Source organism: Rhodococcus sp. G-MC3, assembly GCF_030063335.1.
Taxonomy (GTDB): Bacteria; Actinomycetota; Actinomycetes; order Mycobacteriales; family Mycobacteriaceae; genus Rhodococcoides.
The window spans coordinates 1-56,730 of record NZ_JASISW010000003.1; the positions used below are offsets into that span (position 1 = coordinate 1).

Genomic DNA, 56,730 nt, shown 5'->3' on the forward strand with positions numbered 1-56,730 from the left:
CGGAAAGACCCTGGTCAACAACCCCACCGACACCACATCCGACAGCCGACGATCCGAGACCGGTTTCACCCATCCGCTACGAGGCACAACTCATCATACCTCGAAGGTCCTTAACTGAACGGTATTGAGGTTAAACCGATCAAGACAGCGAGCTACCGTCGGTTCGACGATGCGTCGGAGAAGATCGCCTCAGAGTTGGCCAGGCTGATCGGGCTGCCTGCTGCGCGGGTCGAACTTGCCGCACGGGGTAACGAGGTCGGGATTATCTCTCGCAACGTCACACCAGACGGCTGCTCGCTCGAATCCGGAGACACACTCCTCTCGGAATTCGACGGTTACCTCTCATGTGCCGCCGACGATCGCCCGAAGAATCGGGTCGGCCACAACCTGGACAACATTCAGTGTCTTCTCGACGATGTCAGCGCTCAAGGCGACCTGGGAACGGATACCCGTGGCTTCGACCTCTTCGCCGGCTACCTCGTGTTCGACGCCTGGATCGCCAACACCGACCGCCACGCGATCAACTGGGGTGTCCTCACACAATATGTCGACGGCAGCCGCTTCCTCGCGCCGTCGTTCGACCATGGAAGTGCGCTGGCTTCTGGGGTGCAGGACGAATCCATGGCGACGAGGGACGCCTCCACGTATGCCGAACGAGGTATGGCGCACCGCTTCGAGAACGGCAAGCACCTCCCGTTGGTGGAGTTGGCGTTGCAAGCGGTCGCTCGTGCTGGCACGGACGCCCACCGGTGGATCGAGCGAATTGGCGAACTCGACGCTGACGTTGTCGAGTCCGTGGTGCACGCTGTTCCCGGAATGTCAGAGCTTCGGCGTAGCTTTGTACGTACGCTGTTGGACACGAACCGGAGGAGGTTGACAGCATGACCACCACTGCGGTCGACCACGTTCCTGCGAGCGCTCCCGAGACATTGAGCCGGCTTCTCGTTACCGTCCGCGATCCCGACACGCGCCAGTACGTACCGATCGGGTTTCTGCACCGCACGCTGGATTGCTACGAATTTTCCTACCTGGAGTCGGCCCTTGCACGTGACGACTTCCGTCCGCTACCCGGGCTGACGCACGCCACCCATGTTCCGATGTGCGCTGCGAACCTCTTTCCAGTGTTCGCCGAACGGGTCGTGTCCTCGCGTCGGCCGGACCGGTACGCGTCCATGGACGCGCTCGGTCTGCCGATGTCGGCCGCGCCGTTCGAGGTGCTTGCTCGCTCGCATGGGCAGCGGGTCGGTGACACGATCGAGTTGCTTCCCGCCCCGATTGCGGGCCCCGATGAGTTGGTGTCCTTTCCTTTCTTGACGCACGGGGTTCGCCATCTGACGCCGGAGGAGCAGCAGCGGATCGCGTCGCTGTCACCCGGCGACAACCTCCGACTGGTCCGAGACAGCGACAACCCCGTCAATCCGCACGCGTTCCTCGTCACCGACGACGGAGAAATCCGTTTGGGATGGGTGCCCGATCCGTTGATCGCCGTACTTGAGTCGTTGACCGATCGGCTTCTGACGGTGGAGCGTGCGAACGGTCCCGAGATTGGGTTCCACTTTCGGCTGCTGGTCAATATTTCTGGGCGCACTCGTGCGGATCGACGTCTCTTCGACGGTGCTGAGTGGGACACCCGTCGGGGCTGAGAGCCGCTTGTCGTGCCGGCTGCGCGAGTTGTGATTCCACACTTCCTTTGCGAATTTTTCGCGCCGGACGCGAGTGAGTTCACATGAACGCGCGTGTAGATGTAAAGCCACCGAACAGCTGAAATGGGGCCTTCGTTTAGGGTCCAGACGGTGGATCTCGGTGTCACGAGCGTGTCACATGTCAGTACGAACTGACGTGGATTCGGGTGGCACCGCCTGGACTAATAATGCTGGTCAGGGCCTCTGCGGTGGGTCCACCCGGACGTATCTGGTTGTCTCGCAACATACTTGTAAGCGAGCGGTCAACGGTTCAATCCCGTTAGGAGGCTCCATAGGACAGCTCTGACCAGTGAAAATGGTTGGGGCCGTTTCTTTTTGGCCGCTTTCGTCGCTCGTTTGCAGAATGAGCCTGGTCGGTCCACCTGGGTTTATGGGGTTTCTGCGACCTGGGGATTTGCCAGCCGATCGGCAGGATCGGGCGCTCGGTGTCACAGAATGTCACAACTCGTTGCTAATTCACTGGTGAGCGTCCGTGTGGATGCGGCCGGGCACGAGTGGTTTCGACGGCCGTGTCCGTGTGCTCTTGGGACGTTCTAAATAGTGTCGGTTGAGTAGGCTTGAAGCCTACTTATTCGACACTTATCGGAGGTGACCGTGACTACGAGCAATGTCCGACGCCGTCAGACCGGGTTACCTCCCGAGTTCGCTCGACTTCCGATGCGGATGGTGCGAGCCGCTACGGCCGCCGATGTGTACGCGCACCCGCGGGCCGAGCTCTCGCGGCTGACGGACTTGGGTCTGCTGCATCGAGTGGCCACGGGCTTCTATGTGGCTGTGCCCGACGATCAGGTCGGGACGAAGTGGATTCCGGGCTTGGAGGCTGCAGCGGCTGGTATCGCGGTTGCTGCCTACAGCACCGGTGATGCTGTCGTGATGGGTATCAGTGCGGCCCGGATGCACGTGCAATTCCGCGGGCGTTGGCGACGGCGGTGGTTGCGGTCCCGACGCGGCATGATCCGATTCGGTTGGCAGATAGGCCAGCGGTGGTCCGGTTCGTCGTCCGCGATACCGCACGTCTGAATGCGGAGCGAATGGACACCGAGCTAGGTCCGGTGTTGGTGACAACGGTCGAGCAGACGGTCTTGGATCTGGTGAAGCGTCCAGGGCTCGGTGACGCCGAGGGTGAGGTGTGGCCGGCGGTGGAGCAGTTGTATCGACGGTGCGACCCGGTTGTGGTGGCCGAGATCGCCGATGCTCAGAAAATGCGAACGACGTTGACGCGGCTGCAGGATCGGTTGGGGGAGCGGTCGTGATTCCCGATGACTTGGCTTCGGTAGCCGCGCGGTTCCACGGCGCACGCATTCAGGTCGAGAGGGATCATCTGATTTCACACCTGCTCGGCTACTGAGTGTGCAGTTCTCGGATCGCATCGTGTTCATCGGCGGAACGGCATTGGCACGAACGCATTTGGTAGACGGGCGTCTCAGTGAGGACATCGACTTGATCGCTGTTGGTTCGAGGTCCGAGGTCGCTCGTGATCTCGATCGGGCTTTGCCGCGTGCGGTGATGCGGTCACATGGACGGTTGGTGTGGGATCCTGCGATCAGCGATGTACCCGAGCATCTCGGTGCCGTGCCAACGAGTCCCTGGGATTGGTCGGGCATCATTGGGCGCCGATTTCCTGGTTCCGATTCGTTTGCTGAGTGTTCTGCCCGACAGAGCAATGACATGGGGGTTGGGCCGTCGGGTGCCGGTTCAGGAGTGTTCTGTTGTAGGGCATCATCAGTTGATGAGCGATCTCGAATACCTCGCCACTTTGCTTGCTGGATTGGATGCGGAGATTGCGCGAGTCTCTGCTGCCGAATAGGGTTCCGACGAGCAGTCATCTGCCGTCGATGACGCGGCCGATGCCGTCTTGCGGTTGCAAGCGAAGGTCAAGGCCGGGTACCCCGGCATGAAGGCCTACTACATCGCAACGTCGACCGATCCGAATGGAATCAGGCTCGAGGGAATTTCTGCCCTGCAGGGCAAACGTGCCCACGAACTGGTACGAGACGGCGGGTGGATGCACGTGGATTCCAGCACGGTGCTCGATCTTCTCGATGACGATCAGATCAGTCGGTACCGAGCCGTCGCGGGACGCGGTGTGGCGCAGACGTTTCAAGACTCACGTGACTATCTTGCAGCGGCAACAGGTCTCGCCGAAAAGTAGACCACAGCAGCAGCGCGGAAATCCGAGCTATCGGACGCGATTTACAGGGCCACGACCTGGCGCCTGCGTAGAACGGGATGGTCAGCGGGAAAGCTACCTCCGCGGGGAACTTGCGTGTAGAACGGGGCGCTGTATCGAAGGGCCCACGCTGCCGAGAGGGTGAGGTCGGCCATAGACCGAGCAGGGCGATCCGTCGGCTCGAGCGGAAGGCGAAGCGGCCGTCCGGGCTTTTCGGCAGGTGTCGGACCTGCGCCGTATGTTGACCGCAGCGTTCCAGCCGCCGTCCGCTCGCCCCGCAACTCGGCTTCGACTACAGCGACCGCGGCCACACAGTCGTAGCCCGACCCTAGCGATACCGGAAGGAACGTCAGAGTCATGGCAGCCCAAGCGTGGGTGACTCTGATCGTCGGCGTATCAGCCGTCGTCGGAGTCGCGTTGACCATCCGACAGCGCACCGTTGCCGACAAACGCTGCCAAGCGTGGCAACGCATCACCTGGTGCCTCGACCACACTGTGAGCGACGAAGCCGGACTCGGCTGAGACATCTACGCAGCGGCACCCGATTCGCCACTCATGACCACCACGGAGAAAGCCGTTCTTAAAGTGGTTGCTGATCGCACCGCCCTGGCGCTGGCGCGTTCGACCGATGACGAGGACACTGATAGCCGGGATGAGCAGGAGGGCCCGCGATGACTACCACCGAAGAACACAAGAGCGGCAAGTCTCCGCGCCCGCGGGTCGCCGCCGCTGCAGCTCGCGCCTCGATAGTCATGAGCGAGCGCGACGGGGATGACGTGCCTCAGTGGCTGCGTGACGTAGCTGCGGGCAAAGCAATTTCCAAGGCAGCAGTTAAGATCTGACCTGCCACCCAAGAGCACATCGATGGCACGCACCCCCGCCCGGGCTCATTGGTACGAGTGTCTCGGCTTGGACTGATGTCTCGCCGTCGATCGGCCGTTCGAGGCCGGGCCGGAGGCGTCGGTCAAGCTGGTGCGTTTCCCGCAGCGGCAGGCGCGGACGGTGGTCTATGGCGAGCAAGGCGTTGGCGCGCAAAACGATCCGGGTGTGCTGACGCTGCTGCTGTCGGAGACAGGTGGCCGTCCGTCGACGAGTTCCGAGAAGTGTCTCGAATCCAGCTGCGCAGCCGCACAGCCGGGCGCACAGCCATCGCTCGACGCTCGGGCCGCCGGCGCTGAGAGACGGCCGGGAAGATTTCAGCGGGGTGAGTGGATCGAGTCGATGATTCCGACGATCGCGGACGAGATGGCGTCGAGCTCGGGTGCGCTGACGCCGGTCGCGCCGGTCGCGAGGTTTTGCATGTAGATGCCGTCGATTGCGCCGACCGTGTAGCGGGCGAGGAGTGTTATGTCGCTGCCGTCGATGTCGGTTGCGTGCCGAAGCTCCTCGGCGAATGTCGAGATGTATGTGCTGTAGCTGGCTGCGGCGAGTTCGGCCTTGTCAGGATTGCGCAGCGTCCACAGCAGCAGCTCGTATTGGGCGATCGGGACGCCTCGGTCGGTTCGGAGGAGATCCTGGAAGCGCTGGAGCAGGGAGCGGATGATCTCCTCTCGGGTGCCCCCGGTCGTTGACTCCAGGCTTGATCCCACCGCGGTGGCGCGAAACATGTCGTCCACGGCGGTGTAGATCTCTACCTTGCCGTCGAAGCTGTAGTGCAACGCAGCGAGGTTGACGCCGGCCTCGTCTGCGATTCGACGGGTGGTCGCCGCGGCCAGCCCGTCGCGAATAATGACTCGGGCAGCGGCCTGGACGATCGCGGTCCGCCGCTCGGATGCCGTCAGGTACGCCATTCGCTCCACCGTTCGCCTTCTCGTTGTCGTGCCTCGCTGGGTTCGAGCGTATCGACGTTGCTCTGCGTGCATAACACCCCGGTAGACCCTCGATGAGCTAGCGGATTCGGTGTGCCGCGACGCGGTACCTCGAGGCCTTCTGCCGGTTTGCCTATTGACGTTAGCTGAGATCCGCCATAATCTCAGTCACATGATTCAGTCATGTGACTGACTTCATTGCTCGACCGTATCGTCCGTCAGATCACACTCGGCGATATCCGCTGTGACGTCGCACGAATTGCACGTCGTGACCGCGGGAGCGAGTCGGTCGCCCACGCCCATTACTGGAGGGAACACCCCCATGACTGACATCCGAGAGCGGGTGGATGTACATCCGCCACGACTCGATGAATCCCATATCCGGCATGATCCCGACGCCGCCGTCACAACGGAATTCGACCCAACTCCGCTGGTTCGAGCTGTTGCGACCCGCCTGCGTGTTGCGCTTCGTTCCGGCTCGGGCTGGAAGGCCCTCGAGGCGATGTCCGTCGAGGTTGACCTCCACTCGACCAGTGACCCGCAACGCGCACGGTTGACTCGAACAGCAACCGGCATGCACGTCAGCAGTCCTGACGGTCCGGCAGTTCCTGTTGTCGGCATCGATGTCGACGAACTGCGTGTTTCCGGGGATGAACCACTGGCCGGCGCAGTGGATGTAGCCGCGTTGTCGACTCTTATCGAACCGGAGCCACCGACACTGGACATCGCCGGTCGTGAATTCTGGGAGAAAGTATCCGGTCTGCCGGGTATGCCCGGATTGTCATTGAATGCTCTCGACACGGGCGCGGCCGTCCACTTGGGCCCCGCAACGGATGCGTATGAAATTCACGGCCTCGAGATGGACCTACGGCGACTACTCGCGGGTTTCGAGTTGTTCGTCTACTCCTTGCGCGCAGGAAAGTTTTACATCAAGGGCACGCACCGGCAGTTGTCGGTCGTCGCCGGAGCATCGATGAAAGCGGTTCTCAATGTCTGACGCCACGGACCTCCCCAGCTGGATCGACCGCAATAGCGTTCGCACGGTTCGCGTCCAAACGGTGACGTTGGACGGGGCATTGGTGGGAAAACATCTGTCACCCAGAAAGTTTGAGTCCGGTACCCAATCGGGCTGGGGATTTGCCGATATCGCCCTCGCGGTCGATCTTGGAAACACTGCTCAGCTGGGGTTCGACTTCGGTGATTGGCGCGGCGAGATGCACGACGTCTTCCTCCGCCCCGACCTTGCGACCCTCTCCGAGGACGCCTCACTGCCTGGTCTCGCCACGGTGATGTGTGATCTGGTCGACCAGCAGGGCGCACCTCTTCCGGTGTGTTCGCGGTCGACGCTTGCGCGTATGGTCGGCGAGCTCGGCCAGATGGGATACACGGGCAAGGCTGCCGTGGAGATCGAGGCCACGGTGTTCGAGGAGTCCATCGAGCAGGCCCGGGAACAGCGTTTCAAGAACCTGCATCCCCTTGGTGGCACCCAGGGTGCGATCTACCTGCTGAGCAGGTCACGGGACTACACGATACTGATGGACGCCATGGCTGACCGAATCGAGCGGGCCGGAATCCCCTGGGAGGGTTGGGCGGACGAGTCGGCGCACGGCCAGATCGAGATCAACCTCCCACCGACCGACATTCTCACCGCAGCAGACTGGTACGTCCGAACGAAGCAGATCATGCGGGAAGTCGCCTACGAACACGGCCGCACCATCACCTTCATGGCGCGGTGGTCGCCGGACCAATTCGGGCAGGGCGCCCACATCAACCTTTCGCTTCAGCAGGAGGGGCGGAATGCCTTCTTCGATCCCGTCGAGCCACAACGTCCGTCGGAGACGATGCGGCACTTCATCGGTGGTGTCCTCAACAATCTAGCGGCAGCCAGCTCATTCCAGTACCCCACCGTAAATTCATACCGGAGAATCGCAGAGTTCGACGGACCGCCCACCACCGTGACGTGGGGGGTGGACAACAAGAGCGCCGCTGTCCGGGCCGTGTGCACCACCGAGAAGCTCTCTCGCGTCGAGTATCGCGTTCCGTCAGCGGACGTGAACATCTATCTGTCGATAGCCTCGTTCCTCGCCGGCGGACTGATCGGACTCCGGGACCGTAGCGATCCTGGCCCCGAATGCACCGTCATGGCCTGGGGATTGCCGCCGGGAACTCCGAAGCTGCCCGCCACCCTTTCCCAGGCGATCGCGGAGCTGAGCGCTGATCGAGAACTGACAGAGGTTCTGGGGCGAGAGATGGTCGAGTACTGGATCGGCACACGACGGTGGGAGTGGTTGCAGTTCTTCACCACCGGGGGTGACCCGGCAGCAGGAGTTTCCGACTGGGAGCTCGAACGCTACTTCGAGCACGTCTGACACCGAGGGCAGGAACAACTATGAAAGCCGCAGTACTGAACGCTGCCCCGGGGCGGCTCGAGTTCGAGGAACTCGAGATCGATACTCCCGGCCCCCGGGACGTTCATATCCGCACGGCAGCCGTCGGGCTTTGCCACACCGACCTGCACTACATCGACGCGCTCTGGCGAACCGAACTTCCCGAGGTCCTCGGGCATGAGGCATCCGGCGTCGTCGAATCAGTGGGCGCAGAAGTCATGGCAGTAGCACCGGGCGACCACGTCGTGACGTGCATGACCGCGTTCTGCGGTCGCTGTCGTTACTGCATTTCCGGTCGACTGACCCTGTGCTCCAATCACTCCCGTATCCGCTCCAGGCCTCAACCGGCACTGACGAACAAAGCCGGCCGACCCGTCGGTCGAATGGGTGGTGTCGGCGGGTTCGCCGAGCAGATGCTCGTCCACGAGAACAGCGTGGTCCGCGTCGACGATGCGCTACCTCTCGACTGTGCGAGTCTGCTCGGGTGTGCAACCATCACCGGCGTCGGGGCAGTTTGGCATAGCGCCCGCGTTGAACCCGGGTCGTCCGTTGCCGTCATCGGTTGTGGGGGAGTCGGGCTCTCGGCTATACAGGGCGCACGGCTTGCCGGCGCGGCGCGGATCATCGCGATCGATGTGGATCAACGGAGTCTCGATCAGGCCCTTCGGGTCGGAGCTACCGCGTCAGTGAATGCGGCCGAGTCCGAACCCGTCGACGCTGTGCGCACGCTGTGTCCGGGGGGAGTGGACTATTCGTTCGAGGCGATCGGCCGCAGAGTCACAGTCGAACAGGCTTTCTCGATGCTCGCTCCAGGAGGTGTTGCCACCGTCCTGGGCATGGTGCCTGACAGCGAACCCTTGCACATCACCGCTTCGGAGTTGTTTTTCCAGGAGAAACGATTGCAAGGCTCTCTACTCGGATCGAACCATTTTCCGACTGATATTCCCCGATTAGCCGAGTTGTACGGCCAGGGCCGACTCGAACTCGACGAGATGATCTCGCTGCGATTTCCCTTCGGCGAAATCAACTCGGGAATCACGGCGCTTCGCGGAGGAGGTGTGAATCGTGTCGTCGTCGAATTCAGCTGACCGTGTGCGCCGCCCACTGATCGGAGTGACCGGTCGTCGCTCGAGCGCAGGACGTCAAGATGTCGAACCCCGATATCGCCACCTCGAGTTCGACATGCACTACTCCGATTTTCCGGCTCGACTGTCTATGGAGGGCGCTCTTGTCGTCCAAATACCCTATGAAGCAGGCGGAATCGAGTTACTCGGACAGCTCGACGGGATAGTCATTTCGGGCGGGCAGGACGTTCACCCCGAAACGCTGGGCATCGACGCCGTGCCCACCGACCCGGACAGCGACCCGCGTCGAGATGCGTATGAAATCGAATTGATATCGGGTGCCATCGATCTAAATATTCCGCTACTCGGAGTCTGTCGAGGTATGCAGATGCTGAATGTGGCATTGGGAGGCACGCTCGTGCCTGATCTCCCGACCACTGACATCGACCACCGGTCATCAGGACACGGGATAGCAGACGAGACCCACCGCGTACGGCTCGTCACCGGTTCGACATTGTTCGAAATATACGGCGCACACATAGAGGTCAACTCCCTGCACCACCAAGCGGTGGACCGGCTCGGTCCGGGCCTCGCTGCGACCGGGTGGGCTCCGGACGGCGTAGTCGAAGCCGTGGAGATGAGCGAGAGACCGGTCGTCGGCGTCCAATGGCATCCGGAATGGCGCCGGAAGGACCCGGTCTTTGCATGGTTGGTTCAGGCCGCGCTCGCACGGAAGGAGACATTCGATGGAGCTGCATGACTACTCACGCATGGATGCCACGGACCTCAAGGCTCGGCTCGACCAGAACGAGATCAACCCCGCTGAAGTGCGCGATGCCGCACTAGCTGCGATATCCCAAGTCGACCCGCACCTCGGCGCCACTGTCGGCCCCGCGCTCGATCCGCCGCCGACGTACTCCACATCCGGCACGTTCGCAGGGGTTCCGTTCGCACTCAAGGATCTACTCTGCACGGCGGCCGGGATACCGAACGAGAACGGCAGCGCAGCAACCGCGGGTTATGTCGCCACGCGCGACTCCGATTTGATGGGACGGTGGCGCGCTGCCGGACTGGCGGTGACCTGTCGCACCGCCACACCGGAATTCGGATTCAACGCAACCACCGAACCAGCGGTGAACGGTCCTACTCGCAACCCCTGGAACCCGGAACGGGTTGCCGGTGGATCCAGCGGTGGCTCCGCGGCGCTCGTCGCAGCCGGGGCCTTGCCGTGGGCGCATGCCAACGACGCCGGCGGATCCATACGAATCCCTGCCGCACTGTGCGGGGTCCTCGGACTCAAGCCGACCCGCGGTCTCGTTCCACCCGGCCCCGACTCGGACGAACCGCTGTTCGGACTCACCACCGAGTTCGCCATCACACGGACAGTTCGCGATGCCGCCGCATTGTTGGACGTGGTGCACGGCAGCGCGCCGGGGGACCGGTACTTTCAGCCGCGTCGCAGTCCTGGCCACTACCGCCGAGCGGCCGCGCAGCGCCCAGAAGGTCTTCGAATCGCCGTTTCGATCGACTCGCCTGGAGGTGGGCCCGCTGCGGATACCGCCGTTGCAACCGAGGTGGCACGAATCGCGCGTTTGCTCGAACAGTTCGGTGGCCACGTCGAGTACGCGGCACCGGATGTCGACCCCGAGCGGTTCCGGGATCTCAATCTCACTTTCTGGTCCGCGTCCATCGCCGAGTCGATGCGCGCACTGACCGGAGGATGCGGCATCGAGGTCGTGTACCTCGCGCTGGAGAGCTCGACTGCGGCCATGGTTCGTCACGGGTTCACCTTGAGATGGGCGGACATCGCGCGTGCCCGCCACTACCAGAACCACCTGACCCGGAGCACCGCAAACTTCTTCGAGTCGTTCGATTTGACGCTCACACCAACCACTGCGTCAACCGCCTGGCCGATTGGCGAGCTCGACTCCAATCGAACCGGCATCACCGCGGACGAGTGGGGCGACACTTTGGCGCGGTACGCACCCTTCACCGCGATTTACAACGTCACCGGCCAACCAGCGATCTCCATTCCCACGGGAATGTTCGACGGCCTTCCGATCGGAGTGCAGCTCGCCGCTGCCCCCGGCCGCGAAGGACTGTTGCTTGCCGTGGCGGCACAGTTGGAAGAAGCCATCCCATGGGCGGGCCGCGTTCCACCGATTTATGCCGGCAAGCCCCTCCTCCCGAGAACGAACAGTGCCCGACCCTCTACTCGGAAACAGATCGCAGATGAACACCCGTGAGGAATGGGCACCAGTCGCGACGGTGCCAACACCGCATGCCATGTGGCTCAACGGTCATTGGCTCGACGGCACCGATAGTGAGCGCCACCAAGTTGTATCCCCCCCTACAACGACGCTGCCTTCACCAGTATCCCGCTGGCGATCCCGGCCGATGTCTCCGTTTGGTCTCGGAGTGGGCGTGTGGACGTCGAATCTCACACGAGCCCAGCGACTCACGTGCGACCCCGACGCAGGCCTTATCTGGGTGTACCCCTACGAGGAAGGTGACCTTGCCGTTCCCTTCGGCGGGCGCAAACTTTCCGGCCGCAGTGTGGACAAGAGCATCTATGCACTGGACAAATTCACGTCGACGAAGACGACGTGAATCCATCTCTAGACAAAGGCACAGCAATGTCATCACGGGTCAACGACGGCCACATCGCGATCATCGGAACCGGGTTTTCCGGACTGTGCATGGCGATCGAACTGAAGAAGAAGGGCATCGACGACTTCACCTTGTACGAACGCGCCGACGACGTCGGCGGAACCTGGCGAGATAACACATATCCGGGGGCAGCATGCGACGTCCCGAGTGTGCTGTACTCCTTCTCATTCGCGCAGAACCCGAACTGGACCCGCATCTTCCCGCCATGGTCGGAACTGCTCGACTATCTCAGAGCGGTTGCCGTGCAATACGATCTGATGTCGCACATCCGCTTCGGCGTCGAGGTATCCGAAATGCGGTTCGATGAGGACCGGCTCCACTGGAGCATCCAGTTCGCTTCCGGAGAATCAGTGGTGGCGGCGGTTGTCATCAACGGCTCTGGGGGCCTGAGTAATCCGTCCATCCCACAGCTTCCCGGACTCCAGACATTCGAGGGAACCGCGTTCCACTCCGCCCAGTGGCGACATGACCTCGACATGTCGGGAAGGCGTGTCGCGGTGATCGGCTCCGGTGCCAGCGCGATCCAATTCATCCCCGAAATCGCCCCGCGCACGGCCGCCTTGCATGTGTTCCAGCGATCACCCAACTGGGTCATGCCCCGAGGTGACGCTGCGCTATCACCCCGAACCCGTGAAAGATACGTGCGGCGTCCGTATCGTCAACGGTGGCTCCGATGGCGCACCTATTGGGCGTTCGAAAGGCTCGCCAGCGCCTTCCTCGGAAACCGCAAGCTCGTCGAACAGTATCGCACCCAGGCGCTCGCCAACCTTGAACAACAAGTGCCGGAATCGAACTTGAGACTCAGGGTCACCCCGAAGTACGACCCTGGCTGTAAACGTCGCCTGATTTCCGACGACTGGTACCCCGCATTGCAACGGGAGAATGTACACCTGATCACCTCGGGAATTGCCGAGATCTGCCCGCACTCGATCATTGACTCCGATGGTACTGAATACAGTGTCGATACTTTGATCTTCGCGACAGGATTCCAGGCAACCAGCTTCCTGGCGCCGATGAAAATATTCGGTCGCGAGGGAGTTGAACTCTCTGATAGCTGGCGCGAGGGCGCTGCGACAAAGCTCGGGCTTGCGACTGCGGGCTTCCCGAATCTTTGGTTTCTCAACGGACCGAACACCGGTCTCGGCCACAACTCGATCATTTTTATGATCGAAGCGCAGGCCCGGTACATCGCGTCCGCGGTGCGGCACATGCGCCGAAAGCGTATCCCTGCGCTCGATCTGAACCGCACTGTCCAGACACACAGCTACGCCGCCACCCAGGAGCGCATGCGACGAACGGTATGGGCATCGGGCGGCTGCGAGAGCTGGTACCAATCCGCTGACGGCCGAATCGACACCCTGTGGCCGGCCAGCACAATCGAATATTGGTTGCGCACCAGGTTCTTCCGTAGGTCCGACTTCCACGCACTGACGACAGGTAAAGGATGATCAACATGGATGTATCGCTACTCGGCACCGGCCTGATGGGAACTGCTCTTGCTCAGGCACTTACCCGCAACGGATCCAAGGTGACGGTATGGAACCGAACCCCCGACAGAACCGCACCTCTCGCTGCCGTTGGGGTCGCAGTCGCCGAATCACCGCAGTCCGCGATTGCCGCAAGCCCGATCGTCATCATCAGTCTGCTGAACTATGAAATCGCTAAAAATGTTTTGGCAGAGGCTGATTCGATTGACGGGAAGATCATCGTCAACACCGCAACCGGGACGCCGGAAGAAGCGAACCAGTTCGCCGAGTGGGTCGAAGGGCTAGGCGCACGGTATCTCGACGGAGCCATAGCCGCATACCCGGAGGACATCGGAACCGAAAGCTCGGGGATAAACTACTCCGGAGACGAGCGAGCATGGGAGGATGTGCGGAGTCTCGTACTGCCCATCGCCGCACAGTCCCGATACGTCGGAGCCCGACCCGGCGCGGCAAATGTGATCGACGCGGCCATGGCAGGCGCTTTCTTCAACGTTGCGCTCGGTGCATTCCACGAAGCAGCAGCGTACGTCCAATCCGAGGACGTCGCGATCTCGGAGATGCGCCACAGCTTGCATCTCTGGACCGACAAACTGCTCGAGCTCCTTCAAGAAGCTTTGGGAGCCTTCGAATCCGGTGACTACGAGACCGATCAGGCAACCTTGAACGTGTACGCGGCAGCAGTCAAGGCGTGGCAGCAGTCGATGCAACGCGCGGGCCAACGCGCCGCGTTGATGACGGCGAATCTCGAAAACCTACAGCGTGCATGCACCGCCGGATATGGAGACAAGGGAATCTTCGCGCAAATCGAAACACTCTCTGCCAATGACGATCCACAATCTGAGGAGACACCCATGACCACCACGGCCAACCACCTCACCGCCCTGCCCGTGACAACAACGGTCGACGAGATCGTCGACGTGATCCACCGCGACGGCGGAGTCATCGTCGAGGGTTTTCTCGACGCCGGTCAACTCGATGAACTGCGTGCTCAACTCGAACCTGTCCTCGAAAGCACCGGTTACGGAGAAGACGAATTCTTCGCTGGAACCCAGACCCGAAGAGCAGGAGGCCTGTTCGGACGGATCGACCTCATGCCCCAGATCGCGCTCCACCCGCTCTACTGCGGAGCTGCGAAGAAAATTCTCCAGACGCCCCTGTCTGTCTGGGCCGGAGACGACCAGATCGAAATCACTCCAGATATCCAGATCGGTGTCACCCAGGCAATAGAGATCCACCCAGGGCAAGGCGCGCAGCCTCTTCATCGGGACGACACGAGCTTTCTGTGGCGCCACCCGGACTACGGCCGTGAGGGACGGCTGCAGATCATGGTGGCGGTCAGCGATTTCACGGAGGAAAACGGTGGCACCCTCGTCATACCCAAAAGCCACCGGTGGGACGACGAACGAGGCCCGAAACAAGCCGAAGCAGTGCCGACCGTGATGCGAGCCGGTTCGGCTCTGATCTGGACCGGCTCGACGTATCACGGAGGCGGGAACAACTCGTCCGACATGCCACGTACCGGACTGACGATGGCCTTCGATCTGGCATGTCTGCGTCAGGAAGAGAACCAGTACCTGTCGATTCCGCGCGAGAAGTTGCTGGACCTTTCCGAGGAGATACAGCGGCTACTCGGCTGGGGCTCCGGTGCGAACCTGATGGGTTACGTCGAACGGGGCGGTCAGATGATCGACGCACATGTTCTTCTCGAGGACGCCTCCGTCGAACTCCCAACCGCCCGCTGACGCATCGATCCGGTCTGCCGCTGTCCACCCACTACCCATGCCACGCATGGGGGTGGGTGGACAGTAGCGGCTCGCCGTCCTCCGCGTTGCCGCTTGGTGCTGCGATGCGTGAGTATCCCGGCCCTCAATGCCGGCTGGCAGTAGCGAACATCGGGTGTGGGTCTGGAGCAGTCGATGTTGAGCAAAACTGACAGATGTTCAGTATTCGAAGCGTTCGGTATTCCTTCGAGGATCAGGGGTGCTGACGGCCAGACTGCCGTCGCTGCCATGCTCGAAACCAGCAGAACACGTGCTCGCCAGAGGGTGTCAAGCGAGACGGCGGACCCGCCATGTAGCGACTGTCGCGCTCGATCACAGTCACCCGCCCGTCCGGTGTCGGCAAGGTCGACAGTCGAGATCATAGCCAATGGGAGAGCGCCGCTGTCCCTGCCGGAACCGCTACCGGGCGACGTGCTCGACGCCGTCGCCAATACCCCGATCGAGCAGTGGCCATGAACGACACTTCGGTCCACAACAGCTCGGATCGGCATGGCCTGCGTGCTCAAAAACGTCGCACCGCACTGGTTGTCGTGGTGGCCGCGGCGGCGGTGGTGGCCGCTATCGTGGCTTTGACTCGCGGCGACATCGATCCTTCGCCCGACAGTCGGACCGATGTCGCTTCCGGTGTGAATGCCGCGACCACCACCGAGCAAGCATCCGGACCTACTCACACTTCGGCATGGTCCGCTGAAGCGGGATCCGCTTACGGGCGTGAGTTCGCCGCGTTCCGTTCGCCCGCCGCCGGCCTCATGTTCGATTCCGGTGCCTACGGCGTCGTCGACGGAGGGGACGTTCTTGTCTCCGCGGTGGGACTGCCGAACCCCAGGACGTATTCACTCGACGACGTCCAGCTGGTGGGCATCGGAGTCAGCGACGGCGAGGTGCAGTGGTCGGCGTCTCCGGGAGGATTGGACAGCTGCGCGAGTCGACCTGCGCGGGGCGAACTGTTGTGCCTGGATTCGTACTCGGACGTCCCGGCCGCTGTTGCTGTTGGTGTTGACAACGGAGCGACCCGCCGAAGTCCACTGCCCGACCGATGGTTTCCCTTCGCGATCGAGTCCGACGGTGATTCTGTGTACATCTTGGAGGGTAACCCCGAGGACAGTGAATCCGTGCTGCACGGGGGCAGTGTCGACGCGCTCACCGATGCGTGGTCGCTCCCTATAGCGGCGTTCGCCCCGTGGGAAGGTGTCGGGGAACGCTGATACGCGTCGCTGGCGATCGAGGTGTTGTCACTCTCGGCGGCGACGCCGAATTCTTCGACACGGGAACGGGTTCCGTCGTCGACGATCTCGAGCCGAGCGGTGAATGAATGAGGCGGCGTGGACGTTCGCGGTCAACCGTGACTGGTGGATGCGCAATATTCGAAACGTGCAATATTCGTCCGGACTTGCCGAGTTGTCGACCGGACGTTTGCGGTACCGGAGAGGTCGCCGGACGCCGTCGCGATTGTTCGTAGCTGGCAGATGTCGTGCCAGATGAACTGCCTTGGATCCTTCCGAGCTGGAAAAACGTCGTAACACCTACTACCGGCCACGAACGGTCTGCGGGGCACCTCCGTCCTTTGGTCTTGCGGACCACCGCCGGTTGCGATCGGTGCGGGGTCAACAGATGGCGTCGTACGTAGCGTTGGTGCTATCGGAGGCGCTGTTCAAGGCCGGTGTTTTGCGGGATTCAAAGGAACCTCGAGCGCAGAGAAATCTACACTGGAGCCGTGGTCAATTAGTGGATTGAGGGCGAAGATTTCTGCGGGTCAGGTGTGCACCGAGTAGCTGCGCGTCCGGGTGGATTCACTAGAGTCCACACGGCCTTTCGGTGCGAACCTCGGTGCCACGAGCATGTCACAAGTCGGTACCTACGAGGGTGGATTCGGGTAGTACCGTCTGAACGATTGATACAAATCAGAGGCTGTGTGGTGGATCCAACCGGACGTATCGGGTTGTCTCCCAAGATACTTGTAAGCGAGCGGTCAGCGGTTCAATCCCGTTAGGAGGCTCTCCCAAAAACTGCAGCTGAGTCTCATCACCCATGGAAAACTCTCACAGGTCGTACGCCACGGCTTCGCCGAGGACGCGGATGGTGACCCTGTCGCCGGGCGTCAAAGCGGTGGAACCGAAGCGACGCACAGTAACCCGCTCGGACACGACGGTGTCCACGGTGTCGAGGCGGACCCCGAGCAGCATCTCCGACCCGAAATATTCCACATCGGCGACTGCCCCCGATACTCCTGCGCCGTCGGTGGCTACCTCGATCTGTTCCGGCCGCAACATGATTCGGGCAGCACCTGCGATGGCGTTCGAGGACGGGGCGACGTCGACCTCGCCGAGGGCGCAGCGGGCCCGACCGTTCTCGATGTGGGCCGTCAGGACGACGGCGTCGCCGATGAATTCAGCGGTAGCGACGTCGACAGGGCGGGAATAGATCTCGCGAGGTGTACCGATCTGTGCGAGACTGCCCGAGTTCATCACCGCAACCTGGTCGGCGAACGACAAGGCCTCGGGTTGGTCGTGGGTGACGAGAATGGTGGTGATCGCCGCCTTGGCGAGGACGTCGGCGACGATCCGTCGGGTGTGCGCCCGCAAGCCGGCGTCGAGTGCGGAGAACGGTTCGTCGAGCAGCATCAGCTCAGGTTCCCGCGCCAGCGCCCGCGCGAGTGCCACGCGCTGCTGCTGACCGCCGGAAAGCTGATCGGGTCGACGGGACGCGTAGGACGAGTCCAGCGATACCATCTCGAGCAGTTCGGTGATCTTCGAGACGGTGCGGGCACGGCGGGGCAGGCCGAACCCGATGTTCGCGCCGACTGTGGCGTGTGGAAACAGGGCCCCGTCCTGGGCGACATACCCGACCGACCTTCGGTGCGCAGGCGTCCAGTCTGCTCCCGCGACGATCTTGCCGGTCAATGCGATGGTGCCTGCGTCGGGTTTGTCGAAGCCCGCGATGAGTCGGAGCAGCGTCGTTTTGCCGCACCCGGACGGCCCGACGATTGCTGTGGTGGATCCAGCCTCGATCGCGAACGCAACGCTGCGTAGCACCGCTACGTGACCGAACGATTTGTCGAGCTCGTCCACCTTCAATGCGTATGTCACAGGCCCGCTATCTTTTTCGACTGGGAGAAGAGAATGTAGGTCATGGGCAGGGACAGCACGATCATGATCAGCGCGTAGGGAGCCGCCCCTGAGTAGTCGATCTCACTGCTCAGCGACCAGAACTGCATCGACAGTGTGCGGGTTCCGGTCGGTGCCAGCAGCAGTGTGGCGGTCAACTCGTTCACGATCCCTAAGAACACCAATGCACCACCAGCCGCGGTGGCCGGTGCCGTCAGTCTGAGAGTCACCCGAAAGAAGCTCGATAGCGGTGACAGACCTAGCGACCGCGCCGCCTCGTCCAACCCGACGGGCGCCTGCGCGAGCCCGGCGCGCAGGTTGACCAGCGCACGTGGCAGGAAGAGCAGCGCGTAAGCCGCAATCACCACGACCACCGTCTGATACAGCGGGCTCGCGTAACGGATGGCGACGGTGACGAACGCCAACGCAACCACTATGCCGGGCAACGAACTCGAGATGTAGGTGCCACCCTCGAGGAAACGGCTGAACCGTCCGCGGTGGCGAATCGAGATCCACGCGACCGGGAATGCAAGTGCGCACGTCAGGACCGCACCGGCAATTCCGAACCCGAGCGTCTGGAGTAGCGCGGAGGAGACATCGTCCCACTCCCACACCTCGCTGCCGCCGATGACGAGCCACCGCACAACACTGCCGATCGGGACTCCGAGAGACGCTGCGATCAACACGCCCAGGAACGCGAGGGCTATCGGCGAATACCGCCAGCCGAGTTCTGCGGGCACAGCAGGGCGGGCTGCACCCGAACCTATGCGGGCATATCGGGCACCGCCACGCACAACCGCTTCGATCACCAACAGTGTGAGGCACAGCAGCACCAGAACACCGGCGAGCATGGTCGCCGCAGCTCCGTTGAACGTTGATTGATACTGCTCGAAAATCGCTGTCGTGAAGGTGTCGAACCGGATGAAGACGAAGGCGCCGTATTCGGCGAGTAGGTGCAGCGCGACCAGAAGCGCGCCGCCGGAGATTGCCAGCCGCAACTGCGGCACCACGACGCGAAAGAACACCGCCCACGGTCCGATACCGAGTCCTCGCGCCGACTCCTCGACCGCGGGGTCGAGCCTGCGCAGCGTCGCGGCTACCGGAATGTAGACGAGCGGAAAGTACGAGAGCGTCGCGATCAAAACGCCGCCGCGCAGCCCGCCGAGGGAAGGACTTGCCGTCACCCACGAGTAGCTGTTCACGAACGCCGGAACAGCCAGCGGCGCAGCGAGCAGTACCGCCCACACCTTCGCCCCGAACACCCGTGTGCGCTCGACCAACCAGGCGGCCGCAACGCCGATTGCCACACAGATCGGCACCGTCACCATCACCAACATCACGGTGTTGACCAACAATTCGCGGACCCGCGACCGGAACAGCAGCGCCGACGCGGTAGCCCAGCCAGTGTCGACACTCGCAGCGATCACATACCCGAGCGGGATAAGCGACATCACCACCACGATCACCGCGGTGATGGCCAATGGCAGTGGCATACGCGACCGGGCAGCTGGGCGGCGCAGCCTGCCTGCGTCGCCCAGTCGCTGTCGACGATTCGCCGTCGAAATCAGAGCAAACCGGCTTCGGTCATGAGCTCGGTGACCTGCGGGCTGTTGAGCTTCGCCGGGTCGACCGGTGGGGCCTGCAATTCAGCGAGGGGAACCAGATCCGCGTTGGCCGGCACTCCACTACCCACCGAGTACTCGAACGAGGTTCCGTCCCGCAGGACTTCCTGACCCTTCTGCCCGGTGACGAACGCCAGGAACTGCTGCGCTGCATCTTTTTTGGCGCTGGATTGCAGCACGCCACCACCGGAAATGCTTACGAAAGCGCCGGGGTCTTCGTTCTTGAAGTAGTGCAGGGCGACGTTGCTGCTGTTTTCGCCGGTCTTGGACTGATCGCCGAACCAGTAGTAGTGGTAGATCACGCCGCCCGGGATCTCGCCGGCGTTGACGGCCTTCATCACCGTGCCGTTGCCCTTGTAGGTACGGACGTTGTTCTTCATCCCCTCCAGCCAGGTGCGAGTAGCGTCCTCGCCCCTCAACTCGAGCAGCGCGCTGACGATGGCTTGGAAATCGGCTCCCGACGGCGATGCCGCCCAGCGGTCCTTCCACGCGGGGTCCTGCAGATCGAGCAGCGAGGCCGGGAGCTGCTCGGGGGTCAGCATGTCTGTGTTGTAGGCGAACACGGTAGTGCGGGCTGCGATGCCCGTCCACTTACCGCTCGACGGCCGGTACTGGCTCGGAACCTGGTCCAGCACTGCCTGATCGACGTCGGTGAACAGGTCTGCGTTCTCGACGAGCGTCATCGCCGGGGAGTTCTCGGTGAGGAATACATCTGCAGGCGATCGGTCACCCTCTGCGACGAGTTGGTTACCGAGTTCGGTGTCGCTGCCTTGGCGCAGTTCGACCTCGATGCCGGTCTCTGCGGTGAACGCATCAGCCCATTCTTTGGTGAGCGACTCGTGCTGGGCGTTGTAGACGGTGATTCGGTTGTCGTCGCCCGAGTCGGACTCAGCGCTCGAACACCCCGACACCGTCAACATTGCCGCGGTGGCCAGAGCGAGCCCCGCCATCAGTTCGATCCGCTTGCTCATCGTCCATCCTCTGCTTTTGCGGGACTACGCCCAGCCGTCTCCGACGCAACTATGATACTTAAAGGATTGGCAAACCTAATCCCCGGCCTTGCCCTATTCCACCGTAGACCGGAGATCACGAACGTCGCCGCCTGCCAGTAGAGAATCCCGACGACGATCGACAGGGCGAACGCCGGCCAGGGATAGTCGTCGCGCAACGGTAGATAGACCTGGAAATGGGTCAGGTAGATGTAGAGAGAAGCGCTCGCCAGAACCCCCGCAACTCGGCTCAGAATCGTCGGGCACGGGATCGACGTGAGCCACACCAGCAGGCAAAGTCCGGCGACCACGATGACTTCTCGTTGGGTGTCGCCGAAGAAGAATCCTGGAATCGAGAGCACGATCGCCGCGGTGACCCATACTCGGTGCCATACGGTCTTCGCCTGGGCGGCGGCCCAGCCGAGGGCGAACAACCAGAAGACCACCGACGCGGTCAGAATGCGGTTGCGGCTGTCGTCGATCTCGATCAGCCCGTAGCGGGTGACGAGGCCCAATGCCACCATCCCCATCGCGAACCAGAACGGGTGACCGCGTTCGACGCGGTCGATCACAGGAACATAGAGCACGGCGGCGGCGACGAGGACGATATACACAATCGCCTCGACGAACCAGTATCGCCACTCGACGGACCAACCATCCGGGCCGAAGATCCCGTTGAGCAGGAATGCACTGGTGATGCGGTAGTCCCCAGTGAGGGCGATGACGGCCCCGATCCACACCATGCTGGGGACGGCGATCCGGGCGACACTCCGCAGCGCGCGACGTGCGCGTGCGGTGCGATCGGCCGCGCCGAGGTGGAAGCGCGCGAAGTTGTAGCCGGCGATTCCGAGAAGTACGTGCGCCCCGCCGAGCAACGAGAACAGGTGGATGTGCGAGCCGGCAATCAGAACGATCGCAAGGCCGCGCAGCAGAACATTCGTCTCCACCCGGCGCCAGCCACGGCGCGGGCGCCGTGCCTGAACGAAGTCCACGACTCGGGTGTTGTGCCAGTCCGCCGGGAGGTGACCGAGCATCTCCTCTAGCCGCATGGACATTCGTACGTACGACAGAGAGTCGCCGCCCGAACTCACGAACGTGCTGTCGTCGTCGACGTGTCCGCAATTCAAGATGTCGGCGTACAACGCCTTCACATCGGCGATATCGGGGTCGGTCTTCGTCGTCGAGGCGGCCTGACCGGGGTCGGGCCTGCCCGCAATCTCCGCGACTGCTCGCGCGTCGGGTTTACCGGTAGAGGTTCGCGGTATCTGGTCGACGAGACACACCCGAACCGCTGCTGTGGGAAGGCCACTGAACTGTGCCGTCGAGCGTCGGACGCCGTCCACGTCAACGTCCTCCGCGACGACGACGAGTTCATCCGCGCCGCCGGTGCAGCACACGGTCAGCCCTCGCTGCGCGAGCGCGGACTCGACGCGTTGCAGATCGATACGCAGACCGAACACCTTCGCGAACCGGCTGCGTCGGCCGACAACCTCGTACAGTCCATCGTCCGCGCGCCGGGCGAGGTCACCTGTTCGCAGCTCGCCGGCGAGGGTGTCGCCCAGGCGCAAGTCGTCGGGGTCCTCGGCGTAGCCGAGCATGACGTTCGGCCCCGAGTAGACGAGCTCACCCGTACCGCGGGGAGCGTCTGCGACCGGCTCGAGGCGGAAGGATCCGCCGGGAATCGGACGCCCGATGGCATGCGGATGGGTGTTCGCAAGATCCGGTGGCAGATAGGCCATCCGGGCGGTCGCCTCAGTTTGCCCGTACATGACGAACAAGTCCCATCCTTGGCGTCGACCCAGCGCGGCGTATCTCCGGACACGGTCCGGCGACAGCCTTCCGCCTGCCTGCGTTATGTAGCGCAGGTCCGGCAGATTCATTTGTTCGAACCCGATACGGTCGAGCAGATCGAAGGTGTATGGCACGCCCGCGAACGTAGTGCCGCGATGGGTCCGCACGAGGTCCCACAAGCCGGGATCGGTGACTGAGGAATCGGTCAGAATGAGTGCTGCGCCCCGTAGCAGGTGGCTGTGCACGACCGACAGCCCGTAGCAGTAGTGCAGGGGCAGCGTAGTCACGGCCCGGTCGGCGGCGCTGATGGAGAGGTACTCTGCGATCGACTCGGCATTGGCCTGCACGTTGCGGTGCGAGAGGCGGACGAGTTTGGGCGAACCGGTCGAACCGGAAGTGCTGAGCAGCAACGCGAGGTCAAGGTGCAGCTGATGACTGGGTCGCTGACCGAGTTCCTCGACGACCGTGCGGCCGTCGATGTTGCGCACGACCGTGTCGGGCCGGTACGTGTCGATCAGACCGTCGAAATGGTCCGCATTGTCGCCCGAGGCCAGCAGCACCGGATGTCCTGCGCGCAGTGCCGCAAGGTAGGTAACGATGACGTCGACGTCGTTGGCACCGGCTATCAGCACCAGACGACGGTCCTGGCCGAGGTTCGATGCCTGCTGATCGATGCGCTCGTCCAGGTCGCTGTAGGTGACCGTCCCATGCGTCGTGATCAAAGCCGGTGCATCACCGAACCGGCCCAGGTCGCACGCGAAGTGCACACCGGGGCGTTCGACGCGGTTGAACTCGCTGGGCATCGACGGAGTCTATAAGGACTGCCGAACCTAACTCGCCCGACCAAGACAAAGATGAACATCTGGCACTGGCGCCGTCGCATGCATTCTGATGAGCACTCGCAGTCGCAGGATGCATGCACTTGCAGGGCTTGTGTGGACAGATGTCCGCCGCACGGCTCTCGTCACCGGTGCGTCGGCTGGTATCGGTGCTGCCTTCGCTGAACACCTGGCCGCCCGTGGCCGTGCTCGTTGCCCGCCGGGCCGAGCGGCTCGAACACCTGGCAGCGTCGCTGCGTCGTCGACACGGTGGCCGCGCCGAAATCATCGCGTCGGACCTCAGCGAGCCTGGTGCGCCTGCCGACATCGTGGATCGGGCAATTGCGCTTGCCGTCGGCCCTGCTCGATCAGGCGCGCGCAGTGCTCGGGCGGTCCCCGCGCTACATCGACTCTGTTGGCCGGCCAGGGGGCCTGGCAGTCATGACCTCCCCGGATGCATTGGACGGCGAATACCCTGGGACCGTCGCTGCGCGGATTCTGCTTCGCATCGGTCTGTACTCCAATGGCCGTACCGCTGGCTCGATTTCATGCCCCACCTTGGTGCAGATAATGGCCGACAACGCTGTCACTCCAGCGTCGGTGGCCATCAAGGCAGCACTGCAGATCAAGGAATCCAGCGTGCATATTCATAAGGGTGGCCATTTCGACCCGTACGTCGAGCCATGTTTCCGATCGTCGTCGACGAACAGTTGTCTTTCCTACGCAGGGTGGTACCTGTCTCGGTTCGCAAGGATGACTCGTAGGCGTCCCGGTCCTGTGCACCGGCCTTACGTCGGGTTGGGTGTGCTGCCGATCCAGGAATGAAGGACAAGAGCTTGTTCGACGTCGAATCTGTTGTCGGCGATCGGATGTCCGAGCATCTGTTCGGCGCTCTTGATTCGATATTTCACGGTGTTGTAGTGCAAGTGCAGCTCCGCAGCGGTAGCTTTGTGGCCCGACTGATGAGCGAAGAAGGCGCGCAATGTCTCTCGGAGTCGAAAGGCAGACTCCGAGTTGTCTGCGAGTGGACCGAGAACGCTGCGAATCCACTCCCGGGCGCGGACCGGATCGGCGCTGACCAGCGAACTGATCGCCAGGCCTGGATCGTCGTACGAGGTGACCGCCCGTACGCCATCGGCGAGCATCGCCATGGAGCGGGTCCTCAGGGCCTGGATATGGGAAGTCCGGAAACCCTTGCTGCCGAACTGCGAGGTCCCCAGTGCTACACGGACTTCGGCGAGGTCGTTTCCCGTCAGCACGCCTCGCACCCTCGGTAGATCCAGGCGTGTGGCTCCGTGGCCGAGCGGGATCCAGATCCAGGCGCTGAGCCTGTCCACGGCCACGAACAATGGCGTTGGCTCGGCGTCGAGCGTGCCGCTGATTCGGTGCGCTAGTTGTTCGAGCAGCGGTAAGCCGTCGAGGTCCGAATTTGGATGGTCGATCCACAGCACAGCAGCGCAATGATGTTGCGCAAGTTGATAACCAATGGCATTGGAGGCCTGAGAGTCATCGGTGGTGTGCTGGCCCGACAGGAGTTCCCGGATTCGGGTGGCTCTGACGTTGTTCCGATTGGCCAGCCACCGTTCGTGTTCGACCTGATAGGCAGTGACGACCTGCTCCGATATCCAGTCGATGTAGATCGAGCTTATCGAGACGATACGATGCGAAACCTGCAGTGCGAGTGTTGGTTCAATGGAAGAGCCGGCGATGTTGTCGAAAATTCGGTCCAGCAGGGTGCTTTGCCCCAGTCGGTATGCCCGCACAAGGGCGGTCACGGGGATTGCGTGTTGGGCGAGCCGTCGAGCGTATTCCATTGCCGCGGCTGGGGCGTGCAGGTGATCTGCTGTGATGCCGTGCTGCAGAACATGGAATACCGGATCGACGTTGCCTTCGATGCTCGCCCCGAGGAGCTCGAGGAGCTGAGCATCGCCGCCCAGCTCGGCGATCTCGCGTTCGAGGACGTCCCGTATGTGCCTCGATTCCTCGAGCAAGCGCACGCTCATGTCGGCGATAACGGACTTGACGAGGCTGTCGACTATTGGCGAGGTCGTTGCTATTGGCGGCGTCGAGGACACGGTGTAGACAATAGGGCCTCGGCGAGAAGGTTGCTGTCGAACGGCTCAGAAGAGCACACCACCGCTCTGACCTCACTGTAAGGCGGTCGCGCCCCTCCCGTCGTCGTCGCCCCGGCCCCGAGGCTTTGTCTCCGCGAGACAACGGCAGCCAGGAAGTTCATCGCGGCGGGATATGTCGTGCGTCACAACATCTCCCTAACGTGGTGTGTCTACTGCTTCCCCACTCGAAGGACCCACATGCACCTGCCCGACTTGCCCGATCTCCGTGCCTCGGCATCTCCGGACGCGCCGGCGATTGCAGACGATCTCGTGTCGATGTCGAACCGCGATTTTGCGGATGCTGTCCGAGACGCAGCTGCGCTCCTCGCCGACCGAGGCATTTCCCACGGTGACGTGGTGGCGATTTTGCTGTCCAACCGGGTCGAATTCGTCATCGCACTGTTTGCCGCCTGGAGACTGGGTGCGGCTGCCACACCGATCAACCCGTCTCTGACCCCTCAGGAGATCGAGTATCAGATCTCCGATTCCGCGGCCGCGGTGGTCGTCACCGTTCCCGAACTGGTGCTCAAAACTCCTTACGAGGTCGCGCGGTTGACCGATCTCTTCGAAGAGCCTCGCGCAGTCCGGGTCGCAGACGGCCCGGCCGAGGTGACTCCGGAGCATCTCGCACTACTGATATACACCAGCGGCACCACAGGAAAACCCAAAGGTGTCATGCTCGACCACGCCAACCTGACAGCAATGACATCGATGTCGGTGGAAGCCTTCTCGCTCAACGCCACTACCCACGGTCTGCTGATCCTGCCCCTGTTCCACGTTAACGGCATTGTCGTGGGAACTCTGTCTCCTCTCGTTGCTGGAGGACGCGCCACGATCGCTGGGCGGTTCGACCCGGCCACGTTCTTCGATCGCGTCGAATCGGCGCACCCGACGTTTTTCTCGGGCGTGCCGACCATCTACGCCATGCTGGCAAACCTGCCCGCGACTGTCAGGCCGGACACCAGCTCGCTCAAATTCGCAGTCTGCGGAGCAGCCCCCGCAAGCGCGTCGCTCCTCGCCGCATTCGAGAACAGGTTCGGTGTGCCTGTCGTCGAGGGCTACGGACTGTCCGAGGGCACCTGCGCCTCGACGGTCAACCCACTCGCTGGCCCCCGCAAGCCCGGGACTGTCGGTCTTCCGCTACCCGGCCAACAAATCCGCATCGTCGACGAGAACGGGACACCTATCAACGACGGTCGCCCCGGAGAAGTCCTCATCCACGGTGCCAACGTCATGCGGGGCTACCTCGGTCGACCCGAGGAGACCGCCGGGACGGTCCGCGACGGATGGCTGCACACCGGCGACATCGGTCGGCTGGACGACGACGGCTATCTCATACTGGTAGACCGCGCCAAAGACATGATCATCCGCGGCGGCGAGAACATCTACCCCAAAGAGGTGGAAAACGTCGTCTACGAGCTTTCCGGCGTATACGAGGCCGCCGTGGTCGGCCAGCAGCACCCGATCAAAGGCGAAGAACCGGTCCTGTTCGTCTCGCTCACCGCTGACGCAACCCTCTCCGAAGCAGACATCAATGACCACATCCGGCGCTGTCTATCGAAATACAAGTGGCCAGTGGACGTCATCATCGTCGACGAGGTACCCAAGAACCCCGTCGGAAAGATCGACAAACCCCTGCTGCGGCGACGACTCGCCTCCGCCGAAACTGCGTAACATCCCTCTGCTCAGCAATATTCGATTCTCGGAAAGGACTCATCATGGGTCTGTTGTCACCAACCCTGCCCGATATCGACCTCGGAGAGTGGCGTCGACGCCCGCAACTCGAACGACTCAAGTTGCAGGTTCAGCACTGGGGTGAACACGGCTTCGGAACACCGGTCGGCGCTTACCTGTTCTATGTGGCCAAGATGGTCGCGTACGTCGCACTACCGCTGTGGATTATCTCCTCCTCGACACCCGGACTGGGACCGCTGTCAACTATTGGTTCGTGGTGGACCGAACCGATCGTGTTCCAGAAGGTCGTACTGTTTACCGTCCTGTTCGAGGTGATGGGATTCGGTTGCGGCTCAGGGCCGTTGACGATGCGATTCTTTCCGCCCGTCGGGGGGTTCACCTATTGGCTTCGGCCAGGAACGATGCGACTCGCGCCGTGGCCGACGAAGGTTCCACTCACCGGAGGCGACACCCGCACCGTCTTCGACGTCGTAGCGTATGCAGCGCTGCTCGGCATCCTGATCTGGGGTCTGATATCCGATGGTGTCTCCGGCGGCAGCGGGGCGGCCGGAATGCTCGCCCCCGCCGTCCCGATCGCCGTCATTGCTGCGCTGGTGATCATGGGACTACGTGACAAGACAATCTTCTTGGCCGCTCGCTCGGATCAGTACTTCGTGATGATCATTGCTTTCCTATTTCCGTTCATAGACATGATCATTGCGCTCAAACTCATTATGCTGGCCATCTGGTGGGGTGCTGCGACATCCAAACTGAACCACCACTTCCCCTTCGTGGTGGCGGTGATGATCTCCAACAGCCCACTACTGCCGAGCACGTGGCTCAAACGCAAGCTGTACCGCAGTTACCCCGAGGACATGCGGCCTTCGACATTCGCGAAGTTCGCAGCACACCAGGGCACTGTCATCGAATACGTCCTGCCGGCAATCCTGATCTTCTCCACGAACTCGACGCTGACAACCGTCGTCCTCATCGGAATGACCGTGTTCCATCTGTTCATCCTGTCCACGTTCCCCGCTGGGGTCCCCTTGGAGTGGAACCTCTTCGTCATCGGCGCCGCATGGTTCCTGTTCGGCAACTACACCGGCTCCGAGTACTCCTTGTTGAACGCCACCAGTGTCTGGCCTTATTTGATCGTCGCCGCTCTCGTCGCAGGAATCGTCGTGGGAGGAACCAAGCCGCAGTGGATCTCGTTTCTCATGGGTATGCGCTACTACGCGGGAAACTGGGCCACGAACACCTGGATACTGCGTCCAGGTATCGAGGAACGGCTCGAAGCCGAAATCACCAAGTCGGCACCGATGACCAAATTCCAGTTGCTCAAGCTCTACGACGAGGACACGAGCGAATTCATGATGCAGAAGTTCACCGCCTGGCGGTCGATGCACAGTCACGGTCGAGCACACATGGGGCTCATCTCACGAGCGGTCGACAACCGGGACGACTACGTCATCCGGGAAGGTGAATTCCTTGCAGGTTCGCTTCTGGGATGGAACTTCGGTGAAGGTCATCTTCACAACGAACAACTACTGCAAGCAGTACAGCGCAGATGCGCGTTCGCCGAGGGCGACATCCGGGTGGTCATGATCGAAGGGCAACCCATGCACCGCGGCACCCAGAGCTACCGAATCGTCGATGCAGCAACAGGACTCGTCGAAGAAGGGACTGTGGCGGTCTCGGACATGATCACCCGCCAATCATGGCTCGACGACAGCGCGTCGATTCCCGTCACCGTCACCGCGGGCGCACAGTCGGTCATCGGTCACGAGTCGCGCACTCCTGAGGCTGGACAACGATGACCACCGCCACCGTCGTCGGATCCGGCCCCAACGGCCTCGCGGCGGCGGTCACTCTCGCGATGGCCGGTGTCGACGTAACAGTCCTCGAGATGGCGGACAAGGTCGGCGGCGGCACCCGAACCTCAGAACTGACCCTGCCCGGAGTTCTGCACGACGATTGTTCGGCCGTGCACCCCGTCGGTGCTGCATCACCGTTCTTCAACAGCCTCGACCTCGAATCGCACGGACTCCACTGGAAACATCCAGAGATCGCCGCCGTGCAACCCCTCGATAATGGGAGGGCAGGCGTAATACACCGCTCGGTCACCGATACTGCGGCCGGTCTCGGTATCGACGGAGCGACCTGGCAACGGTTTTTCGGTCCTCTGTCAGATCGCTTCGACGAGTTGACCACCGACTTCTTCCGGCCTTTGCTACACGTGCCGCGGCACCCGATCACCCTGACCAAATTCGGGCTGAACGCGCTGGCACCGGCATCGGTGACCGCACGCCGGTTCCGTACGCCCGAAGCGCGCGCAGCGTTCTCGGGCGTCGCGGCGCATGCTCTGTACCCGCTGACCAGACCGACCACATCGGCGGTCGGAGTAATGATGATCGCTGCCGGGCACAAATACGGTTGGCCCGTCGCAGAAGGCGGCTCTCGGGCGATAAGCGACGCCTTGGTTTCCGTGCTCGGCGCGCACGGAGGAAGAGTCGAAACCGGGATCCGCGTGACACGTCTCGACCAGATATCCGCGAGCGACATCATCATGCTCGATCTCTCCCCGACCGCGATCGTGGATATAGCCGGCGACGCCCTCCCACGCCGCGTCGCTCGGCCCTACCGGCGATGGCGTTACGGACCGGGCGCGTTCAAACTCGATCTGGCAATCCAAGACGGCGTTCCCTGGGTCAACGCGGATGCCCGCCGCTCAGGCACAGTCCACCTCGGCGGAACGTTCGAAGATGTCGCCGATGCCGAACGGGACGTTCATCGAGGCATTATGCCCAAGCGGCCGTTCGTTCTCGTCGGACAGCAGTACCTGGCAGATCCCACACGATCACAAGGCGACGTCCACCCGATTTGGACCTACGCCCACGTTCCCAACGGGTACACCGGCGACGCAAGTGAGGCAATCCTCGATCAAATCGAGCGCTTCGCCCCCGGAACCCGCAGACGCATCGTCGGTCGCGCTGTTCGTTCGACCACACAAATGCCGATGTACAACCCCAATTACATCGGCGGCGACATTGTCACCGGGTCGAACGATCCAGCACAGGTCGCGCTACGTCCAAGGCTGACCACCAACCCGTACTGGACCGGCATCGACGGTGTCTACATCTGCTCTGCAGCAACACCTCCCGGCGGGGGAGTACACGGAATGGGCGGGTACAACGCCGCCCGAGCTGCCCTGAAAAAACATCGCAGCAGATAGCTTTTCGCACACACGCGCCTCGGCGCCACTACTGGCCAGGCGTGCGACCAAGCAGAGAGCCGAACCCCGCTGCTTACGGGATGGCACGTCTGCTCGAAGTGTCGACCTCCGGCTTCTACAAGCACCAAGGACGCAGTGTGGCACCCAGGTTGGGTGGACGTCAGCAGCGGCGCACAGATTTGGAGGTCAAGATTCTCTTCGGTCTGTGAGAAGAGTAACGGCCCGTTGTGAGCTGACTCTTCGTTAGTCGCTCGGGACGTCGAGTCCGCCGAAGCCCTGTGGCGCCGGCGCCGGCAGTGGCCCGATACCGGCCAGTTCCCCCGTGGGACGAATCAGTCCCATGAGGTCGAGACCACTCCACCTCACGGCGGCGAACGCGGCGCCGGACAGCACGAGGATCGCGATCGTGGCCCAGGCGAGACCCAGCGCGCACAGCACTAGCGCCAGGGCGACCACGGCTGCGAGCAGGAGCCCGATGTACACGGCGCCGGCGATCTGATGCCAGCGCTGCCACCACGGTCGCCGCCGGTCGAATGCCGTGGCCTTGGTGTGGTCCCACGTCTCCCGCGCGCCCGTCGCGGTGTCGGTGAAGGCCCGGACGTACACGCAGTGAAGAAAGATATCGAGCACGATCTCCGGCACCACAGTGATTGCCAAGGCGACCGAGCGCCATCCGCCGCGCTTGACGGCCCAGGCCCGCTCGGCGACGACGAAGCCGGTGACGCCGAACCAGAACCAGGACCACGGAACACTGCCGGCGACGATGAATGTGTAAAGCAGTGTGGTGAAGAAGAACGGTACGAAGGCGACACCGATGTAGGTCATGATCTGGCGGCCGATGTACGGGGCGGTGTGACGGGTGAGGCCGTATTCCAGCAGGTTCTCTAGCCCTCCACGCTGCCACCGCAGGCGTTGGTGGAACAGGCGAGCCGCGGTGGGCATGACCTCGGTGCCGACAGTGCATTCCTGCGGGGAGACGCATCGGTAGCCCAGGTGCTTGAGGGCCAGCGTCAGTTCGTTGTCCTCGGTCAGGGCATGGACCGAGAACACGCCGGTGCCGCCTGGCGGGAGTCGATCGTCGTTGCGGGCCCGCACGACGTCGCGCAGCGCGCGGACGGCGAAGAGTGTGGCTGTGCCGGTGAGGACGTCGGCTCGTCCCTTGCGCCGGCCGATCTCCTTGGCGTAGCGGATGTATTCGTTGTCCTGCAGGTGTCCCAGAATTCCGGCCACTGGATATCCCAGGAAGATTCCGCCCACGCCTCCGACCCGGGCATCGTCGCCCCCGGGTTCCCTGAGCCGGTGGGCCGCCACCGCGAGGAATGCAGGGGACAGTGAACCGTCGGCGTCCATGATCAGGACCGCGTCGTTGTCGGTGAGCCGCGGCAGCACGTGCTCCAGGACCTGGTTCAATGCACCAGCCTTCTTGTCCAGGTTGGCCACTGTCGCCTCGACTTGGACTTTGTGGGCGAGAGCGATCTCCCGGGTCAGGTCCGTACACCGGTCGGTGATGACGATGACCTCGTCGGAGACCCGACTCTGGGCTGCGAGCGACCTCAGTGCCTCGCCGATGAGGGCCTCTTCGTCGTGCGCTGGGATCAGAACGACGATTTTTCCGGGGCCGGCATCGTCCTCGTCGCGCTCGTAACCGGGCTGCGTCAACCCCTCTGCCGTCAGATCGCGAGGTTGGCGTCGGAACGCGCGGCCCAGAGCAAGGTTCACCGGGCTGCGGTATTCGCCGTCCTCCTGCAGTGCTTCGACTGTCCCCGACGATGTGTTGAGCGACATGTGAGTCACCGCGGTCCCTCCCAGGTGAGTGGGAGGCCTACGCTGATGAGCAGACTCAGAACCGTGTCCCAGGATTGCACTCAGAATACGCCCCCTTGGTGCCGGACTCCCGTCCATGTTCTGCCCGGCAGGGCAATGACATGGGCGTTGGGTCGTCGGGTGCCGGTTCGAGAGTGTTCTGTCGTAGGGCATCATGAGTTGATGAGCGATCTCGAATACCTCGCCACTTTGCTTGCTGGATTGGATGCGGAGATTGCGCGAGTCTCTGCTGCCGAATCGGGCTCCGACGAGCAGTCATCTGCCATCGATGCCGCGGCCGATGCCGTCTTGCGGTTGCGCGCGAAGGTCAAGGCCGGGTACCCCGGCAAGAAGGCTTACTACATCGCAGCGTCGACCGATCCGAATGGAATCAGGGTCGAGGGAATTTCTGCCCTGCAGGGCAAACGTGCCCACGAACTGGTACGAGACGGCGGGTGGATGCACGCGGATTCCAGCACGGTGCTCGATCTTCTCGACGACGATCAGATCAGTCGGTACCGAGCCGTCGCGGGACGCGGTGTGGCGCAGACGTTTCGAGACTCACGTGACTATCTTTCAGCGGCAACAGGTCTCGCCGAAAAGTAGACCAGACCGGCGCAGAGATCCGAGCTATCGGACGCGAATTTCTTCTGGCACGACCTAGGGCCTGCGTAGAACGGGATGGTCTCCAGAAAAGCTGAAGGGCGAGGTCGGCCATAGACCGAGCAGTTCGATGAGAAACTCACCGCTGATCACCTCACCCGTGGCGTCGGCGATATTCCTGCTCGGCTCCGGGGTGGAGGGGGATAGCGCCGGTCATGACGAGCGATCGGGCGTCGAGGAATTGACTGCCGATTGCCTGGCGGGGAACCAGCGCCGAGGACTGATCGAGCAACACGCTCACCAGGCGTGCGACGGTCCGATCCGGCACATCCGGATGAACCAGCAGCAGGTTGGGGATTCCCACCGTGGTGACTTCCGGATGTTTGCCGTAGACATCATCCGGCACAAGAACGGCCTCGTAGGCAGTGCCGAATGCGATTCTCAGGTCTGCGACCAGTGCGCCCAGGTCGAGTAGTCGTATAGGTGTGGACGGATCGGCGAAAGCGGGAGTCGGCAGACCACCGGCCCACATCACGGCGGCGACCTCGTTGTTCGACAGCGCAAGTGCGGCGTCGCTCATCGACAACTGGACTTCGCGGACGACACCGGGATCAGACAGGCCGGCTGCGGCGAAGATCCGGTGCGAGACCAGCGTCGCACCCGATCCGGGGGCCCCGATGCTCACCGTCCTCCCGCGTAGATCGGCCACGGTTTTGATGTCCGAGTCGGCTCGAACGGCAATCTGAAAGTAGTTCTCGTAGACGCATCCCACTGCCGCCACATTCTGATTCCGATGACTGTAAGCGGCGTCGGCGAGGGTGAGGGCAAGATCGGCCCGTCGGGTATCCAATGCTTCGAGGTTGTCGATGGAACCCGCCGTCGTTTGCGGAATGATGTCGGCTGCAGTGGTTTCGGCAGCGACGCTGGCGAGCAGGCCCGCGAACTCCCAGAAGAACCCGCCGACCTCACCTGCCGACAAGCGCAGTTGGGGCGGCGAATCGGAGGTGCAGGCGGCCGAAGTGCTCACCCCCGCGCCGACGGCGATCAGGCCCACGGCCCGCAGAGCTGCTCTCCGGGAGAACAGCTCTGCGGGTGGACCCATGCCTGTCACTGTATGACGTGCTGGATTACTTGAATGCTTGACCCTGCTCACGGTCGAGGACGGTCTCCGACTTGTTCCGCAGCACGAAGATGTACACCGCGAGTGAAATCGCGATCACCACCGTCACGTACAGGATGAACCACGGAACGTGCCCACCGCTCTTCGCGGCCTGGTAGATCAACGGAGCCGTACCGCCGAATACTGAGTTCGCAAGGGCGTATCCCAGACCGACGCCGAGAGCGCGCACGTGAGAGGGGAACAACTCCGCTTTCACGATTGCGTTGATCGAGGTGTATCCGGTCAAGATGACATAACCCACGCAGACCAGCGCGAGGGACTGCACCACCGAGGTCGCCGACGGCAAGTACGTGATCAGGACGTAGGTGTAGAGCACGCCGCCGATGCCGAAGAACACGAGGAGTGGCTTACGACCCACCTTGTCGCTGAGCATTCCGCCGATGGGCTGCAGCAGCATCAGGAAGACCAGGGAGGCGAGGTTGATCCACGTTCCAGTCATGCCCCGGTCCTCGTAGGCGGACTTGATCATCGAGGGTGCGTTGACGCTGTAGGTGTAGAACGCGATGGTGCCACCGATCGTCACCATGAAGCAGAGCACGAGCGCGCGCCAGTGATTGGTGACCAGTTCCTTCATGGACCCTGACGATTTGTCAGCTCCGCTGCGAACGGCCTCTAGCTGATCCTTGGTCAGTGATTCGTCCATGCTGCGACGCAACCAGAACACCACTACCGCGGCGATGCCGCCGATGAGGAAGGCTATGCGCCAACCGAATTCCTCGATCTGTTGACGGTCGAGGAACACCTGCAAGATCAACAGGGTCACCTGCGCCAACACGTGTCCACCGATAAGAGTGACGTACTGGAACGACGAGAAGAATCCACGACGCTCACGGGTGGCGGCCTCTGACATGTATGTCGCCGACGCGCCGTACTCGCCGCCAGTCGCGAAGCCCTGCACCAGACGGGACAGGATCAAGATCACCGCTGCCCACACACCGATACTCTCCCGACCCGGGGTGAACGCGATGACCAGCGAGCACGCCGCCATCATCGAGACGCTGAACGTCAAGGCGGCGCGTCGACCGTTTCTGTCCGCATAGCGGCCGAAGAACCATGATCCGACCGGCCGCATCAGGAACGTGACCGCGAAAATCCCGTACACGTACAGCGTGGAGTTCTTGTCCGCCGAATCGAAGAACTGATTCTCGAAATACGTGGCGAACACGGTGTAGACGTACACGTCGTACCACTCGACGAGGTTGCCCGACGAACCGCGCAAGGTGTTGAACACCGCACGCCTGGTAGCGGCGGGAGATGAGACAGGCGGGGCTGAGCTCGGCGTATCGGCGGTCGAGGTGGCCTCGTTGGCCATGGGCGGTCCTTCCACAGAGGGCAGATGCTGGTTGCTCGAAGCTCTCGGCAACCGAGGTACCCCTACTGTGACCGTAGGCACAGCGCAGAACCAAGCTGTTTCGTATTTCCTAACACTCCCTTAGGAAAGGGGCCTGCTCTCTACGATCCTGGGTAGCCGTAGATCGATTCGCAGCCCGGACGGTCGCGCTGCACGGACCTCCAGAGATCCACCGGCACGCTCGCTGAGAGCCGCAGCGATCGACAGTCCCAGACCAGTTCCCTCGCCGTCCGCACTCGACCCGCGATAGAACCGGTCGACGACCAACGGGAGCTCGTCGGTGGGCACTCCCGGTCCGGAATCGGAAACCCACACGGCGATAGAGCCTTGTCGAGCTTGCACCCCGATCTCCACGTCCGCGCCGTCGCCGGCATACTTCGTGGCATTGCTGAGAAGAGCATCCACAATACGAATCAGGTCGTCTTCCGGAAGCGCAGCATGGTAATTGTCCTGTTCGTCAGTGGTTACGACCCGCGAGCTGATTCCTGCCGCTGCCATTGTGCTCGACCAGAATTCGACGCGGCCGGCCACTGTAGCGCCCACGTCGCACCCGATCGCCTGCATGTTTCCGGCCATCCCTGTTGCGGGCGTCTCGGCAGCAGCGAGGACTAGCAGATCTTCGACGACGGTGCTGAGCCGGTCGATTTCGCGTGTCGTCTTCAGGTGCGCTTCGGCCACCGATTCCGGCACCCGCATTCCCAAGATATCCAGTCGAATTCTCAATGCTGCCAATGGGTTACGCAGAGCGTGAGCTGTGTCGGCGACGAGTCGACGCTGCGCCGTCGTGGCCGACTCGACGTCGTCGGCCATTGCGTCGAAAGCGCCGGACAACTCCCGGACCTCGGGTGGCCCGACGTACGCAGCCGGCTTGGGCGGTCGTGTCTCTTCGGCCGGTACCGAGTTGTTGAACTTGTCGCCGAACGAGTTCACGCGTGACGACAGCGCGGTAAGTGGACGAACCACCCAGCGCGACAACGCAGCAGCGATCACTGCGATGGTCACGAGAATCAGCAGGGCTCCGGCAGCGATCACCACCCATGCCAGTGCGACATCTCTGCGGGCGGCAGCGGTGGATGCATCGATCACCACGGCACCGTCGACCTGAGTTCCCCCGCCCACCGGAGTAGCGATCAACACCGAGGACGGTGACCACGGCGCCAAACCCGAAGGGACGTCACCACGCTGGTTCCGCAGAGCTCCGGCGATCGATCGCCGAACATCGGCCCGGTCGACGTCGAGGCCCGCTAGAGCGCGCACCGTTCCATTTCGGTCGACGACGGCGATCCCCTCGTCGTACAAATTGTTGTAGCGTTGCAGCGACTCTCGCAGCCGCGGCACTCCGGACTCGTCCTCTCGCGAGCTGAGTTCGGCGAAGAATGTCACTGCAGAGGAACGGTTTTCAGCGAATCTCTGAACTCTTTCCCGGCCGACGAGCACCGCCAACGGAACCGACAGTGCCAGCACGACGACGGTGGAGTAGATCATCAGCACCATCAGGACACGCCGTCGCACGTCAGGTGTCCCAGCGGTAACCGAAGCCACGGATGGTGGCGATGATGCCGGAGCGCCCGAGCTTGGATCGCAATCCCGTCATGTGGACGTCGAGTGTGCGGGAAATCGCCACGTAAGCATCGCCCCAGATGGCATCCATCAGTTGTTCGCGACTGACCGCCTCACCGCGTCGAGATGCGAGGTGAGCAAGCAGTTCGAACTCTTTGGTGGTCAAAGTGATCTCTTTACCGCCGACCTCGACGCTGCGGCCGACCAGATCGACGACGACATCGCCGAGGATCAACCCGTCGGCGTCTAAATCGGTCGACGCACTTCGGCGACGGGCCGCCACCTGCAGACGCGCGTGCAGCTCCCCGAGCCGAGCAGGTTTGACGACGTAGTCGTCCGCACCACCGCGTAGCGCCCGCACCACCGACCTTTCATCGTCGCGCGCGGTCAGCACCACCACCGGGACCGAACTCAACGTCCGCAGTTTGCGAAGAACCTCCAGGCCATCCATGTCAGGCAGTCCGAGATCGAGCAGGATGACGTCCAGGTCGTGGTATCGGAGCAGCACATCGGCACCGCGGCGCATACGGACAGGCACATTTCCGACCTCGGTCAGCGCGTCGACCAGCGCGTCACCGACACCGTCGTCGTCCTCCACCACACCGATACGCATCCCCATCAAGATAGGCCACAGCCGTTCGATCACCCGCAGTCGTTCGTTCACCCGCAGCGACAGACTCGGCCCGTAAGGGGAGGCGCGAGCCGGCGCCGACGTGCGCGACCAGCGAGTGGGCCCGGAGTTCAAGGGCACACTGGATGGAGTGTTCGCCTCCCTCGCCCCGGCTCGCCGCCGCCTCGTCTTCGGTGTACTCGCCCTTGTCCTGATCGGGGTCGTCGTTGCCGCGGCGGCTATTGCGGGCTCGCGCAGCACGAGTGACCCCGTCGCCAGCGTCGACCAGTCGGTGCCCGGGCCGGTGCTGCTGGTCCCCGGGTACGGCGGTTCCACCGATGCGTTGGACGTGCTCGCGGCCGGGCTGCGGGCTGGCGGCCGCGACGCCACCGTGGTGGCGCTACCCGACGGCGGCACCGGGGACCTGACCGTGCAGGCGGGCACCCTGGCGGGCGCCGCCGACGATGCGCTGACCCGGACCGGAGCGACGTCGGTCGACGTCGTCGGATACTCCGCGGGCGGAGTGGTTGCCCGGATCTGGGCCGCTGACCGCGGTGGTGCCGAACAGGCCCGCCGTATCGTGACTCTCGGCTCCCCGCACCACGGCACCCAGGTAGCCGGGTTGGCGGCCGATCTCGCGCCCGATCAGTGCCCGACGGCCTGTCAGCAGCTCGCCCCGGGCAGCTCTGTGCTCGCCGCACTGAACTCCGACGACGAGACGCCGGCGGGGCCGCAGTGGGTGTCGATCTGGACGGAAGTGGATCAGGTGGTGACGCCGCCGACTACGGCCGGCTTGGACGGCGCAGTGAACATCCCCGTCCAGAGCGTGTGCGCGGACTCTACCGTCGACCACGGCAACCTGCCCCGTGATCCGCTCATCGCCGCGATCGTGTCCGCCGAGCTGGACGGCAACTCCACCCGCCAGCTGGGAGCGGGTGACTGCAACAGCCTCAGCTCGTAATGTCCTTGGTCGTGAAGTTCGCCCACGCCGCCCCCAGCAGGACGACGACGTACACCGCCTGTAATCCGACGCCGCGCAGCAGGTCCCGCATCGGCACCGGGTCGCGGAACAGGTCGACGAAGGCCAGCCAGTATCGCGTCGGCAGATACGGCGCGATGGCGTCGGCGGCATCCAGAGTCAGCAGTAGCGAGCTGGCGATGAGGAAGGCGAGCGCGCCCAGCGTCGCGGCGAGCGGGGAGTCGGTCAAGGTCGAGAGGAACAGCCCCATGGCGGCCACCCCAAGCATGGACAGGGTCACGTAGAACACGGCGATGACGGTGCGCACGGCGACCTGCTCTCCGGTCAACGGCGTGCCGGAGACACTGGCGACGCCCGCCAGAGTCGATGTGTCGAACAGCGTGGTGCCGACGAAGTACGCGGTCACGGCAACGACGACGACGGCCAGCAGCACGAAGGCGGCCACCGAGATCAATTTCGCGACCAGCAGCCGCGTTCGTCCCACCGGGCGGGCGAGCAGGTAACGCAGAGTGCCGGCCTGGGCCTCCCCGGCGACCGAATCGCCGGAGATGACCGACACCGCGACGGGCAGGAACAGTGGCAGCACGATGGCGAGTGCGGCGAGTGGAAAGAGCTGGCCGTTGCTGAGGACCGCCGAGAGAAAGGCAGGGCCCTCCCCGGGCCGCGGACCGACGTCGGTCAGGGCCAGGAGGACGGCGACGATGGTGGGCAGCAGAGTGAGCAGAAGGATGACGACCCAGGTGCGGGGTCGGCTCAACATCGCGCGCAGTTCGACGCCGATCATGCGGTCGCCCCTGTACGGGAGGTGCGGCGTGGTGCACGGTGGGCACTGTCGACGCGGTCGGCACTCTCGCCGGTGGCGGCCAGCACGGACTGCTCGAGGCTCATCCGCTGTGGGCTCAGCTCGCTCACCCGCACCCCGCCCTCGACGAGCAGCTGGTTCAGCACGGTCGAGTCCGAGTGTTCGACGACGAGCTGCTGGCCATAACGCTCGAGGACCGTGGCGCCCTGGACGTCGGAGAGCAGGGTGACGGCCTGGGCCGGGTCCGGGGTGCGCAGCAGCACCCGGCCGGTGGCCTGCTGCATCGCGGAGAGCTGGTCTTGCAGGACGAGGCGACCCCGGTCGAGCACTCCCACCCGGTCGCACAGCTGCTCTACCTCGGCCAGCAGGTGGCTGGAGAGGAACACGGTGGTGCCCTGGGCGTGCAGGCCCAGCAGCAGCTCCCGGATCTCCAGGATTCCCTGGGGGTCGAGGCCGTTGGTCGGTTCGTCGAGGATCAGCAGTTCGGGGGTGCGCATCAGGGCCGCAGCCAGGCCAAGACGCTGCCGCATGCCGAGGGAGTACTGCTTGACCGGTCGCCGTCCTACCCCGTTCAGACCCACCTGCTCGAGGGCCTCGCCGACTCGGGTAGTCCGGGTGCGCCGGGAACCTCCCGGTCCGGCCGCGTCGAACAGGGTGAGATTCCTCCGTCCGGACAGGTTGGGGTACGCGGCGGGGTTCTCGATCAGTGCCCCCACGCGCGGCAGCACGCTAGTGCGTCGACGCGGCATCTCCTCGCCGAGCACCTGCATCTGCCCGGAGGTCGCCAGCACCAGGCCGAGCAGCATCCGTACTGTCGTCGTCTTGCCGGAGCCGTTGGCACCGACGAAGCCGTAGATGTCGCCGGCGCGCACGTCGAGGTCGACGCCGTCGACCGCCCGCACCGATCCGTAGCTCTTGGTCAGGCCGGTAGTGCGGATCATGTGTCTGCTCCGAGCTGTTGGGCGGCGGTGGCCAGGGTCTGCGGGGTGACGGTGCCCGAAAGCAAGTAGCGGAGCCCGTCGGCGATGGGCTCGGTGACCAGGACGTTGAGCGGACCGATCGACACCGCGACGCTGTTGCCGGTCACGACAGCACCGGGGGCGGCCCGCAGTTGGTCGACGAGGCTGCCCGCGGCGCGGCGCGGTAGGGGAGCTGCCACCAGCTCGGTCACGCCGCGGCCGTAGATGCCTACCGAACCCTGGCCGTCGCGGCCGTTGAGGCCGAGGTCCGCCAGGCTTGCGGGGAGGCCGGCGGTGTCGATTCGGTCGGCGAACGACGCGATGTCGGTGCCGCCCTGCTGCTGCACGTCGGCACCGGGCGGGGGGCGGAAGCGCACGATATCGGCATTGGGAGTCGCCCCGGAGAAGTCGAGAAAGGTGGTGCTGACGATCGGGCGGGTGGATCCGGCACCGAGCACGTCGACCTGAAGCGGCAGTCCGGTGTCGGGGTCGACCCACACGTCGACCTCGGTGATTGTGCTCTGCGGCTCCCCGGGGACCAGCCGCAGGCCGGGGGCGTCCCGACCGGCGATCCGCCGGGCCGGCAGCCGGCTGACCTCGTCCGCCGTGGCCTCGCTGAGCAGCCGTTGCCCGAGCTCCGGGGGCAGCAGGTCGGCCTCGCGGGGCAAGCGCAGGCTCGGCTCGGGGACCGGAGTCGACACCGCGGTGTTCTGCTCGTAGTCCCACCGCCACAATCGCGTCGGGGTTCGGTAGAGATCGCGCTCACCGGCGAGGCGGACGTTGTCGACTCGCCAGCTGTCCGGCCCGAGGTACCAGACGCGCATGCTCGTGGTGTCCCCGAGCAGATCCGGCAGTCCGCCGAGCCCGTCGGTCACCGGCAGGACAACGCCGCCGACAGCTTGGGCGTAGCCGGAGTACGGGGTCGCAGTCGAGGACTGGACGCGGGCCAGCAGGTCGGCCGCGGCGATATCCGACGCACCGACGGGCAATCGCTCGATCACCGAGGGCGTCGCGACGAGCACGGCGACGCCGAGCACCACTGCCAACCATCGCCATTCACCACGCACTCTTTCAACGGTACGGACGTCCCCGTTGGGCTGCAGTGAAGCAGACCGTCACAAGCGAGCATCTCGGGCCTGCGCTGCGTTCGTTGCGGGTAAGGCTGCGACACGGTGTGACCGGCGTGCGCCTCGTCCGGGGTGCAGGCGTGCTGAGAAATTACCGGTCGACCGAGACTGTCGCCGGCGCCTGACTGGTGCGGCCCGAGGTGTATCTCCAATAGCCGTAGGTGGCCCAGAGTTCGAGGGGTCCCCACAATACGATCGGCGCGTAGCAGATGACCATCACCACCAGCGGTATGCCGCTGACGTGGCCGGCGTCGGGGCGGTGGCCGGTCGCGATCTGCGTCGACATGGAGATGGTGAACAACCAGGTGACTGCGAGCCCGCCCATGGTCGCCACCGCGATGACCGGCCACCGAGGTACGACTCGACCGAAGATCGTGGTTCCCCATGGCCTGACGAGACCGACGGTCGCAAACGCCGCCGCGAGTTGGACGACGCTGAGTCCGAATACGTAGACGTAAGCCAGGACGTGATCGTCACCGAGTTCGAAGTTGCGCAGCTCACCCGTTCCGGGCATCGCTCCCACGATCATCAGCACGCGCCACACCGCGGAGGGAACCGTGACGGCGAAGGCTGCCCACGCCACGCGTACGAGCCACCATGGAGGCTGGGGTTCTAGAATTGTCGTTCTAGTTGGCATGTTCGCAAAATTACCCCTACGGTGCAAGGTGTGGCAAGACCAAGCAAGTTTTCCGTCGAGCAAATTTTGGACGCGGCCGCGCTGGCTTGCGTGGAACACTGGCGAGACACCACCATTGCGCACGTGGCCGCCGCAGTCGGGGCTCCGACCGGATCGATCTACCACCGGTTCGACTCGCGCGATGCATTGTTCGGCACTCTCTGGGTGCGCGCGATCAACCGCTTTCACGAAGGCTTGCTGACAGCTTCGCGGATTGATGATCCGTTCGAGGCGATGGCGAGCCTGGCGAGAGAAATACCACGGTTCTGCAGGGCCAATCCTCACGACGCCAAGGCGATGACGCTGTACCGCAAGGCCGACCTGGCACGCCTGGTGCCGGAATCGATGCGAGACACCGTGGCATCCATCAACGACGACATCGACGTGGCGTTGCGCGCGACCACGGCACGGCGATACGGCCGCTTCACCGATCGCCGGTACCGTCTTGCTCTGCTCGCGACCCGTCAGGGACCGTACGGCTTGATCCGACCGATCGTCGGCGAATTCATACCGCGTGAATTCGACGCAATCTGCGTAGCGTCGGCAGAAGGCATTCTGGCACTGGGCGATTGATGCGAAAGGGGCCGTATCCTGGAATGCTGCGGACGCAGCGACATCCGAGTAAAGCGCATCATCGGAGATTGCCACTGATCACCCAGAGGTGCCCGAACGGGTCTTGGACTCTGCCCTGTCGCTTCCCATACGGACGGTCTTCGACGGGGATCGCAACTACGGCTCCATGCTGCACCATGCGATCCGCCACCGAGTCCGGATCGTCGACATTGATTGTGATGAGGACCGGTGAGCCGGAAAGCTGGTGAGGATCGTTCCACCCCCACTCTGAAACGCTCTGTGCCAAAGCGAGAGTTGCTGATCCCACGGTCAGTTCGGCGTGAGTCACCACTCCCTGTGAATCGGTTGCCTGCGTTGTCAATTCCGCGTCGAGCGCCTTGGAGTAGAAGTCGATCGCTGAAGCGGCATCGGCGACGAGGAGCTTCGGATAGATCTCACTGTTGTTCATGTGTCGATGATTGCCCCGCACCGCGAGTTTTGCCTTGTAGATTTCGGCCCTCTTCATCAAGCCAGGCTGAGGGTGTCGTGGCCATGAGGTCCGAGAAATCGTGTACGAGGTGACTTTGGTCGTGGTAACCACTTTCGGCCGCGACCTGCGCCCAGGACGTGGCGCCGTCACCGGAACAGCTGACCGCAGCTGCCAGGCGCGCGACACGCGAAGCAAACTTTGGGCCGATACCGACGGATCGGCGCATCAGATGCCGCAAGTGCCGCGGACTCACATGTGCATCACGAGCTAGCTTTTCGACGGATATTCTGCCGTGATGGGCCTTGATGGTTTTCAGTGATTCCAGGACATCCTGGGGGACCTCCACGTGGTCGGCTCGCTCCAGTCGGTCGAGCAGGTGAACTCGCAGGGTCTGTTCTCGTCGTTCGTAGGGCTGATCGGCCAGTTCTTCGATGAGATCAGTTGTCCATGGCAGAACCTGATCGGCCTCGATGCCGCCCGCATCTATTCGATGAAGTGGCAGTCGGGTCAGCCGTTGCATCGCCGCCAGCGACAATTCGACGTAGACGGTCCGCTGGTGTGGCCGAAGCAGTAGCCGCGGGGATGCCAGCTCAGGTCTCATGAGCCCGGTCACCACTGCGTTGGGATTTGGACGCGGCCACCGTAGTTCACTTCCAAGGGCGCGTCGAGGCTCATGACCAGCCGCGCGTCGAGCGCAGGAAGCGCTCGGTGAACACGCGGCCGGCCACAGTGTTCGCTGAGAGAAACCACGCCAATTCCAGCGGCATTACATGCCGCCCAGAGGGTCATCTCTGGATTCTCCCACTTACGAAGCACGGGGGCATGGCAACTCGGCCGGCTTTGTCGTTCGAGTGGCGGCTAAGCATCACCGCGCAGTGTGGGGGTTACCGCTACGGCCGCAGGGACGCTGTTCTACCGATGCTCGGCGGAGCGATCAGTTCTCCCGGCCTGGCGGCGGGACCGCAACCGCATGGCCACGAATACGACGAATGCAATTGCGACCGAAACGATGACGATCTTCTGCAGGATTCCGGCATACCCCTCTACAAGGTGCCAGTTCTCGCCGAGCTGGTATCCCGCGGTGACGAATATGGTATTCCAGATCAGACTGCCGATTGTGGTGAGTACGAGAAACTTCACCATTCCCATTCGCTCGATTCCAGCCGGCAGGGATATGAAGCTACGAAACAGCGGGACCATGCGGCCGAGGATTACTGCCTTCGAGCCGTGCTTGGCGAACCATGCCTCCGATCGGTCGAAGTCGGTGGCCTTGATCAGCGGGATCCGCACCACCAGTGCTCGCGTGCGCTCCCGTCCGATGAGCGCGCCGACCGCGTAGACGATGACCGCGCCCAGGACCGACCCGAGCGTCGTCCAGAAGAGCGCGGCACCGAAGGAGAAGACTCCTTGACTTGCCGAGAACCCGGCAAGAGGCAGAACGAGTTCGCTTGGGATCGGCGGGAACAGGTTGTCCGCACCGACGACGACGGCGGCGCCAGGGCCGCCGAGCGCATCCATGATGCCCACCGCCCATCCGGCCAACCCGTCGAGTTGCTCGGCTTCAGTCGTTGCAGCGATCATTAAGTCGGACATGGCAATTCCCCTGTTCGTTGGTGTCACTTATCAGGAAGGACGCTGACAACGTTAGAAACTTCCCGAATGGGGCACATCGAGGAAAGCCGTCGACCTATCCCGGGGCTGCTCCCAGGAAAACCCTGTGGTTTACCGCATTATCCGTGGCCTCGGGCTCGGTTAGGCTGCTTGCGTGCTGGTGAACCAAGTCGTGCGTCCACCCGACCTGGCGGATCGGATTGCCGTCAGCTCACTTCTTCGTCGATGGCTGATCGCGCTTGCCGGGGTTCTACTCGGAAGCCTCACGGCGCTCTCGGCCCTCCTGTTCTCTGTGGTCGCGTCACTCGCCCTCGGTTTGGCGCGGATTCTCGGCCGGTGGGGAGGACCACTGCGGATGGCAGTCGATGAAGGCGCACTGGCGTTGACCGAGCTCGAGCTCCGGCGGATCACCTGTTTTCACGGCCGGCTCCATACGGACGTGCTGACCCCGCGCCGCTGCCGCTGGTATCTCGGCATGAGGTGGACGATCGGCCTACTCGGAATCGGCGTGGTTCTGCTACTGACGCTCTTCATCGTCGTGGCGGGGTCGATGCTGTCGGCATGGGTTCTGAACGGCGGCTGGGGCCTGATCGAGAACTCCGGCCGGGTGGACGGTGGACTTGTAGCGGTAGCGGCGCTGCCCGGAATCCTCTTGATCTTCGTCGCGATTGTCGGCGTGGCAGGGGTCGGATCACTGGACCGCTGGTTCGTCATCGAAGTACTCGGACGACAGTCCGAGCGGCTGCTCCGCCAGCGGGTTGCCGAACTGACGAGCAGCCGCGATCACGTCGTCGATGCCGTCAACGACGAACGCCGCCGTATCGAGCGCGACCTGCACGACGGTGTACAGCAGCAGTTGGTTGCGCTGGGGATGCTCATCGGCCGGGCCCGCCGCGCCGAGAAGCCCGAGAAGTTGCTCGAACTCCTTGCCCAAGCCCATGTCACATCCCAGGGGGCGATCAGCGAGCTGCGCGAGGTCGCCAACCGGGTGTATCCGATCGCACTCGATCAGGACGGTCTGCACACAGCGATCGAGACCATGGCCGAGCGGACGAGTGTTCCCATCCGACTCACATACGACCTGACGGAGAGATTGCGACCCGCTGTGGAGACGGTCGTTTATTTCGTCATCTCGGAGGCGGTGACCAACGCAGCCAAGCACGCCTTCCCCCGACTGGTGGAGGTCACCGTCACGCAGCAGAGGTTCGACCGCGTGCTCGCAACCATCACCGACGACGGGCCCGGCGGGGCCGATCCGTCCGGCACCGGCCTGTCCGGACTGGCCCGCCGCGTCGCGGCCGTGGACGGCACCATGACCGTGCACAGCCCGGTCGGCGGTCCGACCGTCGTGACAGTGAGCGTCCCGTGCGAGTGATCGTCGCGGAGGACTCGACGTTGCTGCGTGAGGGTCTGGTCCGACTGCTCGTCGACGAAGGCCACGAAGTGATCGCGTCCGTTTCAGACGGCGACGCGCTCCTGAGCGCCGTTGACCAGGAGCGTCCAGACATCGTCGTCACCGACGTCCGAATGCCTCCCGATCACACCGACGAGGGACTGCGGGCGGCACTGACCATTCGGGGTCGATGGCCCGAGGTGGCGGTACTCGTGCTCTCCCAGTACGTCGAAAACCGTTACGCGGCAGAGCTGCTCAGCGGATCAGGAGGGAAGGTCGGGTACCTGCTGAAGGACCGCGTCGCCCAGGTCGACGAGTTCCTGGACGCCTTGAACAGGGTCGCCGACGGCGGGACCGCCTTCGACCCGGAGGTGGTGCGAGCGCTGTTGTCGCGCACGACCCGATCGAATCCCCTCGAACGACTCACTCCGCGCGAGCATGATATCCTCGAGCTGATGGCCCAGGGTCTCACCAACGCGCGAATATCAGCTGATCTGCACATTTCTGTGAGCTCTACGGAGAAGCATATAAACGCAATTTTCGAGAAGCTCGGACTGGCGAACTCCTCCGGGTTGAGTCGTCGCGTGGTGGCTGTGGTGGCCTACCTGCGCACCTGACTGGGCGATCATCCAGGTTGAACTCGGCGTCGAACACTGTCGCGGACAGGCGGTGCGCCCGAATCGTGTATCCACCGATACTGGCGGAGACGCCGGGTCCGACGCCCATCTCGTTCGACACGGTTCGATACGAGTGCTCCTTCGGTGACCGCCCGGCCCCGGCACCGACCGGGTTTTGGAGGGACATCACAAGGATGAACGTTACCGGCGCGCACTCAACATCATTACGTCGTCATCGGTCTCTGCTCGCACCGTGAACATCACGACCATCGACGCCAAGACCGGGCGCGAACACCGCACCGTCTACCGATTGCATGAAGCAACTTCTACGTTCAGCCCGCCAGCGGGACGACCGTTGCGCCAGGGTGGGTCGTCGACTCCGCCTCGGTGATCATCGCTGCGGCAACGCTTGCGCGGCTGATGGTCGCTGGAAACACCCTGTGCGGCGCGTCCGCCAGGTCGACCGTTCTCCCGGGGACCGTGAGAGGTTTGTCGGTCAGCGGTCCAGCGTGAAAGACGGTGCCGCCGGCCCGGATCACGGTGGAGTCGGCAGCGACTTTGTCGCCCAGTTCTTTCCCCATGACCCGGCGCAGCACCCATCGGGTCAGTGGACCGGCTGCGGCGGCGGACGACCCGGTTCCGTAGGCGCCCAGCCAGATGATCCGGTCCGGGCGCGCGTCGACGGCAGCGCGAGCGCCCGCTTCGAGAGTTCCCCTGCTGCCCATGGCGACACCGAGACCTGAGATCAAGATGGTGCCGGGCATGACTGCACGAACGATGGATGCCGCGTCGAAGACGTCGCCGGACACCTTGGTCAAACCCGGCGAGTCCGGAAGGTCTATTCGATCGGTGTTTCGTGCAATGGCCACCACGGTGTGCCCACGTTCGAGTGCGTGTTCGGTCAGGTGGCGTCCGGTTGCACCGGATGCGCCGAGTACGGTGATGTGCATCGAAATATCCTTTGTAGTAATCAGATTCGAGTGAGTGTGCCGGTGGCCTGAGGAGCTAGGACGGCATTGGAGACGAGGATGTCGGGGCTGCCCGCGGTCCACGGTGCTCCGTCGATGCGTGTGACGGTGCCGCCGGCTTCGGTTGTGAGCAGCATTCCAGCGGCCACACCGGGCAGGGTTGGGTGGTACTGCCAGAAGACATCGGCATGACCTGACGCCAGCGCAAGTAGCAGAAGAGTCGACGGGACACCCACTCGTACCAGCAAGCTGTCGCCCAACATGGCTCCAACCGATCGTGCGATCGCGCGGTGGGTGTCCGTCTGGCCATGTTCGGCTTGGCCCGTCATGGCGATGGCGTCGGTGAGATTGCGCTTGTCTGCGACGTGTAACGACGCGGTGCCGCGGTGTGCGCCGCCGCCGACGGTCGCCGTATAGGTGTTGTCGCCGACTGGCTGACGGACGACGGTGAGTACCGGCGCACCGTCGGCGACGAGGGTGATACTCACGCACCAGTCGGCGGTTCCGTGAACGTGGTTGACGTTTCCTTCCACCGTGTCGACGACCCACCATTCACCGTCCGGCAGCGCGGACGCCTCGAGATCGTCCGGAAGCCATCTCGCTTGTGGGCGAAGCGAAGTGAGTTCGCCGGCAAGTCCGGACACCGCTTGCTCGTTTCGCTGCATCGCTGCGAACATTTCGGCTCGGTCAGAGGGTCGGCTGCCGGGTTCGTACAAGGTGAGAAGTGCGTCCCCTGCGGTGTGTGCAATCTTTTCGACCTGCGGGAGAAGCGCGCTGTAGTTGTCCATGCATCAGACCGTAGAGTCGATCCCGGCGTAACTCCAGTGCATTATTTACAATGAATAGTTTACTCTGGCGCATGTGGATTTGAACCTGCTGACCGCACTCGATGCCCTGCTCGAAGAGAACAGTGTGCAGGGGGCGGCCGACCGACTGCGGCTTTCCGCGCCCGCCATGAGTCGAACTCTCGGTCGCATCAGGCGCGCGACGGGCGATGACATTTTGGTGCGATCCGGGCAGGTGATGGTCCCCACGCCCCGAGCTCTCGAATTACGCGCCGAGGCAAAAGATGTCGTTCGACGGGCTACCACGCTCCTGACTCCGCAACGGCAGATCGACCTCGCTGCGGTGAGCAGGGTCTTCGTCATCCGATGCCATGACGCGCTGCTCGCCGGGCTGGCACCCGCGCTTCTCGACGTGGTCACCGAGTCGATGCCGTTGGCTACGGTCCGGTTCGTCGGAGAAGCGGCGAACGATAGCCACGAGCTGCAACGGGGTTACGTCGATGTGGAAATTGGGGCATCGTCGTCGCCGGCGCCGGAGATCTTGTCGGAAATGGTGGGAACGGATCGGTTGGTGGCGGCGATGCGCCCGGATAACCCGCTGGCGATCGAATCGATGACACCCGCCAGTTTCGCGGCGGCTCGGCACGTCATCGTGTCGAGGCGGGGCCGTACTCGTGGCTCGATCGATGACGTCCTGTCGGGTCTCGGCGTCGAACGTCGTGCGTTCGCGGTGGTCCCCACCAGCACGACGGCACTCGAGGTGGTGGCCGAATCGAATGCCGTAGCCGTGGTGGCCGAGCGCAGTTGCGCCACTGCGATGCGCCGGTTGGGAGTCGTCGGTCGAGATCTGCCTTTCGGTCTTCCTGACACTCCGGCAATCATGCTCTGGCACAGGCGAAACGACAGCGATCAGCCCCACCTGTGGTTACGCAGGCAGGTGCGGCAAGCGTTGGCGGCTGCCCTCACGAACATTGGCCACGTCAGCCTCAGCGACTAGCAGGCAATCGCTCCGGGCCCGCCCGGCGCACCTGTCGTTACGCCGGGGCGCTGGTGTTCAGCAGCGCGATGACTTCGAAGGTACCGGCGCCGGCGGCAATCGTGGGCATCGTCTCGACGGCCTGGCGTAGCTCTGCCTCGTCGGCAGTCTCCGCGAGGACGACGGCACCTGACATGTCGGCCTTCGGCCAGATGTCGACGAAGATGCCGGATGCCATCAGCTCTCCGGCTCGCGCGCCCTCGGCGGCAAGGAGGTCGCTGACATCGGCGGTGTTGGTCGAGAGCACGATGAATCTCATGATCCGAGGCCAACTGCTAGGGCAATGTGAAGAACGCGGGCCCTGCTGCCGTTCAGCATGTGCATGCGTCGACGATGTTGGCGTGAATACCCTCGATGAGGCCCTCTATCGGGTTGTGGGTGGTGTTCACCATCCGCAGCACACCATCGTGGGTGATCACTCCGAGGATTTGCTCGTTTTCGACTTGGGTGGTCATGGTTGGGCCCCAGAGGGTTTCGATGTTCTGATGTGTTGGAGCGGTTACTCCGAGGTTCGTGATCTCGATGTCGGCCGTGGTTGCGGTGAGCATGAGTGTTTCGGCGTCGTCGGCGGTGGTGGGTGCAATTGCGGCGAGGCCGAGTGCGCCTGCTCGCAGGGTGTGTGGTTGCCGGGCTCGTTCGAGTTGTTCCGCAGCATCTCTGGCCAACACCCAGAATGTAGCCGAGGGGGTGCGCTCGAGGTGAATCATGGCTGCTCCGAAGCAGATAGCGACGTCATCATTGGCGTCCACCGCTGAACGGAGGTCGATCGGGACGTTGATCCGTACGTGAGTGCGCTCGCCTGATTCGAAGAGGGTCGAGGCCGCTGCCGCGCACAGTGCTGCTTGGACCGTGCAGAACTCCGCCCGCGAACGGTCCCCGAGCGCACGAGTGGTCTCTGCACTGAGCTCGCTGATCTGGAGCACCGGTACCGAAGCATCGAAGGCACGAAGTCGGCCAGGCGGTAGGGGGTCGACGTGGCGGTGCTCTCCGGCCGCTGCGTCGAACGGAGGCTCACTGGACGCAGGGGCGTCGGCGGCTGTGAAGTTCAGGAGCCGATCTTCCTGTGCAGGCGGCACGTTTCCCTCGGGCAGTACAGCGTCGTCGAGAATGGCAGCCAGGTCCTGCGCGGCCCGAAGCGCGCCTCGACCGTCGGTGATCTGGTGGGCAAAGGTCAGAATGATGGTGCTCGCTGACTCGGTGTCGAGTGCAGGGATCAAGGTGGCCCGAACGAGCGGACCCGGACCTGTTTCGATCGGCATCGTTTGCTCCTGCGCAGCTTCGATCTCCCACGTCGAATTCGCTGCGATCCGAATGGGAATGGGACGGCTCGAATACGAGAAAGTGGATGGCGGAGAGGGTTCGACGCCGGCAACCGGTTGCTGGATCCCTGCCGCCAGCAGCGGGTGCACGGTCTGCAGGTGCCGGAGGGCGATTTCGAGTCGGTCTTCGGAGATCGTGCCAACCACATTCAGCACGATGGAGAACTGCACTGGATTGCGGTGCATGTACAGGTCGATCGTGCGCTCGAACGCTCCGAGCGGCCGCAATGAATCGTTGGCGATTGTTTTGGTCATGGGTGCTCCTTTGTTGGGTGAACCGGCCAACTTTCGAGCCGGCAAATCCATCGATCGATTGATAGTTGGCGCGTTGATCTCGGGCCTCTCGGTGAGGCGGCTGATCAGGCGCGTGCGCGCCGCCGTTGATCGAGGATTGCTGCTGTGATGTATGCGGTTCCGCCGCTGACGGCGAGGGTCCCGACGGTGAGTGCGGTTGTCGGTAGGAGCAGTACGGCGGTGGCGACCACGACAAGAAATGTGCCGAGTACGTAATGCAGCGTATCGCGGCGCATCGCGCCCTCGGCGACGTAGATGAGGCCGACGATCAAACCGGATCCGCTCGGCCAGAGCAGCGTTTGAAGACCAGCGTCGCCGGTCGCGGCAGACAGGCCGGTGATCGCCAGGAACAAGCCGAGGAAACCGGTGATCCATGCCAGCCCGAGCAATTTGCCGGGCAACGCCTCATGTGCGGTGAGTCCGCGCTGCGAGCGTGTCGCCGCGACGGTTGCTGCCACCGTGCCTAGGAGGAGTCCCGCCCCGAGCAAGATCATCGGGATCCAGGTCGGAGCATCGATCAGCGGCGTCGAGCCGACAGTGAGGGCCGTCCCGCCGTGTCCAAGCAGGTAAGCGGCAGCGAAACCGAGATACGCGATCCGATTGTCGGCCCAGCCCGGTGGGATCTTTGTTGCAACTTCGGCTTGGTGGAAGGAGGCGGCAGTGAGGGTGCCGGTGGGCAGGCTGGCGGTGGGCAGGCTGGCGGTCGGCACGGTCGTGGTCATGGCGGTGTCCTTAGCAATCGGAGGTCTCATGCGGAGGCGATCAGGGAGCTGGTGCTGTGGGGTCGGAAGCGGCGTGGAGGTGGCGGGTCAGCGCGGCTGGAGAATGACTTTGCCTGCGACAGTGCGGCTTTCCGCCAGGGTCAGTGCGTCAGCTGCCCTGTCGAGCGGAAACCGGCCGGCGATCTGCGGTACCAATGCGCCGCTGCGCAGCAGTTCGAGCACATTGGCGAACGCGTGCGCCTGTTGTTGCTGGTAGCGCTCAGGTCGGCGGCTCTTGCCTGACCAGAGGTCGTAGAACTCTGCGCGGCGCCCGTTCGGAATGGAGTTCCAGCTGGTGAGTCGGGCGAAGAGTCGCAGTATGGGCAACTGCGAGTTGCCTTCCTGGCTCATCGTCGACGCGGTGCCGTAGGCGACGAGTGAACCGCCGCGGCGTAGCAGCGACCAGGACTCGCGTATCCCGGGTCCACCTACGTGGTCGAACACCGCATCAACGCCGCCTGGTGCGAGTCGCCGGATGTGCTCGTAGTGCTGCGGGTCGCGGGCGTCGACCGGCTCGGCACCGAGTGTGCGGACCAGCTCGTGATGACGGGTGGCAGCTGTCCCGATCACCCGGATTCCGGCGTGGTGTGCGAGCTGTACGAGTGTCGACCCGACGCCGCCGTTGGCACCGAGAACGACGACGGTGCCACCGCGCTCGACGCGGGCCCGCTCGTGCAGCATTTGCCAGGCGGTGATGCCGTTGACGATTACGGTCTCCACGGCGGCGGCGTCGAGGTCGTCCGGCACGGGGAGCAGGTCGAGCGCCGCGACATCGACGAGCGTGGACCATGCGCCCACCTTGGTGATGGCGGCGACGCGGCGGCCGATCCACGTGGGGTCGACTCCCGCGCCGACCTGGTCGACGACGCCTACCAGGTCGTAGCCGGGAACGAAGGGGAAAGGTGGCTGCTTGTAATACTTTCCGCGCCGCATCTGCTGCTCGGCGAATGCGACGCCGGTGCACTCCATGCGCACCAGTGCGCGCCCCGGCGTTGGCGCCGGCGGGACGGTGGTACGGACTTGTAGACCGTCCGGCTCGACCTTTCCTGGTAGGACGATCTCGGTCCGACTGTGCGCAGTGGCCGACGTAGTGGGGGCGGTATCGAGGTTCTCGGTCATGGCATGCACTCTGTTAGAGTTACGACTGTAAGGTAACATACGTAAACTTACTTTGTAAGGTGACAAGCGTAAAGTGAAAATTATGAACGTTGTTCAGGCCGAGCCGATTCGATCCCGCAACGCGCGCGGAGAGGGAAACCGTCTTCGCGACGAGATAGTCGCAGCGGCGACATCCCTGCTACAAAGCGTTCCGGCGCAGGCCGTGACGCTGCGGGCGGTCGCTCGTGCGGCCGGAATCGCCGCGCCGTCCATCTACCGACACTTCGCCGATCTCGACGCGATCTTCCGTGCCGTCGTCGACCTTGCTTTCGACGAGCTGGAAGTTGTGCTGCGGGCGGCACCGGCAGGGCAGCGGCCGGTCGATCGCCTGCGCACTGTCTGCGCGGCGTATCTCTCCTTCGCACGCGAGCATCCACAGCGTTATCGCGTGATGTTCGGCGTCGACTGGAACGCCTCCGGAACTATGGCCCCGTCCGCGGAGGAGCTCGATGCGCGCGCGATGATCGGACAGGACGCGTTGGCGGTGCTGATCGCGGCAATCACGGAATGCGTCGAGGCAGGCGAGTCGAGCAGTGTGGATCCTTCCGCTGACGCGATCGCGCTCTGGGTTGGTCTGCATGGCTTGTCCACCCTCCGGCAGACCGCACCGTCGTTTCCCTGGCCGAGCGAACTGGAGGGTGCGCTCGTGACCTCTTTGACGCGACTGACTGGTGCCGCCGCGCAATGAGTGCGCGATCGTAGCGGCGGCGATGACGTCAGCCACGTTGTCTGCCGTGCAGTTGCCGAGGCCTACGCGGGTATATCCGATACATGCGTGCGAGGAGGACTGCCGCTGCGGCGACGATCAGGGCGAGGAGAATCGGATGCATGTCCTTGGAGAGGCTTTGGGCCGGATCGGCCCGCAGTTTCATGATGGCGAGTGGGATGAAGTACGCAACCGCGAGTCCGAGTGTCCACGGGCGTAGTGCACGGGTTCTGCTGTCGGCGAGGCTGGCGATGACCAGCACGAGCACCGGTAGGAGTGCGATCATCGAAAATTGTCCGACCACCATGACGGGGATCGCCCAAGAGCTGATCTGGAAGTAGCGCGGAAAACGTTGCTGTGCAGTGACGATCGAGGTTTCATGCTTCATGGAGTCGACCTTTTCGGTGGGGTAGTTCACGGCTTCGACTCGGCGGTTGCCTCGAGCTCGCTGAGCCATGCGTCGAGGCCGGCTCCGAGGAATGCGGTGGAGGTGGGTACATCGCCTTCGACCTGCGAGCCGGTCCATGATTCTTCTGTTTGCACCAGTACCGCGCCGTCGACCTCGCTGAAGTTCCAGACGTGGACTCCGTTGTCGATGTTCAGGCCGTCGCCGATCGCTGGCCCGCTCCATCGGACGCATGAATGCGGTTGCAGCTCATGGACTGTGGAGGTGATGGTCAAAGTGGTGGCAGGCGTTGTGGGGGTGGCAGGGGCGGGGGTCGTCCACTGGAACTGCGAACCTACTGCGAGGGGTTCGGGACCGGTCAGCCTGATGCTCGTGACCGGTTGCTGCCACGACGGCCACCGGGCCGCGTCGGTGTGTAGATCCCAGACGGTGCTCATCGGGGCATCGATCATGATCTCGCTCCGGTAATGGATCGGTGAATCCGCGTCGATCCCGGCCCCTGCGCACGTCAGTGGCGTCGCAACGGCCGTGTCAGCAGCTGTTGTTGTGGCCGGGTCGATGGCGGCCGGAGCGGTGGCGACCGGGATGTCGCTGGCGTCGCTGGTGCACGCGGTGACGGTGGTCAGCGCCAGTGCGCCGGCGATTGCCAACAGCGGCAGGGTGGTTCTGCGACGGTGGACGAGTGACGTCGTGGTCATGGTGGTGTTCTCCTCAGTTGATTGCCGGCAGCGTGAGCGCCGATCACTTGAGTTAGAACCTATAACTGCATTTCCTGAGAGTCAATAGGTCCAGTGATACCCTCTAACTAAGTTCGGGCGAGTGTTGGAGGTACTGGAGATGGCAGCCAACGGAAGTGCACGTGAGCGTTACCGGTCGCACGTGATCGACGAGATCAAGGCGCGCGCCTGGGAGCAGATCGCCAGCGCAGGTATTTCGGCGTTGTCTCTCAATGCGATCGCCAAGCACGTCGGTATGAGCGGGCCAGGGCTGTATCGGTATTTCGCTAGCCGCGACGAGCTGATCACCGAACTGATTCGCGACGCGTACCGCAGCCTCGCCGACACCATGCGGGCAGCAGTTGACAGCGGGGCCGACGTGACCGCGCTGGCCTACGCGGTGCGGGAGTGGTCACTGCACGATCGGCAGAGGTACTTCCTCATCTACGGCACTCCTGTGCCCGGCTATCACGCGCCGCAGGACACCACCCGCATTTCATCCGAGATCATGACAGTGCTCATCGAGGTCTTCTCAGCGCTTCCGGTGGATCAACCACCCACCGAGTTCGATACCCACCTCGCGAGCCATCGAGACTGGGCGGATGACGACGCGATACCGGCAACTACCCTTCATCGGTGTCTGTCATTCTGGACGCGGTTGCACGGTGTGCTTTCCCTCGAGTTGGCGGGTCACTTCGCCGGCATGGGATTCGACCCCGCTCTGCTCTTCGCCGATGAGCTGAAAACCCTCCGCGTTCTCACCGATGGCACATGATGCATCGTCCCCCGTAAGACGTTGGGCGGCATTCGAACCGACCTCGCCGCACCATGTTCAGACCTGTCAGTATCGTTTCTCGGTGTCACCACTGTGCGGTTCGACGACGGGGTATCGGCGAACGTGACTCGCTGTCCGGTTTATCACGACTGGCGGCGGGTATTACGCGCCGAGGCGTCGTTGTTCGGTTTGGCTCGATGCGCGACGGACGACCAACAGTGAGGACATCTGCCGCCATGGGAAATCGCCGCGGGAAGCAGTCGAGCAAGGTGCACGCGAAAGGCAACGACGACAGCGGGGCCGATCAGTCCACCCCCCTCGTCGAACCGCCACAAGTTCGTACCGAAGACGACCGCGCGGCCACGAGACTCGAGCTGTTCTTCGACCTCGCCTATGTGTTGGTCATCCACCAACTTGCGCTGGCGCTGAAGGACGATCTGGGATGGCACGGAGTCGCCGTCTTCGTCGGCCTGTTTGCAGTCACCTGGTGGTCGTGGGTCACCACCACGCTCTACGCCAACCGATTCGACACCAATGACATCCTGTATCGAGTGGCGAAACTGGCCGCCACCTTCGCGGTCGCAGTGATGGCAGCGAGCGCGTCCACTGCCGTCGGTGGCGATGGAACCGTGGCCTTCGGAATCGGTTACATCGCGACACGCGTGATCCTGGCCGGGTTGTATTTGCGCGCATGGCGGCACGTCGCCGATGTGCGTGCCACGATCAACCTGTACTTCGCGGCAACGGTTCTCAGCGCAATGATCTGGGCAATTTCGTTGCTCACGCCCGCACCGATCACCTACATCCTGTGGGCGATCGGTATCGCAATCGAGGCGATGGCCCCGCTGGCAGCGACTCGGTGGGGTCCGAATGTTCCGTTGCATCTCGACCATCTACCGGAACGTTTTGGCCTTTTCGTCATTCTGGTTCTGGGCGAGTCCATTTCGGCCATCGTGCTCGGGATGAAGGAGACCCACTGGTCCTGGTCGTCGTTGTCGGTGGCGGCGCTCGGGTTCACCCTCGCCGCATCGGTGTGGTGGATGTACTTCGATATCGGTGGGGCCGAGGCCAAGACGGAG

At 63.3% G+C, this 56,730-nt stretch carries 59 protein-coding genes and 1 pseudogene (1 of these 60 only partly in view); 33 read left to right on the forward strand and 27 right to left on the reverse strand.

Annotated elements, in window-relative coordinates; genetic code table 11:
- Positions 1–195 precede the first annotated feature (195 nt).
- The 6 genes from QMK17_RS03430 (at position 196) to QMK17_RS03455 (ending at position 3,855) form a co-directional block, all read left to right on the forward strand.
- Positions 196–885: a hypothetical protein gene (locus QMK17_RS03430; RefSeq protein WP_283507044.1), complete on the forward strand. Its 690-nt coding sequence runs from the start codon at positions 196–198 to the stop codon at positions 883–885.
- Positions 882–1,643: a hypothetical protein gene (locus QMK17_RS03435; RefSeq protein WP_283507045.1), complete on the forward strand. Its 762-nt coding sequence runs from the start codon at positions 882–884 to the stop codon at positions 1,641–1,643. Before QMK17_RS03430 ends, QMK17_RS03435 begins: the two co-directional genes overlap by 4 nt.
- Before the next feature lie 654 nt (positions 1,644–2,297).
- Entirely contained in the window at positions 2,298–2,723 is a 426-nt protein-coding gene (locus QMK17_RS03440; protein WP_283507046.1) for a hypothetical protein, read from the forward strand.
- Positions 2,687–2,956, forward strand: coding sequence for a type IV toxin-antitoxin system AbiEi family antitoxin (locus QMK17_RS03445; RefSeq protein WP_283507047.1), 270 nt, complete (start codon positions 2,687–2,689; stop codon positions 2,954–2,956). Before QMK17_RS03440 ends, QMK17_RS03445 begins: the two co-directional genes overlap by 37 nt.
- Before the next feature lie 118 nt (positions 2,957–3,074).
- Complete coding sequence (locus tag QMK17_RS26365) at positions 3,075–3,542, forward strand: nucleotidyl transferase AbiEii/AbiGii toxin family protein (protein ID WP_336620125.1); 468 nt, start codon at positions 3,075–3,077, stop codon at positions 3,540–3,542.
- 22 nt (positions 3,543–3,564) lie between these two features.
- Complete coding sequence (locus QMK17_RS03455; protein ID WP_283507048.1) at positions 3,565–3,855, forward strand: hypothetical protein; 291 nt, start codon at positions 3,565–3,567, stop codon at positions 3,853–3,855.
- 41 nt (positions 3,856–3,896) lie between these two features.
- Here QMK17_RS03455 and QMK17_RS03460 read toward each other — a convergent pair whose 3' ends face one another.
- Positions 3,897–4,232, reverse strand: a complete 336-nt coding sequence (locus tag QMK17_RS03460; protein WP_283507049.1) for a hypothetical protein — start codon at positions 4,230–4,232, stop codon at positions 3,897–3,899.
- On the opposite strand from QMK17_RS03460, the gene QMK17_RS03465 reads away from it, so the two are divergent.
- Together QMK17_RS03465 and QMK17_RS03470 are read left to right on the forward strand one after the other, a co-directional pair.
- Positions 4,231–4,395, forward strand: coding sequence for a hypothetical protein (locus QMK17_RS03465; protein ID WP_283507050.1), 165 nt, complete (start codon positions 4,231–4,233; stop codon positions 4,393–4,395). The genes QMK17_RS03460 and QMK17_RS03465 overlap by 2 nt on opposite strands.
- A 149-nt stretch (positions 4,396–4,544) precedes the next feature.
- On the forward strand, positions 4,545–4,715 hold the full coding sequence (locus QMK17_RS03470) for a hypothetical protein (protein WP_283507051.1): 171 nt from the start codon (positions 4,545–4,547) through the stop codon (positions 4,713–4,715).
- 354 nt (positions 4,716–5,069) lie between these two features.
- Here the strand turns inward: QMK17_RS03470 and QMK17_RS03480 are convergent, their stop codons facing one another.
- Positions 5,070–5,663 (reverse strand): TetR/AcrR family transcriptional regulator, encoded by a 594-nt coding sequence (locus tag QMK17_RS03480; protein WP_283507052.1) that lies wholly within the window; start codon positions 5,661–5,663, stop codon positions 5,070–5,072.
- Between the two features lie 340 nt (positions 5,664–6,003).
- Here QMK17_RS03480 and QMK17_RS03485 point away from each other — a divergent pair, with 340 nt between their 5' ends.
- From QMK17_RS03485 to QMK17_RS03525, 9 genes are all read left to right on the forward strand, one after another.
- On the forward strand, positions 6,004–6,678 hold the full coding sequence (locus QMK17_RS03485) for a hypothetical protein (RefSeq protein ID WP_283507053.1): 675 nt from the start codon (positions 6,004–6,006) through the stop codon (positions 6,676–6,678).
- Positions 6,671–8,050 carry a glutamine synthetase family protein gene (locus tag QMK17_RS03490; RefSeq protein WP_283507054.1) on the forward strand — a complete coding sequence of 460 codons (1,380 nt, stop codon included), beginning with the start codon at positions 6,671–6,673 and terminating at the stop codon, positions 8,048–8,050. Before QMK17_RS03485 ends, QMK17_RS03490 begins: the two co-directional genes overlap by 8 nt.
- A gap of 20 nt (positions 8,051–8,070) precedes the next feature.
- Positions 8,071–9,156 carry a Zn-dependent alcohol dehydrogenase gene (locus QMK17_RS03495; RefSeq protein ID WP_283507055.1) on the forward strand — a complete coding sequence of 362 codons (1,086 nt, stop codon included), beginning with the start codon at positions 8,071–8,073 and terminating at the stop codon, positions 9,154–9,156.
- Entirely contained in the window at positions 9,134–9,892 is a 759-nt protein-coding gene (locus QMK17_RS03500) for a gamma-glutamyl-gamma-aminobutyrate hydrolase family protein (protein WP_283507056.1), read from the forward strand. The genes QMK17_RS03495 and QMK17_RS03500 overlap by 23 nt, the downstream gene beginning before the upstream one ends.
- On the forward strand, positions 9,879–11,378 hold the full coding sequence (locus tag QMK17_RS03505) for an amidase (RefSeq protein ID WP_283507057.1): 1,500 nt from the start codon (positions 9,879–9,881) through the stop codon (positions 11,376–11,378). Before QMK17_RS03500 ends, QMK17_RS03505 begins: the two co-directional genes overlap by 14 nt.
- A 151-nt stretch (positions 11,379–11,529) precedes the next feature.
- On the forward strand, positions 11,530–11,742 hold the full coding sequence (locus tag QMK17_RS03510; RefSeq protein ID WP_283507058.1) for an aldehyde dehydrogenase family protein: 213 nt from the start codon (positions 11,530–11,532) through the stop codon (positions 11,740–11,742).
- A gap of 26 nt (positions 11,743–11,768) precedes the next feature.
- On the forward strand, positions 11,769–13,250 hold the full coding sequence (locus QMK17_RS03515; RefSeq protein WP_283507059.1) for a flavin-containing monooxygenase: 1,482 nt from the start codon (positions 11,769–11,771) through the stop codon (positions 13,248–13,250).
- A gap of 5 nt (positions 13,251–13,255) precedes the next feature.
- On the forward strand, positions 13,256–15,031 hold the full coding sequence (locus tag QMK17_RS03520; protein ID WP_283507060.1) for a phytanoyl-CoA dioxygenase family protein: 1,776 nt from the start codon (positions 13,256–13,258) through the stop codon (positions 15,029–15,031).
- A 491-nt stretch (positions 15,032–15,522) separates the two neighbouring features.
- Positions 15,523–16,275, forward strand: coding sequence for a hypothetical protein (locus QMK17_RS03525; RefSeq protein WP_283507061.1), 753 nt, complete (start codon positions 15,523–15,525; stop codon positions 16,273–16,275).
- 834 nt (positions 16,276–17,109) lie between these two features.
- Here the strand turns inward: QMK17_RS03525 and QMK17_RS03530 are convergent.
- From QMK17_RS03530 to QMK17_RS03545, 4 genes are all read right to left on the reverse strand, one after another.
- The gene (locus QMK17_RS03530; protein ID WP_283507062.1) at positions 17,110–18,156 is read right to left on the reverse strand and encodes an ABC transporter ATP-binding protein; all 1,047 of its coding nucleotides are present in this window, start codon (positions 18,154–18,156) and stop codon (positions 17,110–17,112) included.
- Entirely contained in the window at positions 18,153–19,667 is a 1,515-nt protein-coding gene (locus tag QMK17_RS03535) for an ABC transporter permease (protein WP_283507063.1), read from the reverse strand. The genes QMK17_RS03530 and QMK17_RS03535 overlap by 4 nt, the downstream gene beginning before the upstream one ends.
- Positions 19,668–19,738: 71 nt before the next feature.
- Positions 19,739–20,767 carry an iron ABC transporter substrate-binding protein gene (locus QMK17_RS03540; protein WP_283507064.1) on the reverse strand — a complete coding sequence of 343 codons (1,029 nt, stop codon included), beginning with the start codon at positions 20,765–20,767 and terminating at the stop codon, positions 19,739–19,741.
- Positions 20,764–23,379, reverse strand: a complete 2,616-nt coding sequence (locus QMK17_RS03545) for an AMP-binding protein (RefSeq protein ID WP_283507065.1) — start codon at positions 23,377–23,379, stop codon at positions 20,764–20,766. Before QMK17_RS03545 ends, QMK17_RS03540 begins: the two co-directional genes overlap by 4 nt.
- A 109-nt stretch (positions 23,380–23,488) precedes the next feature.
- Here QMK17_RS03545 and QMK17_RS03550 point away from each other — a divergent pair.
- Together QMK17_RS03550 and QMK17_RS03555 are read left to right on the forward strand one after the other, a co-directional pair.
- Positions 23,489–23,735, forward strand: a pseudogene (locus tag QMK17_RS03550) (SDR family NAD(P)-dependent oxidoreductase); the annotation flags it as partial.
- Positions 23,707–24,219, forward strand: coding sequence for a hypothetical protein (locus QMK17_RS03555; protein WP_283507330.1), 513 nt, complete (start codon positions 23,707–23,709; stop codon positions 24,217–24,219). The pseudogene QMK17_RS03550 and the gene QMK17_RS03555, both read left to right, overlap by 29 nt.
- On the opposite strand, the gene QMK17_RS03560 is transcribed toward QMK17_RS03555, so the two are convergent.
- The gene (locus QMK17_RS03560; RefSeq protein ID WP_283507066.1) at positions 24,183–25,469 is read right to left on the reverse strand and encodes a PucR family transcriptional regulator; all 1,287 of its coding nucleotides are present in this window, start codon (positions 25,467–25,469) and stop codon (positions 24,183–24,185) included. The genes QMK17_RS03555 and QMK17_RS03560 overlap by 37 nt on opposite strands.
- Positions 25,470–25,706: 237 nt before the next feature.
- On the opposite strand from QMK17_RS03560, the gene QMK17_RS03565 reads away from it, so the two are divergent.
- From QMK17_RS03565 to QMK17_RS03580, 4 genes are read left to right on the forward strand one after another with little or no spacing between them, the layout of a single operon-like run.
- Positions 25,707–27,182, forward strand: coding sequence for a class I adenylate-forming enzyme family protein (locus tag QMK17_RS03565; protein WP_283507067.1), 1,476 nt, complete (start codon positions 25,707–25,709; stop codon positions 27,180–27,182).
- A 44-nt stretch (positions 27,183–27,226) separates the two neighbouring features.
- Positions 27,227–28,999, forward strand: a complete 1,773-nt coding sequence (locus QMK17_RS03570; RefSeq protein WP_283507068.1) for a DUF3556 domain-containing protein — start codon at positions 27,227–27,229, stop codon at positions 28,997–28,999.
- Positions 28,996–30,414 (forward strand): phytoene desaturase family protein, encoded by a 1,419-nt coding sequence (locus tag QMK17_RS03575; RefSeq protein ID WP_283507069.1) that lies wholly within the window; start codon positions 28,996–28,998, stop codon positions 30,412–30,414. Before QMK17_RS03570 ends, QMK17_RS03575 begins: the two co-directional genes overlap by 4 nt.
- Before the next feature lie 41 nt (positions 30,415–30,455).
- Entirely contained in the window at positions 30,456–30,623 is a 168-nt protein-coding gene (locus QMK17_RS03580; RefSeq protein WP_283507070.1) for a hypothetical protein, read from the forward strand.
- 34 nt (positions 30,624–30,657) lie between these two features.
- On the opposite strand, the gene QMK17_RS03585 is transcribed toward QMK17_RS03580, so the two are convergent.
- Positions 30,658–32,199 carry a glycosyltransferase gene (locus QMK17_RS03585; RefSeq protein WP_283507071.1) on the reverse strand — a complete coding sequence of 514 codons (1,542 nt, stop codon included), beginning with the start codon at positions 32,197–32,199 and terminating at the stop codon, positions 30,658–30,660.
- A 201-nt stretch (positions 32,200–32,400) separates the two neighbouring features.
- Here QMK17_RS03585 and QMK17_RS03590 point away from each other — a divergent pair, with 201 nt between their 5' ends.
- Entirely contained in the window at positions 32,401–32,823 is a 423-nt protein-coding gene (locus QMK17_RS03590; RefSeq protein WP_283507072.1) for a phosphate acetyltransferase, read from the forward strand.
- A gap of 151 nt (positions 32,824–32,974) precedes the next feature.
- Here QMK17_RS03590 and QMK17_RS03595 read toward each other — a convergent pair whose 3' ends face one another.
- From QMK17_RS03595 to QMK17_RS03610, 4 genes are all read right to left on the reverse strand, one after another.
- On the reverse strand, positions 32,975–33,922 hold the full coding sequence (locus tag QMK17_RS03595) for a TAXI family TRAP transporter solute-binding subunit (RefSeq protein WP_283507073.1): 948 nt from the start codon (positions 33,920–33,922) through the stop codon (positions 32,975–32,977).
- Positions 33,923–33,947: 25 nt separating this feature from the next.
- Positions 33,948–35,312, reverse strand: a complete 1,365-nt coding sequence (locus QMK17_RS03600) for an MFS transporter (RefSeq protein ID WP_283507074.1) — start codon at positions 35,310–35,312, stop codon at positions 33,948–33,950.
- A 120-nt stretch (positions 35,313–35,432) separates the two neighbouring features.
- Complete coding sequence (locus QMK17_RS03605) at positions 35,433–36,863, reverse strand: sensor histidine kinase (protein ID WP_283507075.1); 1,431 nt, start codon at positions 36,861–36,863, stop codon at positions 35,433–35,435.
- 1 nt (position 36,864) lies between these two features.
- Positions 36,865–37,524 carry a response regulator transcription factor gene (locus QMK17_RS03610; protein WP_283507316.1) on the reverse strand — a complete coding sequence of 220 codons (660 nt, stop codon included), beginning with the start codon at positions 37,522–37,524 and terminating at the stop codon, positions 36,865–36,867.
- A gap of 148 nt (positions 37,525–37,672) precedes the next feature.
- Here QMK17_RS03610 and QMK17_RS03615 point away from each other — a divergent pair, with 148 nt between their 5' ends.
- Positions 37,673–38,482 (forward strand): lipase family alpha/beta hydrolase, encoded by an 810-nt coding sequence (locus tag QMK17_RS03615; protein WP_283507076.1) that lies wholly within the window; start codon positions 37,673–37,675, stop codon positions 38,480–38,482.
- Here the strand turns inward: QMK17_RS03615 and QMK17_RS03620 are convergent.
- From QMK17_RS03620 to QMK17_RS03635, 4 genes are all read right to left on the reverse strand, one after another.
- Complete coding sequence (locus tag QMK17_RS03620; RefSeq protein ID WP_283507077.1) at positions 38,472–39,284, reverse strand: ABC transporter permease; 813 nt, start codon at positions 39,282–39,284, stop codon at positions 38,472–38,474. The genes QMK17_RS03615 and QMK17_RS03620 overlap by 11 nt on opposite strands.
- Positions 39,281–40,243: an ABC transporter ATP-binding protein gene (locus QMK17_RS03625; RefSeq protein WP_283507078.1), complete on the reverse strand. Its 963-nt coding sequence runs from the start codon at positions 40,241–40,243 to the stop codon at positions 39,281–39,283. Before QMK17_RS03625 ends, QMK17_RS03620 begins: the two co-directional genes overlap by 4 nt.
- A complete protein-coding gene (locus QMK17_RS03630) occupies positions 40,240–41,328 on the reverse strand; it encodes a LolA family protein (protein ID WP_283507079.1) in 1,089 nt (362 codons plus the stop codon). The genes QMK17_RS03625 and QMK17_RS03630 overlap by 4 nt, the downstream gene beginning before the upstream one ends.
- Before the next feature lie 151 nt (positions 41,329–41,479).
- Positions 41,480–41,971 (reverse strand): hypothetical protein, encoded by a 492-nt coding sequence (locus QMK17_RS03635; RefSeq protein WP_283507080.1) that lies wholly within the window; start codon positions 41,969–41,971, stop codon positions 41,480–41,482.
- Between the two features lie 84 nt (positions 41,972–42,055).
- Between QMK17_RS03635 and QMK17_RS03640 the strand changes: the two genes are divergently transcribed.
- Entirely contained in the window at positions 42,056–42,637 is a 582-nt protein-coding gene (locus tag QMK17_RS03640) for a TetR/AcrR family transcriptional regulator (RefSeq protein WP_283507081.1), read from the forward strand.
- Positions 42,638–42,695: 58 nt separating this feature from the next.
- On the opposite strand, the gene QMK17_RS03645 is transcribed toward QMK17_RS03640, so the two are convergent.
- Together QMK17_RS03645 and QMK17_RS03650 are read right to left on the reverse strand one after the other, a co-directional pair.
- Complete coding sequence (locus QMK17_RS03645; protein WP_283507082.1) at positions 42,696–43,142, reverse strand: VOC family protein; 447 nt, start codon at positions 43,140–43,142, stop codon at positions 42,696–42,698.
- Positions 43,072–43,332 (reverse strand): hypothetical protein, encoded by a 261-nt coding sequence (locus QMK17_RS03650; protein WP_283507317.1) that lies wholly within the window; start codon positions 43,330–43,332, stop codon positions 43,072–43,074. Before QMK17_RS03650 ends, QMK17_RS03645 begins: the two co-directional genes overlap by 71 nt.
- Positions 43,333–43,452: 120 nt before the next feature.
- Between QMK17_RS03650 and QMK17_RS03655 the strand changes: the two genes are divergently transcribed.
- The gene (locus QMK17_RS03655; protein WP_283507331.1) at positions 43,453–43,680 is read left to right on the forward strand and encodes a hypothetical protein; all 228 of its coding nucleotides are present in this window, start codon (positions 43,453–43,455) and stop codon (positions 43,678–43,680) included.
- A 338-nt stretch (positions 43,681–44,018) separates the two neighbouring features.
- On the opposite strand, the gene QMK17_RS03660 is transcribed toward QMK17_RS03655, so the two are convergent.
- Positions 44,019–44,699, reverse strand: coding sequence for a DedA family protein (locus tag QMK17_RS03660; RefSeq protein WP_283507083.1), 681 nt, complete (start codon positions 44,697–44,699; stop codon positions 44,019–44,021).
- 172 nt (positions 44,700–44,871) lie between these two features.
- Here QMK17_RS03660 and QMK17_RS03665 point away from each other — a divergent pair, with 172 nt between their 5' ends.
- Both QMK17_RS03665 and QMK17_RS03670 read left to right on the forward strand, forming a co-directional pair.
- Positions 44,872–46,092, forward strand: coding sequence for a sensor histidine kinase (locus tag QMK17_RS03665; RefSeq protein WP_283507084.1), 1,221 nt, complete (start codon positions 44,872–44,874; stop codon positions 46,090–46,092).
- Positions 46,083–46,727 (forward strand): response regulator, encoded by a 645-nt coding sequence (locus QMK17_RS03670; protein WP_283507085.1) that lies wholly within the window; start codon positions 46,083–46,085, stop codon positions 46,725–46,727. Before QMK17_RS03665 ends, QMK17_RS03670 begins: the two co-directional genes overlap by 10 nt.
- Positions 46,728–47,059: 332 nt before the next feature.
- Here the strand turns inward: QMK17_RS03670 and QMK17_RS03675 are convergent, their stop codons facing one another.
- Entirely contained in the window at positions 47,060–47,677 is a 618-nt protein-coding gene (locus QMK17_RS03675) for an NAD(P)-dependent oxidoreductase (RefSeq protein WP_283507086.1), read from the reverse strand.
- 20 nt (positions 47,678–47,697) lie between these two features.
- Positions 47,698–48,483 (reverse strand): inositol monophosphatase family protein, encoded by a 786-nt coding sequence (locus QMK17_RS03680; protein ID WP_283507087.1) that lies wholly within the window; start codon positions 48,481–48,483, stop codon positions 47,698–47,700.
- 73 nt (positions 48,484–48,556) lie between these two features.
- On the opposite strand from QMK17_RS03680, the gene QMK17_RS03685 reads away from it, so the two are divergent.
- Entirely contained in the window at positions 48,557–49,477 is a 921-nt protein-coding gene (locus QMK17_RS03685) for a LysR family transcriptional regulator (protein WP_283507088.1), read from the forward strand.
- A 37-nt stretch (positions 49,478–49,514) separates the two neighbouring features.
- On the opposite strand, the gene QMK17_RS03690 is transcribed toward QMK17_RS03685, so the two are convergent.
- From QMK17_RS03690 to QMK17_RS03705, 4 genes are all read right to left on the reverse strand, one after another.
- Positions 49,515–49,775 (reverse strand): muconolactone Delta-isomerase family protein, encoded by a 261-nt coding sequence (locus QMK17_RS03690; protein ID WP_283507089.1) that lies wholly within the window; start codon positions 49,773–49,775, stop codon positions 49,515–49,517.
- A 52-nt stretch (positions 49,776–49,827) separates the two neighbouring features.
- A complete protein-coding gene (locus QMK17_RS03695) occupies positions 49,828–51,090 on the reverse strand; it encodes a phthiocerol/phthiodiolone dimycocerosyl transferase family protein (protein WP_283507090.1) in 1,263 nt (420 codons plus the stop codon).
- Between the two features lie 104 nt (positions 51,091–51,194).
- Positions 51,195–51,851: an ABC transporter permease gene (locus QMK17_RS03700; RefSeq protein ID WP_283507091.1), complete on the reverse strand. Its 657-nt coding sequence runs from the start codon at positions 51,849–51,851 to the stop codon at positions 51,195–51,197.
- Positions 51,852–51,938: 87 nt separating this feature from the next.
- On the reverse strand, positions 51,939–53,009 hold the full coding sequence (locus QMK17_RS03705; protein WP_283507092.1) for a medium chain dehydrogenase/reductase family protein: 1,071 nt from the start codon (positions 53,007–53,009) through the stop codon (positions 51,939–51,941).
- Positions 53,010–53,091: 82 nt separating this feature from the next.
- Between QMK17_RS03705 and QMK17_RS03710 the strand changes: the two genes are divergently transcribed.
- A complete protein-coding gene (locus QMK17_RS03710) occupies positions 53,092–53,736 on the forward strand; it encodes a TetR/AcrR family transcriptional regulator (RefSeq protein ID WP_283507093.1) in 645 nt (214 codons plus the stop codon).
- Positions 53,737–53,764: 28 nt separating this feature from the next.
- Here QMK17_RS03710 and QMK17_RS03715 read toward each other — a convergent pair whose 3' ends face one another.
- Together QMK17_RS03715 and QMK17_RS03720 are read right to left on the reverse strand one after the other, a co-directional pair.
- The gene (locus QMK17_RS03715) at positions 53,765–54,142 is read right to left on the reverse strand and encodes a hypothetical protein (RefSeq protein ID WP_283507094.1); all 378 of its coding nucleotides are present in this window, start codon (positions 54,140–54,142) and stop codon (positions 53,765–53,767) included.
- 26 nt (positions 54,143–54,168) lie between these two features.
- Positions 54,169–54,858 carry an SRPBCC family protein gene (locus QMK17_RS03720; protein WP_283507095.1) on the reverse strand — a complete coding sequence of 230 codons (690 nt, stop codon included), beginning with the start codon at positions 54,856–54,858 and terminating at the stop codon, positions 54,169–54,171.
- Positions 54,859–54,979: 121 nt separating this feature from the next.
- Between QMK17_RS03720 and QMK17_RS03725 the strand changes: the two genes are divergently transcribed.
- Both QMK17_RS03725 and QMK17_RS03730 read left to right on the forward strand, forming a co-directional pair.
- Complete coding sequence (locus QMK17_RS03725) at positions 54,980–55,651, forward strand: TetR/AcrR family transcriptional regulator (RefSeq protein ID WP_283507096.1); 672 nt, start codon at positions 54,980–54,982, stop codon at positions 55,649–55,651.
- A 218-nt stretch (positions 55,652–55,869) separates the two neighbouring features.
- Positions 55,870–56,730, forward strand: partial view of a low temperature requirement protein A gene (locus QMK17_RS03730; RefSeq protein WP_283507097.1) — the 5' portion only. It continues 399 nt past the right edge of the window; the window shows 861 of its 1,260 coding nt (coding positions 1–861); the start codon lies at positions 55,870–55,872; its stop codon lies off the right edge, out of view.

Coding starts and splice junctions, on each gene's coding strand:
- QMK17_RS03435 (WP_283507045.1), top strand. CDS start 882: ATGACCACCACTGCGGTCGACCACGTTCCTGCGAGCGCTCCCGAGACA.
- QMK17_RS03645 (WP_283507082.1), bottom strand. CDS start 43,142: ATGAAGAGGGCCGAAATCTACAAGGCAAAACTCGCGGTGCGGGGCAAT.
- QMK17_RS03565 (WP_283507067.1), top strand. CDS start 25,707: ATGCACCTGCCCGACTTGCCCGATCTCCGTGCCTCGGCATCTCCGGAC.
- QMK17_RS03465 (WP_283507050.1), top strand. CDS start 4,231: ATGGCAGCCCAAGCGTGGGTGACTCTGATCGTCGGCGTATCAGCCGTC.
- QMK17_RS03680 (WP_283507087.1), bottom strand. CDS start 48,483: ATGGACAACTACAGCGCGCTTCTCCCGCAGGTCGAAAAGATTGCACAC.
- QMK17_RS03515 (WP_283507059.1), top strand. CDS start 11,769: ATGTCATCACGGGTCAACGACGGCCACATCGCGATCATCGGAACCGGG.
- QMK17_RS03610 (WP_283507316.1), bottom strand. CDS start 37,524: ATGCGTATCGGTGTGGTGGAGGACGACGACGGTGTCGGTGACGCGCTG.
- QMK17_RS03715 (WP_283507094.1), bottom strand. CDS start 54,142: ATGAAGCATGAAACCTCGATCGTCACTGCACAGCAACGTTTTCCGCGC.
- QMK17_RS03710 (WP_283507093.1), top strand. CDS start 53,092: ATGAACGTTGTTCAGGCCGAGCCGATTCGATCCCGCAACGCGCGCGGA.
- QMK17_RS03540 (WP_283507064.1), bottom strand. CDS start 20,767: ATGAGCAAGCGGATCGAACTGATGGCGGGGCTCGCTCTGGCCACCGCG.
- QMK17_RS03590 (WP_283507072.1), top strand. CDS start 32,401: ATGAGCGATCTCGAATACCTCGCCACTTTGCTTGCTGGATTGGATGCG.
- QMK17_RS03570 (WP_283507068.1), top strand. CDS start 27,227: ATGGGTCTGTTGTCACCAACCCTGCCCGATATCGACCTCGGAGAGTGG.
- QMK17_RS03460 (WP_283507049.1), bottom strand. CDS start 4,232: ATGACTCTGACGTTCCTTCCGGTATCGCTAGGGTCGGGCTACGACTGT.
- QMK17_RS03625 (WP_283507078.1), bottom strand. CDS start 40,243: ATGATCCGCACTACCGGCCTGACCAAGAGCTACGGATCGGTGCGGGCG.
- QMK17_RS03510 (WP_283507058.1), top strand. CDS start 11,530: ATGTCTCCGTTTGGTCTCGGAGTGGGCGTGTGGACGTCGAATCTCACA.
- QMK17_RS03620 (WP_283507077.1), bottom strand. CDS start 39,284: ATGATCGGCGTCGAACTGCGCGCGATGTTGAGCCGACCCCGCACCTGG.
- QMK17_RS03720 (WP_283507095.1), bottom strand. CDS start 54,858: ATGACCACGACGTCACTCGTCCACCGTCGCAGAACCACCCTGCCGCTG.
- QMK17_RS03535 (WP_283507063.1), bottom strand. CDS start 19,667: ATGCCACTGCCATTGGCCATCACCGCGGTGATCGTGGTGGTGATGTCG.
- QMK17_RS03675 (WP_283507086.1), bottom strand. CDS start 47,677: ATGCACATCACCGTACTCGGCGCATCCGGTGCAACCGGACGCCACCTG.
- QMK17_RS03690 (WP_283507089.1), bottom strand. CDS start 49,775: ATGAGATTCATCGTGCTCTCGACCAACACCGCCGATGTCAGCGACCTC.
- QMK17_RS03505 (WP_283507057.1), top strand. CDS start 9,879: ATGGAGCTGCATGACTACTCACGCATGGATGCCACGGACCTCAAGGCT.
- QMK17_RS03575 (WP_283507069.1), top strand. CDS start 28,996: ATGACCACCGCCACCGTCGTCGGATCCGGCCCCAACGGCCTCGCGGCG.
- QMK17_RS03705 (WP_283507092.1), bottom strand. CDS start 53,009: ATGACCGAGAACCTCGATACCGCCCCCACTACGTCGGCCACTGCGCAC.
- QMK17_RS03495 (WP_283507055.1), top strand. CDS start 8,071: ATGAAAGCCGCAGTACTGAACGCTGCCCCGGGGCGGCTCGAGTTCGAG.
- QMK17_RS03480 (WP_283507052.1), bottom strand. CDS start 5,663: ATGGCGTACCTGACGGCATCCGAGCGGCGGACCGCGATCGTCCAGGCC.
- QMK17_RS03700 (WP_283507091.1), bottom strand. CDS start 51,851: ATGACCACGACCGTGCCGACCGCCAGCCTGCCCACCGCCAGCCTGCCC.
- QMK17_RS03585 (WP_283507071.1), bottom strand. CDS start 32,199: ATGTCGCTCAACACATCGTCGGGGACAGTCGAAGCACTGCAGGAGGAC.
- QMK17_RS03650 (WP_283507317.1), bottom strand. CDS start 43,332: ATGCGCCGATCCGTCGGTATCGGCCCAAAGTTTGCTTCGCGTGTCGCG.
- QMK17_RS03545 (WP_283507065.1), bottom strand. CDS start 23,379: ATGCCCAGCGAGTTCAACCGCGTCGAACGCCCCGGTGTGCACTTCGCG.
- QMK17_RS03595 (WP_283507073.1), bottom strand. CDS start 33,922: ATGGGTCCACCCGCAGAGCTGTTCTCCCGGAGAGCAGCTCTGCGGGCC.
- QMK17_RS03600 (WP_283507074.1), bottom strand. CDS start 35,312: ATGGCCAACGAGGCCACCTCGACCGCCGATACGCCGAGCTCAGCCCCG.
- QMK17_RS03525 (WP_283507061.1), top strand. CDS start 15,523: ATGAACGACACTTCGGTCCACAACAGCTCGGATCGGCATGGCCTGCGT.
- QMK17_RS03490 (WP_283507054.1), top strand. CDS start 6,671: ATGTCTGACGCCACGGACCTCCCCAGCTGGATCGACCGCAATAGCGTT.
- QMK17_RS03485 (WP_283507053.1), top strand. CDS start 6,004: ATGACTGACATCCGAGAGCGGGTGGATGTACATCCGCCACGACTCGAT.
- QMK17_RS03470 (WP_283507051.1), top strand. CDS start 4,545: ATGACTACCACCGAAGAACACAAGAGCGGCAAGTCTCCGCGCCCGCGG.
- QMK17_RS03660 (WP_283507083.1), bottom strand. CDS start 44,699: ATGTCCGACTTAATGATCGCTGCAACGACTGAAGCCGAGCAACTCGAC.
- QMK17_RS03695 (WP_283507090.1), bottom strand. CDS start 51,090: ATGACCAAAACAATCGCCAACGATTCATTGCGGCCGCTCGGAGCGTTC.
- QMK17_RS03520 (WP_283507060.1), top strand. CDS start 13,256: ATGGATGTATCGCTACTCGGCACCGGCCTGATGGGAACTGCTCTTGCT.